This is a genomic window from Spirillospora sp. NPDC048911 (genome assembly GCF_043198015.1).
GTDB lineage: Bacteria > Actinomycetota > Actinomycetes > Streptosporangiales > Streptosporangiaceae > Spirillospora.
On record NZ_JBICUD010000013.1, the window covers coordinates 1 to 56,967 of the forward strand.

49 protein-coding genes and 2 pseudogenes are annotated in these 56,967 nt (G+C 71.0%); 25 read left to right on the top strand and 26 right to left on the bottom strand.

The features are described from left to right. Nucleotides 1–581: 581 nt before the first annotated feature. The gene (locus ACGFNU_RS43195) at nt 582–1,343 is read left to right on the top strand and encodes a hypothetical protein (protein WP_392602465.1); all 762 of its coding nucleotides are present in this window, start codon (nt 582–584) and stop codon (nt 1,341–1,343) included. Here the strand turns inward: ACGFNU_RS43195 and ACGFNU_RS43200 are convergent. After that, nucleotides 1,272–2,132: a putative RNA methyltransferase gene (locus ACGFNU_RS43200; protein ID WP_392602466.1), complete on the bottom strand. Its 861-nt coding sequence runs from the start codon at nt 2,130–2,132 to the stop codon at nt 1,272–1,274. The two genes, ACGFNU_RS43195 and ACGFNU_RS43200, sit on opposite strands and share 72 nt — an antisense overlap. 72 nt (nt 2,133–2,204) lie before the next feature. Continuing rightward, complete coding sequence (trxA, locus tag ACGFNU_RS43205) at nt 2,205–2,558, bottom strand: thioredoxin (RefSeq protein ID WP_392602467.1); 354 nt, start codon at nt 2,556–2,558, stop codon at nt 2,205–2,207. 130 nt (nt 2,559–2,688) lie between these two features. Between trxA and ACGFNU_RS43210 the strand changes: the two genes are divergently transcribed. Together ACGFNU_RS43210 and ACGFNU_RS43215 are read left to right on the top strand one after the other, a co-directional pair. Further along, complete coding sequence (locus ACGFNU_RS43210; protein WP_392602468.1) at nt 2,689–3,717, top strand: RNA polymerase sigma factor RpoD/SigA; 1,029 nt, start codon at nt 2,689–2,691, stop codon at nt 3,715–3,717. Nucleotides 3,718–3,959: 242 nt separating this feature from the next. Next, nucleotides 3,960–5,303: a class II 3-deoxy-7-phosphoheptulonate synthase gene (locus tag ACGFNU_RS43215; RefSeq protein WP_392602469.1), complete on the top strand. Its 1,344-nt coding sequence runs from the start codon at nt 3,960–3,962 to the stop codon at nt 5,301–5,303. 87 nt (nt 5,304–5,390) lie between these two features. On the opposite strand, the gene ACGFNU_RS43220 is transcribed toward ACGFNU_RS43215, so the two are convergent. Genes ACGFNU_RS43220 through ACGFNU_RS43230 form a run of 3 tightly spaced genes read right to left on the bottom strand, consistent with a single transcriptional unit; the run spans nt 5,391 to nt 8,467 of the window. Beyond that, nucleotides 5,391–5,759 carry an ATP-binding protein gene (locus tag ACGFNU_RS43220; protein WP_392602470.1) on the bottom strand — a complete coding sequence of 123 codons (369 nt, stop codon included), beginning with the start codon at nt 5,757–5,759 and terminating at the stop codon, nt 5,391–5,393. Between the two features lie 11 nt (nt 5,760–5,770). After that, complete coding sequence (locus ACGFNU_RS43225; protein WP_392602471.1) at nt 5,771–6,106, bottom strand: STAS domain-containing protein; 336 nt, start codon at nt 6,104–6,106, stop codon at nt 5,771–5,773. Nucleotides 6,107–6,136: 30 nt separating this feature from the next. Next, a complete protein-coding gene (locus ACGFNU_RS43230) occupies nt 6,137–8,467 on the bottom strand; it encodes a SpoIIE family protein phosphatase (RefSeq protein ID WP_392602472.1) in 2,331 nt (776 codons plus the stop codon). Between the two features lie 334 nt (nt 8,468–8,801). Between ACGFNU_RS43230 and ACGFNU_RS43235 the strand changes: the two genes are divergently transcribed. The 3 genes and pseudogenes from ACGFNU_RS43235 (at nt 8,802) to ACGFNU_RS43245 (ending at nt 15,135) form a co-directional block, all read left to right on the top strand. After that, on the top strand, nt 8,802–13,133 hold the full coding sequence (locus tag ACGFNU_RS43235) for a HAMP domain-containing protein (RefSeq protein ID WP_392602473.1): 4,332 nt from the start codon (nt 8,802–8,804) through the stop codon (nt 13,131–13,133). Nucleotides 13,134–13,197: 64 nt separating this feature from the next. After that, nucleotides 13,198–13,582 (top strand): annotated as a pseudogene (locus ACGFNU_RS43240) (two-component system response regulator); the annotation flags it as partial. 542 nt (nt 13,583–14,124) lie between these two features. After that, on the top strand, nt 14,125–15,135 hold the full coding sequence (locus tag ACGFNU_RS43245; RefSeq protein ID WP_392602474.1) for a sulfite exporter TauE/SafE family protein: 1,011 nt from the start codon (nt 14,125–14,127) through the stop codon (nt 15,133–15,135). Nucleotides 15,136–15,199: 64 nt separating this feature from the next. Here the strand turns inward: ACGFNU_RS43245 and gltX are convergent, their stop codons facing one another. Together gltX and ACGFNU_RS43255 are read right to left on the bottom strand one after the other, a co-directional pair. After that, entirely contained in the window at nt 15,200–16,597 is a 1,398-nt protein-coding gene (gene gltX, locus ACGFNU_RS43250; RefSeq protein WP_392602475.1) for a glutamate--tRNA ligase, read from the bottom strand. Between the two features lie 85 nt (nt 16,598–16,682). Then, the gene (locus ACGFNU_RS43255; RefSeq protein ID WP_392602476.1) at nt 16,683–17,264 is read right to left on the bottom strand and encodes a TIGR03086 family metal-binding protein; all 582 of its coding nucleotides are present in this window, start codon (nt 17,262–17,264) and stop codon (nt 16,683–16,685) included. A 106-nt stretch (nt 17,265–17,370) separates the two neighbouring features. Here ACGFNU_RS43255 and ACGFNU_RS43260 point away from each other — a divergent pair, with 106 nt between their 5' ends. After that, nucleotides 17,371–17,997: an NUDIX hydrolase gene (locus ACGFNU_RS43260; RefSeq protein WP_392602477.1), complete on the top strand. Its 627-nt coding sequence runs from the start codon at nt 17,371–17,373 to the stop codon at nt 17,995–17,997. Between the two features lie 38 nt (nt 17,998–18,035). Here ACGFNU_RS43260 and ACGFNU_RS43265 read toward each other — a convergent pair whose 3' ends face one another. Together ACGFNU_RS43265 and ACGFNU_RS43270 are read right to left on the bottom strand one after the other, a co-directional pair. Next, nucleotides 18,036–18,797, bottom strand: a complete 762-nt coding sequence (locus ACGFNU_RS43265; RefSeq protein WP_392602478.1) for an SDR family NAD(P)-dependent oxidoreductase — start codon at nt 18,795–18,797, stop codon at nt 18,036–18,038. A gap of 91 nt (nt 18,798–18,888) precedes the next feature. Further along, nucleotides 18,889–19,923 carry a methyltransferase gene (locus ACGFNU_RS43270; RefSeq protein ID WP_392602479.1) on the bottom strand — a complete coding sequence of 345 codons (1,035 nt, stop codon included), beginning with the start codon at nt 19,921–19,923 and terminating at the stop codon, nt 18,889–18,891. A 180-nt stretch (nt 19,924–20,103) separates the two neighbouring features. Here ACGFNU_RS43270 and ACGFNU_RS43275 point away from each other — a divergent pair, with 180 nt between their 5' ends. After that, nucleotides 20,104–20,736 (top strand): HNH endonuclease family protein, encoded by a 633-nt coding sequence (locus tag ACGFNU_RS43275; protein WP_392602480.1) that lies wholly within the window; start codon nt 20,104–20,106, stop codon nt 20,734–20,736. A gap of 84 nt (nt 20,737–20,820) precedes the next feature. Here ACGFNU_RS43275 and ACGFNU_RS43280 read toward each other — a convergent pair whose 3' ends face one another. Next, nucleotides 20,821–21,333 (bottom strand): HAD domain-containing protein, encoded by a 513-nt coding sequence (locus ACGFNU_RS43280; protein ID WP_392602482.1) that lies wholly within the window; start codon nt 21,331–21,333, stop codon nt 20,821–20,823. 148 nt (nt 21,334–21,481) lie between these two features. Here ACGFNU_RS43280 and ACGFNU_RS43285 point away from each other — a divergent pair, with 148 nt between their 5' ends. Beyond that, complete coding sequence (locus tag ACGFNU_RS43285) at nt 21,482–22,354, top strand: class II glutamine amidotransferase (RefSeq protein WP_392602483.1); 873 nt, start codon at nt 21,482–21,484, stop codon at nt 22,352–22,354. Between the two features lie 75 nt (nt 22,355–22,429). Continuing rightward, nucleotides 22,430–23,263, top strand: coding sequence for a PIG-L family deacetylase (locus ACGFNU_RS43290; RefSeq protein ID WP_392602484.1), 834 nt, complete (start codon nt 22,430–22,432; stop codon nt 23,261–23,263). Here the strand turns inward: ACGFNU_RS43290 and ACGFNU_RS43295 are convergent. From ACGFNU_RS43295 to ACGFNU_RS43315, 5 genes are all read right to left on the bottom strand, one after another. Then, a complete protein-coding gene (locus ACGFNU_RS43295; protein ID WP_392602485.1) occupies nt 23,244–24,458 on the bottom strand; it encodes a hypothetical protein in 1,215 nt (404 codons plus the stop codon). The two genes, ACGFNU_RS43290 and ACGFNU_RS43295, sit on opposite strands and share 20 nt — an antisense overlap. A gap of 5 nt (nt 24,459–24,463) precedes the next feature. Further along, nucleotides 24,464–25,930, bottom strand: a complete 1,467-nt coding sequence (locus tag ACGFNU_RS43300) for a hypothetical protein (protein ID WP_392602487.1) — start codon at nt 25,928–25,930, stop codon at nt 24,464–24,466. Between the two features lie 204 nt (nt 25,931–26,134). Further along, nucleotides 26,135–26,500: a VOC family protein gene (locus ACGFNU_RS43305; protein ID WP_392602488.1), complete on the bottom strand. Its 366-nt coding sequence runs from the start codon at nt 26,498–26,500 to the stop codon at nt 26,135–26,137. 23 nt (nt 26,501–26,523) lie between these two features. After that, a complete protein-coding gene (locus ACGFNU_RS43310; RefSeq protein WP_392602489.1) occupies nt 26,524–27,204 on the bottom strand; it encodes a TetR/AcrR family transcriptional regulator in 681 nt (226 codons plus the stop codon). A gap of 17 nt (nt 27,205–27,221) precedes the next feature. After that, a complete protein-coding gene (locus tag ACGFNU_RS43315) occupies nt 27,222–28,514 on the bottom strand; it encodes an acyl-CoA dehydrogenase family protein (protein WP_392602490.1) in 1,293 nt (430 codons plus the stop codon). 161 nt (nt 28,515–28,675) lie between these two features. Here ACGFNU_RS43315 and ACGFNU_RS43320 point away from each other — a divergent pair, with 161 nt between their 5' ends. After that, the gene (locus ACGFNU_RS43320) at nt 28,676–29,734 is read left to right on the top strand and encodes a phosphotransferase family protein (protein WP_392602491.1); all 1,059 of its coding nucleotides are present in this window, start codon (nt 28,676–28,678) and stop codon (nt 29,732–29,734) included. Between the two features lie 3 nt (nt 29,735–29,737). Here the strand turns inward: ACGFNU_RS43320 and ACGFNU_RS43325 are convergent, their stop codons facing one another. Then, nucleotides 29,738–30,481 carry a hypothetical protein gene (locus tag ACGFNU_RS43325; RefSeq protein ID WP_392602492.1) on the bottom strand — a complete coding sequence of 248 codons (744 nt, stop codon included), beginning with the start codon at nt 30,479–30,481 and terminating at the stop codon, nt 29,738–29,740. 160 nt (nt 30,482–30,641) lie between these two features. On the opposite strand from ACGFNU_RS43325, the gene ACGFNU_RS43330 reads away from it, so the two are divergent. Beyond that, on the top strand, nt 30,642–32,096 hold the full coding sequence (locus ACGFNU_RS43330) for a cytochrome bc complex cytochrome b subunit (RefSeq protein WP_392602493.1): 1,455 nt from the start codon (nt 30,642–30,644) through the stop codon (nt 32,094–32,096). Here the strand turns inward: ACGFNU_RS43330 and ACGFNU_RS43335 are convergent. Continuing rightward, a complete protein-coding gene (locus ACGFNU_RS43335) occupies nt 32,063–32,983 on the bottom strand; it encodes an oxygenase MpaB family protein (RefSeq protein ID WP_392602494.1) in 921 nt (306 codons plus the stop codon). The two genes, ACGFNU_RS43330 and ACGFNU_RS43335, sit on opposite strands and share 34 nt — an antisense overlap. Before the next feature lie 112 nt (nt 32,984–33,095). Between ACGFNU_RS43335 and ACGFNU_RS43340 the strand changes: the two genes are divergently transcribed. Next, the gene (locus ACGFNU_RS43340) at nt 33,096–34,049 is read left to right on the top strand and encodes a TIGR03621 family F420-dependent LLM class oxidoreductase (RefSeq protein ID WP_392602495.1); all 954 of its coding nucleotides are present in this window, start codon (nt 33,096–33,098) and stop codon (nt 34,047–34,049) included. Between the two features lie 99 nt (nt 34,050–34,148). On the opposite strand, the gene ACGFNU_RS43345 is transcribed toward ACGFNU_RS43340, so the two are convergent. After that, nucleotides 34,149–34,544: a hypothetical protein gene (locus ACGFNU_RS43345; RefSeq protein ID WP_392602496.1), complete on the bottom strand. Its 396-nt coding sequence runs from the start codon at nt 34,542–34,544 to the stop codon at nt 34,149–34,151. A gap of 468 nt (nt 34,545–35,012) precedes the next feature. Continuing rightward, nucleotides 35,013–35,645, bottom strand: a complete 633-nt coding sequence (locus tag ACGFNU_RS43350) for a hypothetical protein (RefSeq protein WP_392602497.1) — start codon at nt 35,643–35,645, stop codon at nt 35,013–35,015. A gap of 520 nt (nt 35,646–36,165) precedes the next feature. Between ACGFNU_RS43350 and ACGFNU_RS43355 the strand changes: the two genes are divergently transcribed. The 3 genes from ACGFNU_RS43355 to ACGFNU_RS43365 are packed head-to-tail and all read left to right on the top strand — an operon-like array spanning nt 36,166 to nt 38,944. After that, nucleotides 36,166–37,194 carry a permease gene (locus tag ACGFNU_RS43355; RefSeq protein WP_392602498.1) on the top strand — a complete coding sequence of 343 codons (1,029 nt, stop codon included), beginning with the start codon at nt 36,166–36,168 and terminating at the stop codon, nt 37,192–37,194. Then, nucleotides 37,191–38,099, top strand: coding sequence for a TIGR03943 family putative permease subunit (locus ACGFNU_RS43360; protein ID WP_392602499.1), 909 nt, complete (start codon nt 37,191–37,193; stop codon nt 38,097–38,099). The genes ACGFNU_RS43355 and ACGFNU_RS43360 overlap by 4 nt, the downstream gene beginning before the upstream one ends. A gap of 8 nt (nt 38,100–38,107) precedes the next feature. Continuing rightward, a complete protein-coding gene (locus tag ACGFNU_RS43365; RefSeq protein WP_392602500.1) occupies nt 38,108–38,944 on the top strand; it encodes a patatin-like phospholipase family protein in 837 nt (278 codons plus the stop codon). Between the two features lie 595 nt (nt 38,945–39,539). On the opposite strand, the gene ACGFNU_RS43370 is transcribed toward ACGFNU_RS43365, so the two are convergent. Further along, nucleotides 39,540–39,902: a hypothetical protein gene (locus tag ACGFNU_RS43370; protein ID WP_392602501.1), complete on the bottom strand. Its 363-nt coding sequence runs from the start codon at nt 39,900–39,902 to the stop codon at nt 39,540–39,542. Nucleotides 39,903–40,127: 225 nt separating this feature from the next. Next, nucleotides 40,128–41,621 carry an MFS transporter gene (locus ACGFNU_RS43375; protein WP_392602502.1) on the bottom strand — a complete coding sequence of 498 codons (1,494 nt, stop codon included), beginning with the start codon at nt 41,619–41,621 and terminating at the stop codon, nt 40,128–40,130. 147 nt (nt 41,622–41,768) lie between these two features. On the opposite strand from ACGFNU_RS43375, the gene ACGFNU_RS43380 reads away from it, so the two are divergent. From ACGFNU_RS43380 to ACGFNU_RS43415, 8 genes and pseudogenes are all read left to right on the top strand, one after another. Continuing rightward, the gene (locus ACGFNU_RS43380) at nt 41,769–42,701 is read left to right on the top strand and encodes a LysR family transcriptional regulator (protein WP_392602503.1); all 933 of its coding nucleotides are present in this window, start codon (nt 41,769–41,771) and stop codon (nt 42,699–42,701) included. A gap of 189 nt (nt 42,702–42,890) precedes the next feature. Next, nucleotides 42,891–43,076, top strand: a pseudogene (locus tag ACGFNU_RS43385) (serine hydrolase domain-containing protein); the annotation flags it as partial. Between the two features lie 58 nt (nt 43,077–43,134). Next, nucleotides 43,135–43,542 (top strand): serine hydrolase domain-containing protein, encoded by a 408-nt coding sequence (locus ACGFNU_RS43390; protein ID WP_392602744.1) that lies wholly within the window; start codon nt 43,135–43,137, stop codon nt 43,540–43,542. 37 nt (nt 43,543–43,579) lie between these two features. Then, complete coding sequence (locus ACGFNU_RS43395) at nt 43,580–44,686, top strand: winged helix DNA-binding domain-containing protein (protein WP_392602504.1); 1,107 nt, start codon at nt 43,580–43,582, stop codon at nt 44,684–44,686. A 237-nt stretch (nt 44,687–44,923) separates the two neighbouring features. Then, complete coding sequence (locus tag ACGFNU_RS43400; protein WP_392602505.1) at nt 44,924–45,193, top strand: hypothetical protein; 270 nt, start codon at nt 44,924–44,926, stop codon at nt 45,191–45,193. Nucleotides 45,194–45,507: 314 nt separating this feature from the next. Beyond that, nucleotides 45,508–46,482: a diiron oxygenase gene (locus tag ACGFNU_RS43405; RefSeq protein WP_392602506.1), complete on the top strand. Its 975-nt coding sequence runs from the start codon at nt 45,508–45,510 to the stop codon at nt 46,480–46,482. A gap of 36 nt (nt 46,483–46,518) precedes the next feature. Continuing rightward, nucleotides 46,519–47,181: an SAM-dependent methyltransferase gene (locus ACGFNU_RS43410; protein WP_392602507.1), complete on the top strand. Its 663-nt coding sequence runs from the start codon at nt 46,519–46,521 to the stop codon at nt 47,179–47,181. 338 nt (nt 47,182–47,519) lie between these two features. Further along, the gene (locus ACGFNU_RS43415) at nt 47,520–48,836 is read left to right on the top strand and encodes a DUF2786 domain-containing protein (RefSeq protein WP_392602508.1); all 1,317 of its coding nucleotides are present in this window, start codon (nt 47,520–47,522) and stop codon (nt 48,834–48,836) included. 93 nt (nt 48,837–48,929) lie between these two features. Here the strand turns inward: ACGFNU_RS43415 and ACGFNU_RS43420 are convergent, their stop codons facing one another. The 5 genes from ACGFNU_RS43420 to tsaA form a co-directional block, all read right to left on the bottom strand. Further along, the gene (locus ACGFNU_RS43420) at nt 48,930–49,142 is read right to left on the bottom strand and encodes a helix-turn-helix domain-containing protein (RefSeq protein ID WP_151562616.1); all 213 of its coding nucleotides are present in this window, start codon (nt 49,140–49,142) and stop codon (nt 48,930–48,932) included. A gap of 354 nt (nt 49,143–49,496) precedes the next feature. After that, nucleotides 49,497–52,016: an aminopeptidase N gene (gene pepN, locus ACGFNU_RS43425; protein WP_392602509.1), complete on the bottom strand. Its 2,520-nt coding sequence runs from the start codon at nt 52,014–52,016 to the stop codon at nt 49,497–49,499. A 15-nt stretch (nt 52,017–52,031) separates the two neighbouring features. Further along, entirely contained in the window at nt 52,032–52,526 is a 495-nt protein-coding gene (gene aac(6'), locus ACGFNU_RS43430; protein ID WP_392602510.1) for an aminoglycoside 6'-N-acetyltransferase, read from the bottom strand. A gap of 455 nt (nt 52,527–52,981) precedes the next feature. After that, a complete protein-coding gene (locus ACGFNU_RS43435) occupies nt 52,982–53,809 on the bottom strand; it encodes a DUF4184 family protein (protein WP_392602511.1) in 828 nt (275 codons plus the stop codon). Between the two features lie 43 nt (nt 53,810–53,852). After that, nucleotides 53,853–54,269, bottom strand: a complete 417-nt coding sequence (gene tsaA, locus ACGFNU_RS43440) for a tRNA (N6-threonylcarbamoyladenosine(37)-N6)-methyltransferase TrmO (protein ID WP_392602512.1) — start codon at nt 54,267–54,269, stop codon at nt 53,853–53,855. A gap of 454 nt (nt 54,270–54,723) precedes the next feature. Between tsaA and ACGFNU_RS43445 the strand changes: the two genes are divergently transcribed. Beyond that, a complete protein-coding gene (locus tag ACGFNU_RS43445) occupies nt 54,724–55,686 on the top strand; it encodes an alpha/beta hydrolase (protein ID WP_392602513.1) in 963 nt (320 codons plus the stop codon). Nucleotides 55,687–56,967 lie beyond the last annotated feature (1,281 nt).

A 56,967-nucleotide genomic window follows, 5' to 3' on the forward strand; every position in this document is an offset into this window, starting at 1 on the left:
GCCACGGGGCGGCCAGACATCAATCTGCCTGACCGATAAAGGCACTGGCTTTTAACACGCTGTTGAGTTCTCAAGAAACGGACACCCACCGCGCCAGACCACCGCATCCGCGGCGCCCGGCTCCGGGGCAACCCTGCTAACTTACCTTGTCATTCTCCCCTGTCAAGTCGATCTTGTGAAGATCTTTTTGACGAGTGGAGAGCGACGTAGTCCCGACGTGCCGAGGCACACAGATCAAAGATCTGTGACTTCGTCTCGTTGGGGCGCCCATCGGGCCGGCCACCTTGCGGCGTCCTGACATCCCGTTCCGGGCTGGCCAGACCATCGTACAGCAGTCCGAGTGAAGCTCGAACCGGTTTTCCGATCTGGACTCCCCCAGGGCCGTCCGCCTCTCGGCGTCCCGCATCCCTCGGGGCAGGCAAGACATTAAGCCGCCTTGTCCAAAGCGTCAAATCGGAGTGACGGGCGAGCGGCTGGAGTCCAAAACTTCGCAGGTCATCCACTACATTCCGCGCTTTCCGTTGCGCTACGGTTCGCTCAGCCGCGCCCCGGGTCGTCCTGGTGACGCTGTCCGGAAGGGGATGCCGTTGAACGTTTCGGCGGAGCGACGTGTGGTCGCCGCGACGATGGGCCCCACCATCCATGACGTTCACGCCTGGCGGTTCACGGTCGTTCCGGGGCTCATCGAGGTGCGGGCGGATCAGGCCCGGTTCCGGCCCGCGCATGACCCGGCCGGCCGTGGTCTGCACATCAGTTGCGGTGCGGCGCTGGTCAATCTGCGGCTCGCGGCGGCCCAGCTCGGCCATGACGCGGTCGTCCGGTTGCTTCCGGACTCCGAACGGCCCACGCTGCTGGCGGCGGTGCGGCTGGCGGGCCGCCGTCATCGGGTGACCCGGTCCGAGCGGCTTCTCTTCGCCGCGACGTTGCGGCCTTTCGCGGCGGGACGGCCGGCCGCCGGGAGTCCGCCCACGCTTCCCGTCCTCAACGAGCTGGCTGAAGCGGCCCGGCTTGAAGGCGCGGCGCTGCACACGCTTCCGGTGACGAGTGGGGACGGTTTCCAGAAGGCCGTCCTCACCACGCAAGGGGACTCCCCCGCCGAGTGGCTCCGGGCGGGCCAGGCACTTCAGCGTGTCCTGCTGTCAGGAGTGGGCCGTTCGGTCTCCGCGTCGTTCGTGTACGACGTGATCGACGTTCCCGGTGTTCGGGACCTCGTCCAGCATGGCGACGTCCCGCAGGTCGTGCTCGAACTCACAGCGAGCACGCCGCCCGCGTCAACCGTCCTGCCCGAGGGGCCGGAACGCCGTCAGCACGAACGACAGGGTGACTCGGGCCGGGTCGGGTAGCTTCTCCACCCGTTCAGCAAGTTCCTCCGCCGGAATGTGATGCGCGCTCGGTCCCATTCCCACGACCATCGCTACGTCGTCCCGGCTCAAGGACACCTCGGTCTCGAGGTGCTCCCGTGACACCGGCTGGAAGTAGCCGCCGAGAGCGAGTTCCATCCGCTCGGTCTTCTCCTCGCCGACGGACAGCAGCCCTAGTGACTCCACCAGGGAGCCCAGATGACGTTCCGTGGGCGCGACCACGTGCAGGACACCGCCTGGCCGCAACACCCGATGGAACTCCGGCGCGTTGCGCGGCGCGAAGACGTTGATGATGGCGTCAACGCTCTCGCTGCGGACGGGTAGCGGTCGCCACAGGTCGGCTACAGCAGCACCGACGTTCGGGTGGGCTCGGGCCGCCCGCCTTGCCGCGTACTTGGAGATGTCGAGCGCCAGCCCCACCGCTTCCGGGAGCCGGTCCAGCACGGTACGCAGGTAGTAGCCGGTGCCCGCGCCCGCGTCCAGGACGCACCGCCCGCCCTCGTCACTCACCCGCTGCGCGAGCAGGTCGGCTGTAGGGGCGAAGTGCCCTGCGCTGAGGAAGGCCTCACGTGCGGCCACCATCTCGGTCGTGTCGGCCGTTCCGGCGCGCGCGTCGCCAGGCAGGAGATTCGCGTAACCCTGCCTGGCGATGTCGAACGAATGTCTGGAGGGGCATCGCAACGCCCCCTCCGCCAAAGCGAGATCTGCTCCGCACAGCGGGCACACCAGGTATTCGACGATGTCGGCCAGCACCGGTCCATCATCGACCACGGACGAAAGGAGTCTGGTCGCGACCCCCGCCTCACCCTGAGGGAGTTCAGGAAACGCGACGCGAAGACCCGGTCAGGAGCCGAGACGGGCTCGGACGTCGTCCATGTCGAGACCGCGGACCTGCTCGATGACGTTCTCGAGTACCGGCTCGGGCAGCGCGCCCGGCTCGGCGAACACGATCACGCCGTCGCGGATCGCCATCAGCGTCGGGATGGAGGCGATGCCGAACCGCTCGGAGAGCTCCGGCTGGGCCTCGGTGTCGACCTTGGCGAAGGTGATGTCCTCGTGCTTGCCCGCGGACTTCTCGAAGACCGGGGCGAACCGCCGGCACGGTCCGCACCACGCCGCCCAGAAGTCGACCAGCACGATGCCCTCGCCCTGGGCCACCTCATCGAAGTTCTCAGCGGTCAGTGTGACCGTCGCCATGTCGTTTTCTCCTCGGTCGGGGTACAGGACGGTAGAGCGGCGAACAGCTCCGCAGTATTCCCCAACCGGGAATCACAGAGCTGTAATGAGCGTTCTCCTCCTAGGGAGATCGCATCGGAGAAGGGTCAGGATGGCTGCAACCCGTATCAAGGGCGACAGGATCGACGCCCCCGATAAGGACCTTGTCGGGGCGTACCTCGACCGGATCGGCCGCACGCCGCTGCTCGACGCGGTGGAAGAGGTCGACCTGGCCAAGGCGATCGAAGGGGGACTGTACGCCGAACAGCTGCTCGAGGACGGCACGCTGCCCAAGGGCGTGTCCCGCGAGGAGCTGAAGGAGCTCGCCGAGGCGGGGCTGCGCGCCAAGCAGCGCTTCGTCGAGGCGAACCTGCGGCTTGTCGTCTCCATCGCCCGCAAGTACCCCACAGATTCGCTACCGCTCATCGACCTCATCCAGGAGGGCAACCTCGGCCTCATGCGCGCGGTGGAGAAGTTCGACTACCGTCGCGGGTTCAAGTTCTCGACGTACGCGACATGGTGGATCCGGCAGGCCATCGGGCGTGGGCTCAGTCACACCGCCCGGACCATCCGGCTGCCCGTCCACGTCGAGGAGGAGCTGTCCCGGCTGCGGCGCGCCGAGCGCCAGCTGAGCCGTGACCTCGGCCGCGAACCCACCCGCGAGGAGCTTGCCGGGGCCGTGGGCGCCGAGCCCGAGCACGTCGACGAGCTGCTGCGCTGGCGGCGCGACCCGGCCAGCCTGGACGCGACCATCGACGACGCCGGCGAGACCCCCATGGGCGACCTGCTGGAGGATCCGGACGCGGTCACGCCGGAGGCGGAGGTCCTCGCCCTGGACGATCTCGAGGGCCTGGGCCGCCTGCTGGACCGCCTGCCGGAACGCGAGTCCGCGATCCTGCGCGCCCGGTTCGGCATGGACAACGGCCAGCCGCTCTCCTACGCCCAGATCGGCGCGCGCTACGGCCTGAGCCACAACCGGGTGCGGCAGATCACCGACCGGTCGCTGCGCAGGCTCCGCCAGCTGGCGGGCGAGGCCGACCCCGGCCGCCGCGCCCTCACCGGCGCCCCGGCGAGCCCCGTGCACGCCGAGCGGCCGATCCGGACCCCGGTCCGCGCCGCCGCCGACTCGAAGGCGGCCTGACCTCTCGCACGGCCCGGCTCACGCGCTCCCCCCGCCGAGAACCGAGAACAAGGAACGGCGGCCCCTTCCGGGGCCGCCGTTCGGCGTTACCACGCCCTGTGGCTCATATCTCGTCACGGCCCGTGGCATAGGCTGAGGCCTGCACGGGGGGACATTCCAACCATGGGACGATGCCCGGCGTCTAACAGTGCATCTCATACCGACAGCACCTCACCATCGACAGTTCGCGGGTACCACTCGACATGGCCACAGACATCACGGGGGAGCTCGACGCCTGGCGCGCCCTCCCCGCTCTCCAGCAGCCCGAATGGGACGACCCCGGCCAGCTGGCGGCCGCCGCCGCCGAGCTCGCCAAGCAGCCGCCGCTCGTCTTCGCGGGTGAGTGCGACCAGCTGAAGGAGCAGCTCGCCGCCGTCGCGCGCGGCGAGGCCTTCGTGCTGCAGGGCGGCGACTGCGCCGAGACGTTCGACGGGGCCACCGCCGACGCGGTGAAGAACAAGCTCAAGACGTTGCTGCAGATGGCGGTCGTCCTGACCTATGCCGCCAGCGTGCCGGTCGTCAAGATCGGCCGGATGGCGGGGCAGTTCGCCAAGCCGCGGTCCAAGCCGACGGAGACCCGCGGCGGCGTGGAGCTGCCCGCCTACCGCGGCGACGCGGTCAACGGCTTCGACTTCGACGCCGGATCCCGCCGCAACGACCCGTGGCGGCTGCTGCAGGCCTACCACTGCTCCGCGGTGACCCTCAACCTGTGCCGCGCGTTCACCAAGGGCGGCTACGCCGACCTGCGGCAGGTGCACGCCTGGAACCAGGACTTCGTCTCGCAGAGCCCGGCGGGCCGGCGCTACGACCGGCTGGCCGGGGAGATCGACCGCGCCCTCACGTTCATGAAGGCGTGCGGCGCCAACCCCGACGAGTTCCACGGCGTGGAGTTCTACTCCAGCCACGAGGCGCTGCTGCTGGAGTACGAGCGGGCGCTGACCCGTGTCGACAGCCTCAGCGGCCTGCCGTACGACGTGTCGGCCCACTTCCTGTGGATCGGCGAGCGGACCCGGCAGCTGGACGGCGCCCATGTCGACTTCCTGAGCCGCATCCGCAACCCGATCGGGGTGAAGCTGGGGCCGACGACCTCCGCGGACGACGCGCTCGCGCTGATGGACAAGCTCAACCCGCACGGCGAGCCGGGCCGCCTCACCTTCGTCACCCGGATGGGCGCGGGCAAGATCCGCGACGCGCTGCCGCCCCTCATCGAGAAGGTCACCCAGCACGGGTCCCCGGTGGCGTGGGTGTGCGACCCCATGCACGGCAACACCTGGGAGGCCGCGAGCGGCCACAAGACCCGCCGGCTCGACGACGTGCTCGACGAGGTGGCCGGGTTCTTCGACGTGCACCGGGCGCTCGGCACCCACCCGGGCGGCATCCACATCGAGTTCACCGGCGATGACGTCACCGAGTGCGTCGGCGGCGGTCACGAGATCGTCGAGGACGACCTGCACCAGCGGTACGAGACGGCCTGTGACCCGCGTCTCAACCGGGGCCAGTCCCTGGACCTGGCGTTCATGGTCGCCGAGCTCTACCGGAACACCTAGACCGGGCCTGCCTTCAGCCGGTCACGGCACGGCGGCGGGCGAGGCCGGGCTCAGGCCCGGCCTCGCCCGCACGTCATAGATCAGGGATCAGGTGCTGACCTCGGCCCAGACGACCTTGCCGCCGGAGACGGGTTCGGCGCCCCAGGAGCTGGCGAAGCGATCGACGATGAACAGGCCGCGGTGCGACTCGTCCAGGGGGCCGGGGACGGTGAGCCGGGGCATCTGGGTGGCGCGGTCGCGGACCTCCACCCGGACCCGGCCGGAGCCGCGCTGGAGCCGCAGTTCCAGTGCCGTGCCCGCGTGCAGGACCGCGTTGGCGACCAGCTCGGCCACGATGGCCGTGACGAGCTCCTCCCGGTCGATCAAGGACCAGGCCCGCATGGTGCGTGCCGCCAGCCGCCGCGCGTATTCCACGGCCTCGGTCTGCGGGGCTGCTCGGAGCGTGGTCTCTGTCATGTCGTCCGCCACTATCGGCCCGGGGATCCGTCGGTCGCGGGGCCGCCGATCAGGAATCGGTCGAGCCCCGTCGTGCGCAGCACGTTCTCGACCCTGCCGTAGGCACCGGTCACGGTGAGGGTCGCGTTCTGCGCGCGTGCGTGCTTGTAGGCGCGCACCAGAACGTTGAGGCCTGAGGAGTCACAGAAGTCGACGGCGGTGAGATCCACGACCACCTCCCGCTCACCCGCGTCCACGAGCTCGGTCAACCGCGCCCGCAGCTCGTCGGAGGAATGCAGGTCGATGGAGCCACGCGCGGCTATCGTCGCGCGACCCTCTTGTCGTGTCGTGTGCAAGGCAAGCCCCACGCCACCCCACCTTACCGATCGATGAGTTCATCATGACGCCCGGAGAACTATGAGGGCAACGTCGTCGTTCGACGGCTCCGCCCCGAAATCGCGTACCGCCCGCTGGATGCGGGCGGCGACCGCCCCCGCGCTGAGGCCGGTGCATCCGGCCAGCAGCCGTTCGAGACCGTGCCCGTCGCCGAGCAGCCGGGCACCGGCCCGCCGCTCGGTGACACCGTCCGTGACGCACAGAAGTACCTGTCCGGGCCGCAGGTCCACGGTATCGGTGTGGAAGTCCACCTGATCGAAAACGCCCAGCAGCGGCTGCGGCGAGGCGACCTCGCGCACGGTGCCGTCCGGGTCGAGGATCAGCGGCGGCGGATGGCCGGCGCTGGTCAGCCTGATCGTCACGCCGTCCCGCCGGGGACGTGGCCGGATCTCGCCATGCAGGAGCGTCAGCAGCCGGCCCCGCTCGCCCTCGCCGAGGATGAGGCGGTTGAGGCGGCCGAGCACGTCGGGGACGCTCATCTCCTCGGCGGCGAGGATGCGCAGCGCGTGCCGGGCGAGGCCGGTGACGGCGGCGGCCTCGGGGCCGGTGCCGCACACGTCGCCGATGGCGAACCGCCAGCGGGAGGCGGACGGCGGCGAGGTGCCCTGGCCCGGGAACGGGCCGCCCACCTGCCCGGCGCACTCGAAGACGTCGTAGAAGTCGCCGCCGACCTCGCTGCCCTCCCCCGCCGGCTCGTACACGACCGCGACCTCCAGGCCGGGGATGTCGGGAACGCCAGGCGGCAGGAGGCTGCGCTGCAGGGCGCTGCTCATCGCGGTCTGGGCGGAGTAGAGGCGGGCGTTGTCGACGGCCAGCGCGGCGCGGCGGCTCAGCTCCTCGGCGAGCTCGACGGCGCTGCGCGGGAACCGGTCGCCGTGCGGGCGGCCGATGACGATGGTGCCGATCCGGCGCCCGCGGGCCACGAGCGGGAACGCGTAGGCCTGGTCGCCGGCCGTGTCGCCCGCCGCGGCCCGCACGGCCGGCGGCGCGGTGGTCAGGCCGTGCCAGGGCCCGGGCGCGTCCAGCTCGGGCACGACGTCGGCCTGGTCGAGGAGCTCGCGGAGGCCGTCCGCCCTGTTCTCGTCGGCGTGCCAGACGTAGGCCAGCTGGGCGGTCTCGCTGTCGCCGACCGTGTAGACGGCGCACCACTGCGCCAGGCGCGGGACGACGAGCTGGGCGACGAGCGCCATGGTGCGCTCCTGGTCGAGCGTCCCGGCGAGCAGGTCGCTGGCCTCGGCGACGAAGCTCAGCCACCCCCGCCAGGACCGTTCCAGCTCGCCGATCCTGGCCTTTTCGAGGGCCAGCGACGTCTCGTCGGCGATCCGGCCGAGCCGGGCGCCGTGGCCGTCGTCGAACCGGTCCGGCTCCCTGCCGATGGCGACGACCAGGCCGATCAGGCGGCCCTGCGCCTCGATCGGCGCGGCGGCGATCGAGCGTGCCCGCAGCGCGGCGGCCACCGGGTCGGTGGCGTCGGACGACACCCAGCCCCCGCCGCCGAGGGCCGCCGGGCTGAGCGCGGCCACCGAGAGATCGCTGAACTTCAGCTCGTCGGACAGGCCCGCGGACGCTCCCAGGACCAGCCGGCCGTCGCGCTCGGTCAGCAGCACCGCCGCCGCGTCGGCCGCGAGCGCGTCACGGACGGACGTCACGGCGTCGTCGAGGGTCTCCAGCGCGGCCGGTGAGCGCAGGACCCGGTCACCGCTGGCAGGGACGTCCTGGGCGGTCTGGGAGGCATCCGGGCGGCCTTCACGGCCGCCGCGAGCGCCGCGTGCAGGACCCGGGCGGGAGGGGACACGGGTGCCGTCGCGCCTGAACTCGCCGCCGTCGTCGGCACTGTGATCGAGATCACCGCGCCGGGCGGCCGCTCCCGGATCGGGGCGCGACCCGGCGCGCCCGCCCTCGGCGCTCTCCGGAACGGTGCCGTTCGAGCCGCCGGGAGCGGGAGCGGCGCCGTTGACACCGGGCCGCGGCAGCCGGAACCAGACGCCCTTGGTGCGGCCCTCGTAGGTGACGCCCCACGAGTCGGCCAGCCGGGCGATGGACGGCAGGCCCCGGCCGCTGGAGGCGTTGAGGCCCGGCATCGCGATCGCGCGGGTGGGATGGAGATCACGGACCTCCACCTGGATCTGGTCGTCGGCGAGCCGGCAGGCGACCTCGAAGGCCGTGCCGGCGTAGGTGACCGCGTTGGTGGCGAGCTCGCTGGTGGCCAGCACGGCGTCGTCGGCGGCCTCGTCCATGCCCCAGTCCGCCAGGACGCGCCGCACGAACCGGCGCGCGTCCGCCACCGAGGCCGCAGCGGACGGGAAGGTGGCCGACACCGTCTGCCGTTCCAACGTCGTCCTCACCTCGAACCGGGAAATTGCCAGCCTGGCTATCGTGACAGACAGGTCGACCGCTCGGCCAGGCTCGGCCGGAGAGCCCTGGCATCTGGGGTGGGGGCGCCCGGCGCGCGGCCGGGCAAGAGCGGTCTCGCCTCCACAACTCGACAGACCGTAACACGAAGACTACAAGGCCCGGCCGAGGGGCCTTGTTGCTCGGCAGGGTCCCCGGGCCCTAGGGATACGGTGCCGAACAGCGGGGTGCCCAGGCCCTGGCAACGTAGAGTACGAATACCGGCCTCAAGGGGTGTCCGTGGTCCCCGGCCACCTAAATTCGCGGGCCAGGAGGATGAAGAGCATGCCCCGTAACGAGCTTCGCCCTCGCCGCGAGGGCTCGTCCGCCGACACGACGCCGCGCTACAGCGACGCCGATCTCGAACCGCTGCTGAGGGCGCTCGCCTCGGTGCGGGACGGCAAGTTCGACGTCGAGCTGGACCTGCCCGGCGACGGTGCCATCGCACGAGCCATGGCGGCGTTGAACGACATCAAGGAGAACAGCACGCATCTGGCCTCGGGGCTGAGCCGGGTGCGGCGCGAGATCGGCCAGGGGCACCTCCAGGGCCGGATCCCGCCCGGGGCGCTCAAGGGTTCCTGGACCTCGATGGCCGAGGACGCCAACGCGGCCCTCGACAAGCTCACCGACCTGGCCACCGAGATGTTCGAGGTGGTGGAGGCGGTCGCCGCCGGCGACCTCAACAAGCGGATGGAGCTGCGGGTGCACGGCCGGCCGATGCGCGGCGAGCTGCTGCGCATGGCCAAGGCGGTCAACGGCATGGTCGAGCTGCTCGACCGGTTCACCTGGGAGGTCACCCAGTTCGCCCGCGAGGTCGGCACGGAGGGCCGGCTGGGCGGGCAGGCGCCGGTACGCGGCACCTCCGGCCGCTGGCGGGACGTGACGGCGGCGGTGAACACCATGGCGAGCAGGCTGACCTCGCAGGTCCGCGACATCGCCGAGGTGACCACGGCGGTGGCCAAGGGCGACCTGACCCGCAAGGTCACGGTCGAGGCGACCGGCGAGCTCCAGGAGCTGAAGCTGACCGTCAACACGATGGTCGACCAGCTGTCGGCGTTCGCCGACGAGGTCACCCGCGTGGCGCGCGAGGTCGGCACCGAGGGGCAGCTGGGCGGGCAGGCCAACGTCCGGGGCGTGAGCGGGGTCTGGAAGGACCTCACCGACAACGTCAACGCGATGGCCAACAACCTGACCTACCAGGTCCGCAACATCGCCCAGGTCACGACCGCGGTCGCCGAGGGCGACCTGGGCAAGAAGATCACCGTCGACGCGCAGGGCGAGATCCTCCAGCTCAAGGACACCGTCAACACGATGGTCGACACGCTGTCGGCCTTCGCCGACGAGGTCACCCGCGTCGCCCGCGAGGTCGGCACCGAAGGCCGCCTGGGCGGCCAGGCGCGCGTGCCGGGCGTGTCCGGGGTCTGGAAGGATCTGACCAGCAACGTCAACGGCATGGCCTCCAACCTGACGTTCCAGGTCCGCAACATCGCGCAGGTCACCACGGCGGTCGCCGAGGGCGACCTGACCAAGAAGATCACCGTGGACGCGCAGGGCGAGATCCTCCAGGTCAAGGACACCGTCAACACGATGGTCGACACGCTGTCGGCCTTCGCCGACGAGGTCACCCGCGTCGCCCGCGAGGTCGGCACCGAAGGCCGCCTCGGCGGCCAGGCCCGGGTCCACGGCGTCAGCGGGGTCTGGAAGGACCTCACCGACAACGTGAACTCGATGGCCAACAACCTGACCACGCAGGTTCGCAACATCGCCCAGGTCACCACCGCGGTCGCCGAGGGCGACCTGGGCAAGAAGATCACCGTCGACGCGCAGGGCGAGATCCTCCAGCTCAAGGACACCATCAACACGATGGTCGACACGCTGTCGGCCTTCGCCGACGAGGTCACCCGCGTCGCCCGCGAGGTCGGCACCGAAGGCCGCCTGGGCGGCCAGGCGATCGTGCCGGGGGCCGGCGGCATGTGGAAGGTCCTCACCGAGAACGTCAACGGCATGGCGTCCAACCTGACCTACCAGGTCCGCAACATCGCCCAGGTGGCGACGGCGGTCGCGCACGGCGACCTGACCCGCCGCATCGACGTGGACGCGCAGGGCGAGATCCTCGAGCTCAAGACCACCCTCAACACGATGGTCGACACCCTCTCCTCGTTCGCCTCCGAGGTCACCCGCGTCGCCCGCGAGGTCGGCAGCGAGGGCCGTCTCGGCGGCCAGGCCGAGGTGGAGGGCGTGTCGGGCACCTGGAAGCGGCTGACCGAGAGCGTCAACGAGCTGGCCGGCAACCTGACCACCCAGGTGCGGGCGATCGGCGAGGTGGCCAGCGCGGTGGCCCGCGGCGACCTGACCCGCAACATCGCGGTCGAGGCCCGCGGCGAGGTGGCCGAGCTCACCGACAACGTCAACCTCATGGTCGCGACGCTGCGCGAGAGCACCCGCGCCAACGAGGAGCAGGACTGGCTCAAGACCAACCTGGCCCGGATCGGCGGCCTCATGCAGGGCCACCGCGACCTGATGCAGGTCGCCGAGCTGATCATGACCGAGCTGACGCCGACCGCGAGCGCCCAGTACGGCGCGTTCTACCTGGCCGAGCCGACCGCCGACGACATCGACCTGGCGCTCATCGCCGGCTACGGGGTGCGCAAGGGCCACGCCGGCCGGCTGCGGTTCGCGATCGGCGAGGGGCTGGTCGGCCAGGCCGCGCTGGAGCGCCGGACCATCCTGATCACCGACGCCCCGGCCGGCTATGTCAAGATCGGCTCGGGACTGGGCGAGGCCGCGCCGGTCAACATCATCGTCCTGCCGATCATCTTCGAGGACACCGTGCTGGGCGCGATCGAGCTCGCCTCGTTCGGCCGGTTCAGCGACGTGCACCTGGCGTTCTTCAACCAGCTGATCGAGACGATCGGGGTCACGCTCAACGCGATCAGCGCCAACACCCGCACCGAGGCGCTGCTGACCGAGTCGCAGCGGCTGGCCCAGGAGCTGCAGGAGCGCTCGGACGAGCTGCAGCGCCAGCAGGGTGAGCTTCGCCACTCCAACACCGAGCTGGAGGAGAAGGCCGCGCTGCTCGCCCAGCAGAACCGCGCCATCGAGATCCAGAACTTCCAGATCGAGCAGGCCCGGCGGACGCTGGAGGAGCGCGCCGAGCAGCTGGCCATCTCCTCCCGCTACAAGTCCGAGTTCCTGGCCAACATGTCGCACGAGCTGCGCACTCCGCTCAACAGCCTGCTGGTGCTGGCCAAGTTGCTGTCGGAGAACCCCGGCGGCAACCTCACCGACAAGCAGGTCGAGTTCGCCAAGACCATCCACGACTCCGGCACCGACCTGCTGGAGCTGATCAACGACATCCTGGACCTGGCCAAGGTCGAGGCGGGCAAGATGGATCTGCACCCGCAGCGCCTGCCGGTCTCCAGCCTGGTCGACTACGTCGAGGCCACGTTCCGGCCGCTGGCCCTCGACAAGGGCCTGCACTTCGACGTCGAGGTGGCGCCCGAGGTCCCGGCCACGCTCAACACCGACGAGCAGCGGCTCCAGCAGGTGCTCCGCAACCTGCTGTCGAACGCGGTGAAGTTCACCGCCGACGGCGAGGTGCGGCTCCGCATCGAGCGGGCCGGCGACATCGACTTCACGCTGCCCGCCCTCTGGGACACCCCCGACGTGATCGCGTTCCGGGTGATGGACACCGGCATCGGGATCAGCGAGGACAAGCTCCAGATCATCTTCGAGGCGTTCCAGCAGGCCGACGGGACCACCAGCCGCCGCTACGGCGGCACCGGGCTGGGCCTGTCGATCAGCCGCAACATCGCGCGCCTGCTCGGCGGCGAGATCCACGCGGCCAGCGAGCTCGGGCGGGGCAGCGCGTTCACGCTCTACCTGCCCGCCCAGTACACCGAGCCGGACGGCCGGCGCCGCTCCGGCCTGCCGCTGGACGAGCCGGTGCCCACCGGCACCGGACCCGGCGGGCTGGCCGGAGGCCGCGCGCTGCCGGCCGGCGGCGCGCTGACCGAGGGCGGTCTCGGCGGCACCGTGGCCGGGGCCATCGCGGGCGGCGGCTTCACCGGCGGCAACCTGCCGCCCTCGGTCGTCTCGGCGGCCCAGGTCGAGCCGGTGCGCTCGGCCGACGACCCGGCGGCGCCGGGCCGGACCGGCGAGCCCGAGCCCGCCCTGACCGGGCTGCTGGACGAGCCGCCCGCCGACTTCCTCGACACCGTGCTCTCGGGCCGCAAGGTGCTGATCGTCGACGACGACGTCCGCAACGTCTTCGCGCTGACCAGCGTCCTGGAGGGATACGGGATGGATGTCCTGTACGCCGAGGACGGCCAGGCCGGAATCGACGTCCTGCACCGTAATCCCGACGTCGCGGTGGTATTGATGGACGTGATGATGCCGGGGCTCGACGGCTACGCGACCACGGCCGCGATCAGGGAGATGCCGCAGTTCGCCGAGTTGCCGATCGTCGTGATCACCGCCAAGGTGATGAAGGGTGATCGGGAGAAGAGCCTGGCCTCGGGCGCGTCGGACTACGTGCCCAAGCCGGTCGACGTCGATCACCTTCTCGATGTGATGAGGAACTGGCTCCAGCCCTCGACCGTCCGCTAGGAAATAGGGGGACCGCGGGCGGGCGGTACAGGGCGGGCGGGGCAACGGATCGGAGAGAGCGCGCGTGGACGACAAGGCGAAGATCCTGCTCGTGGACGACCGCGAGGAGAACCTCATCGCGCTCGAGGCCATCCTCAGCTCGCTCGACCAGGATCTGGTCCGGGCACGGTCCGGTGAGGAGGCGCTCAAGGCGCTGCTCACCGACGAGTACGCCGTCATCCTGCTCGACGTGGTCATGCCGGGCATGGACGGCTTCGAGACCGCGCGCGACATCAAGCGCCGCAAGAAGACCCGCGACCTGCCGATCATCTTCCTCACCGCGGTCAACAGCGACCCCGACTACGCCTTCCGCGGTTACGCCGCCGGCGCCGTCGACTTCATCTCCAAGCCCTTCGACCCCTGGGTCCTGCGGGCCAAGGTCTCGGTCTTCGTCGAGCTCCACAACAAGAACAAGCAGCTCCAGGAGCAGACGACCCTGCTCAGGGAGCAGGCGGCGCTGCTGCGCGAGCAGGCCGCGCTCCTGCAGACCCGCGCCGCCGAGAGCGACGACGGGCTGCCCGGGCTGGGGTCGGCCAACGCGGCGGCGCGGCTCACCGAGCTGGCGGCCCACGTCAAGTCGCTGGGCACGCGGGTGCCGCCCGCGCTGCGGCCGGAGTTCGAGGAGCTCGACCGGCAGGTCGGCGATCTGCGGTCGGCCCTGCTGACCCCGCCGGACGGCGCGCCGCCGGGCGCGGCGAGGGGCACGGCGCCGGACGTCCCGGCGGGCGACGGCCCGCCGCGCGAGACCGCGCTCAACGGCTCGGACGGCCAGAGCGGCACGGGCGAGGCGGCCCAGGGCGATATCGGGAAGAACAACACCGAGAGGGACAGCACCGAGGGGAACGACGACGCTTAGCGCTTCTCTAACCCCACGGATATGAACGACTACCCTCCGCGCCCAGCTTGACCGCTGCCGCGATGGGGGACGATCCCCTTGCGGAGGTGGGGCAATATGGACACCGCCGCGCTCTTCTTGGCCGGTGCAGGGACGGGACTTCTGGCGGGCGCCACCACCTGTGCCGCCCTCCAACTCGGGTTGCTGGCAGGCGCGGTACGGGACGCGCCGAGCCCCGCCCGGCCGGTGGGGGCCTTCCTCGCCGCCAAGCTGGTCTCGCACGCCGTCCTCGGAGCCGCGCTCGGGCTCCTCGGCGGCGCTGTGCAGCCCGGGCCTCGCGTACGGGGCGCCTTGCTGGCCTGCGCCGCCCTGCTCCTCACCCTGTTCGCCCTTGACCTGCTCGGCTTCGCGCCCGCCGGCCGGCTCCTGCGCCGGAGACGTGGGGGTGCGCCGGTCGCGGAAGACGGGGAGGCCGGCGACGGCCACTGCGCCGTGCCCGTTCGCGCTGCCCGCTTCCGGCGGCCCGTCCTGCTGGGCGCCGCGACGGTGCTGGTGCCGTGCGGGCTGACCCTCACGGCGGAGCTCCTCGCCGTCTCCTCCCGGTCCGCGGTGGGCGGCGCCGCGGTCATGACCGGCTTCGTCCTGGGCACGGCGCCGGTCTTCGGCCTGGTCGGCCTGACCGTCGGCCGCGCCCTGGACCTGCTCCGCGGGCGCCTGACGGCGCTGCTGGGCGTCGCCCTGCTCGCCGTCGCGGGCTGGACGATGATCTCCGGCCTGCGGCTCGGCGGCTGGCTGCCCCAGACCGGCGCGGACGCGGCGTCGGCCGCGGATTCGGCCCGGTCCGTGCACACGGACGCCACCGGCACGCAGATCGTCACGGTATGGGCTCTCGACCAGGGGTACCGGCCCGCCCGGCTGACCGCCCGGGCCGGCGTCCGCACGACGCTGGTCGTGCGGACGCAGAACACCCACGGCCACACCCGCGCGTTCACGCTGCCGGCCCGCGACCTCGACGTGGTGCTCCCGGTGAACGGCGAGACGCGCATCGACCTGGGCACGCCCCGGCCGGGCCGGATGCGCTTCGTGTGCGCGTCCGGCCACTATCCCGGCGCGATCACCTTCGAATAGACGGCCACCTTCGGAGAGACCGCCGCCTTCCGGTCGACGGCCACCTGAAGGCAGGCGGTCGGCGTCAGCCGGCGGCCAGCTTGGTGCGGGCGGCGGCGATCCGGGCCAGGGTCCGCTCCCGGCCGAGGATCTCCAGCGACTCGAACAGCGGCAGGCCCACGGTGCGGCCGGTGACCGCGACGCGCACCGGCGCCTGGGTCTTGCCGAGCTTGAGGCCGTGCGCGGTGCCGACCTGCTCCAGGCGGGTCTTGAGCTCCTCGGTCTCCCACGGCGCGTCGCGGTAGGCCTCTTCGGCGGCGGCGAGGATCTCGGCCGCGGGCCCCTTCATCCCCTTGTTCCACGACTGCTCGTCGAACGGCGGCTCGTCCAGGAAGGCGAAGTCGACCATCTGCACGATCTCCGCCAGGACCGCCACGCGGGTCTGTGCCAGGGGCGCGAGCTGGTCGAAGACCGCCGGGTCGATGTCGAACGGCGCCTCCTCCAGGAAGGGCAGGCACTCGGCGGTGAACCGCTCGACCGGCAGGGCCCGGATGTACTCGCCGTTGAACGCGCGCAGCTTCTTCACGTCGAAGAACGCGGGCGAGGTGTTGACGTCCTCGATCCGGAACTCGTCGACGATCTCGCTCCACGGCACGATCTCGCGGTCGTTGGACGGCGCCCAGCCCAGCAGCATGAGGTAGTTGCGCATGGCCTCGGCGAGGTAGCCCTCGGCCTGGTAGTCCTCCAGCGCCACCTTGTCGCGCCGCTTGGACAGCTTCTTGCGCTGCTCGTTGACGATGACCGGGACGTGCGCCCAGACCGGCGGCTCACCGCCCAGAGCCTCCCACAGCAGCTGCTGCTTGGGCGCGTTGGACAGGTGCTCCTCGCCGCGCACGACGTGCGTGATGCCCTGGCTCATGTCGTCCACGGCGTTGGCCAGCAGGAACGTGACCGAACCATCGGCGCGGGCGATGACGAAGTCCTCCAGGACGGCGTTCTCGAAGACCGGCTTGCCGCGCAGCAGGTCGACGACCACGGTCTGGCCCTCGTCCGGCGTGCGGAAGCGCAGCGCCCGGCCCGGCCCCGGCTCCAGGCCGCGGTCGCGGCAGAAGCCGTCGTAGCCCTTGTTCTGGTCGCCGGTGCGGGCGATCACCGCGTCGCGGGTGCAGTCGCAGTAGTAGGCGCGGCCCTGGTCGAGGATGGTGCGCACGGCCTGGGCGTGCTTGCCGGCGTTGGCGGACTGGAAGTAGGGGCCCTCGTACTCCCCGCCGTCCATGCCCAGCCAGGCCAGCGCGCGGATGATCCCCTCGGTCCACTCGGGGCTGTTGCGCGAGGTGTCGGTGTCCTCGATCCGCAGGACCAGCGTTCCGCCCGACTGCTTGGCCATCGCCCAGTTGAACAGGGCCGACCGGGCCCCGCCCACGTGGAACATGCCGGTGGGCGAAGGGGCGAAACGAACGCGGATCGAAGACGTGGAAGACATGGCCCAAGCCTAGAGCGCCCAGGCCGTAGCTCGCGCCGCTATTACCGGCGCGCCGCGCCCGCCCGGTCAGGCCGGCACGGGCCTGTCAGGGCTTCCACTGGGGGTCGCGCCCGGACAGCCCGAGCAGCCGGTCGAGGAGCGGCGCCGATTCGGGCACCTTCACCTCGGGGCCGAACGCCTCGTACTGGCGGCCCATCTCGGCGGTCGGCACCATATGGTCGTACGCCGCCTGGACGAGCTCGTCCGGGAAGTCGACGGGCTGGCCGGTGGCGACGGCCAGATCCCAGCCGTGCAGGATGTACTCGCTGAACAGCATGCCGCCGATCATCGCCGCGGGCATCCCGGGCTTGCTGCCGGTCAGGCTGGTGTCGCCCTCCCACGCGGCGGGGCCGGACCAGGCCTCGGCGCTCTCGCGGGCCTTCGCCGCGTACAGCTCGGCCCAGTCGCCGTCCGCGGTGAAGTCGTGCTCCTCCCCCGGCCCCCGCGGCGGCTGCTCCTTGCGGGCGGCGGTCGCGCCGCGTCCCGTCCAGAAGATCAGGTGGTTGATCACCCCGCGGACGTCCCACTCCGGGCACGGCGAGGGCGCGGTGAGCCGGTCGGCGGGGATCTCCCGGACGATCCGCGCGGCTCGCTCGGCCGCCGGCCTCATCAGCTCTCGTATCTCCATGACCTCTCCTCGTACACCAGTTCGATCAACTCCTTCCACGATAGGCCCGAGCCTCGCGGGGCGTCTTGAAGAAACGCGACAGTGCGCCACCTGAGAAGATCGGCCCATGACCGATCTCCTCACCGACCTCCCGGCCTTCCAGGACCGCGCCGCCCGGCGCCTGGCGGGCTTCGCGCACACCGAGGTCCCGGACGCGCCGGGCCTGCGCCGCGCGGGCGTCGTCCTCTGCGTCGTGCCCGGCGACGACGGCCCCTCGGTGATCCTGATCAAGCGGGCCTACCGGGGCCGCAACGCGGGCCAGTGGGGGCTGCCCGGCGGCCGGGCCGACGCCGGTGAGACGCCGGAGCAGGCGGCACTGCGGGAACTGGACGAGGAGCTCGGGCTGACCGCCGGACCCGAGGACGTGCTCGGCAGGCTCGACGACTTCCCGGCCTCGTCCGGCTTCGCCATCAGCCCGATCGTCGTCGCCCTGCCCGACCCCGGGCCGCTCCGGCCGAGCCCGGACGAGGTCCACTCCGTCCACCACGTGACCCTGGGCCGGCTCGCGGCGGACGACACGCCCCGGTGGGTGCCGCAGCTCGAAGGCGGGCGCATGCTGCAGATGAAGCTCGGGCCGGGATGGCTCGTGCACGCGCCGACCGGCGCGATGTTGTGGCAGTTCCGCGAGGTGGTGCTGCTGGGCCGCGAGGTCCGCGTCGCCGACTTCGTCCAGCCGGACTGGACCAGCAGGTGAGCGACCGCTCCCCTGCGCCGCCCGCCTAGACCGGCCGCCTAGAAGGTCCCGCCGTCGACCACGATGCGCTGGTCGGTGACATAGGAGGCGGCGTCGGAGACGAGGAAGCGCACCACGTCGGCGACCTCCTCGGGCGAGCAGACATGACCGAACGGCGACACCGCGTCCTGCTGGCGGATGTCGTCCACGCCCATGGTCGCCTTGACCAGGCGCCTGCCCATGTCGGTGTCGACCACGCCCGGCGCCACGATGTTGACGTGGACGCCGTTGCCGCGTTCCTCCTTGGCCAGGGTGTGCGCGAGCGCCTCCATCGCCGCCTTGCCCATCGCGTAGGGCGCCCCGAACGGCGGATAGATCCCCGTGATCACGCTGGAGATGAACACCATGTCGCCGCGTTCGGCCTGCCGGAGCAGCGGCAGCACCGCCCGGCTCAGGTGGTGCGGCCCGAACGCGTGCACCCCGAGGACGCGGGCGAGCTCGGCGGGGTCGGTGTCGGCGACGCTCTGCCCGCGGCTGGCGATGCCCGCGCTGTGCACGAGGATGTCGAGGCGCCCGAACTCCTCCTCCACGCCGGCGGCGAGTCCTTGGCAACCTTCGACGGTGTCGACCGACGCCTGGAAGGCGCGGGCCTCGGCACCGAGCGCACGCAGGTCGGCGACCGTCTTGGCGGCGGCCTCCTCGTCCCGCCGGTAGGCGATGGCGACTCCGGCGCCGTCGGCGGCGAGGGCCAGCGCGATCGCGCGGCCGATCCCGCGGCCGCCTCCGGTGACCAGGGCGACACGACCGGCGAGTGAACTCATGCCAGGGCTCCTTCGACGATGACAGGCGGACGACGTCCCCCATCCTGCACGAGGACGCCGTCCGCGTGTAAGCGGCCCCTGACAAAGGCTCCTAGACCGGCGTGCCCTCGATGATCCGGTAGTTGGACGGCCGCAGCTGCCCCGTGATGCCGGTGAGCGCGAACCCGGCGGCCTCCAGCAACCGCCGGAACTCCTCCTCGGTGCGCTCCCGGCCTCCGGTGCAGACCAGCATGTTCATGTCGCCCATGACGATGCCGGTGTGCTCCGGAGTGATCACCTCTGGCACGACGGTCTCCAGCAGCAGCACCTTGGCGCCGGTACCAGCGCCGGCACCGGCGTCAGTGCCCGCGGCCGCGCGGCAGTTGCGCAGGATGGCCACGGACTGCTCGTCGTCCCAGTCGTGGATGACGCTCTTGAGCACGTAGGCGTCGGCGCCCGCCGGCACGCTCTCGAAGAAGTCGCCCGCGACGAGCTCGCACCGGTCCGCGACCCCGGCGGCCTCGAGCGTCACGTCCGCCTCCTTCAGCCCGACGGGCAGGTCGAAGAGCACGCCGCGCGCCGCGGGAACCGCCCGCAGGATCGCGGCGAGGAGGGTCCCGTCGCCGCCGCCCAGATCGGCGATCGTGCCGAAGCGGGTGAAGTCGCAGCCCTCGATGAACGCCGGCGCCACGTCGCGGGTGTGCTCGGACATGGCCTTGTTGAACGTCACCGACCGGTCGGGGTTCGCCTCGAAGAACTCGAACGAGGTCATCCCGGTGACGCGGTTCCAGGCGGGTTCGCCGGTCCGCAGGGTCTCCAGCAGGTCGCCCCAGGACTTCCAGACGTCGGGGCCGCCGAACAGCCCGAGCAGGCCGTGCACGGAGTCGGGCGCGTCGCTGCGCAGCCGGCGGCCCTCCTCGGTCAGGACGAACCGGTCGGGCCCCTCCTGGGTGAGCACCCCGAGACAGGCCAGCGCACGTAGAAGGCGGTGCATGGCCTGCGGGTGGGTGCCGGTCCGGGCAGCCAGCTCGTCGCTCGTGTGCGCGCCGCCCGCCAGTGCGTCGGCCAGCCGCAGTTCGGCCGCCGCGTACAGCATCTGGGCCGGCATGTAGCCGAACGCGTAGTCGAGCAGTGGTGATCTCGCCATGGTCGTCCCCTCTTCTCACAGGTCGTACGAGGGCGACGGTAGGCACCGCCGTGGCGGGCCGTATTGGACGAATGTGACCACGATCGTGATCTTGTCGGTTACCGAACCGACATATCGCCTTTATCCAACTAATTGAGACTGGGCGGCTGCTCCCTTACCCCAAGCCGAAAAGGAGATCCCGTGAAACGCACGGGGATCGTCATCGCCGCCCTCGGAACCGCCGTCCTGTCGTCCACGGCGGTGTTCGCGCCGGCGGCGTACGCGGCGCCGCCCGCGCCGCCCGGCAAGGCCGTCGCGGCCAAGCACCTCGCGTCGCTGCGCGTCGCCCGCGAGGGCTCGCTCACGGGCTACAGCCGCAGCAAGTTCCCGCACTGGAGCACGGTGAAGGGCGCCTGCAACACGCGGGAGACCGTCCTGCGGCGTGATGGCCGTAATGTGCGGGTCAACTCCAAGTGCTCCCCGGTCTCGGGAAGCTGGTACAGCCCGTACGACGGCGCCACCTGGCGCAAGGCGTCGGACGTCGACATCGACCACATGGTGCCGCTCGCCGAGGCGTGGCGTTCGGGCGCGCGGTCGTGGACCACCCGGCAGCGCACCGCGCTCGCCAACGACCGCGCCAGCTCGCAGCTGTGGGCGGTCACCGACAACGTGAACCAGGCCAAGGGCGACAAGGACCCGGCCAAGTGGCTGCCGCCGCGCGCCTCGTTCCGCTGCATGTACGCGCGTTCGTGGATCGACGTGAAGTGGCGCTACAAGCTCACGGTCGACACCGCCGAGAAGAAGGCCCTCGCGCGGCTGCTCCGCTCCTGCTGACTTCGCGGTCGCTGATTCCGCATTGAACCCACAGCCCCTCGGCTCGCCCGCCGGGGGGCTGTGCCGGGCCCTGCCCGGGGGACGTCAGCGGTCGAGCGCCAGCAGCCATTCGCGCGCCAGGCCGAGATGGCTCTCGGTGAGCCCGACCTCGGGATCGATCGCCACGAGCAGGTGCTCGCCGATGCCCGTCTCCGCCGCGATGCAGTCGGTGGCGTCCGGCTCGTCCTCGAACCACACGAACGGCCGTCCGTCCGTCCAGCGGGCGACGTGCCGGGCCTTCCAGGCCCCCAACGTGCCGCCCTCGTCCCGCCCGGGAAAACGCGGGATCGGGACGAAGGGCAACTCGGGCAAGCCCACGCGAGGCGCGATCCATTCGTTGGCGTGGGCGCACCAGTAGCTCGCCCACGCCAGTTCGGCGCCGGCCTCGTCCACCAGGTCGAGGAGCAGACGCCCGTGGCCCGCGTTCAGCCACAGCCGGTAAGTGATCCCTTCCGGTGAGCAACGATGGCGGCGATAGCCTCCACCGCCGGTCGCCCCGGGGCGCTTGAACGGGTTGAGCACACCGTCGACGTCGAGCAGAACCAGCGGCGACCCCATACCCCGGACCGTACGGCATCGGCGCGTTAGACGTCGACGATTCCGGGCACAAGTGGATCTTTGCCCGCGGCGGGGCCGCGCAGGACCGGCCGCCGCTTTCGGACCCCGGGGCTGACGCGGCCCCTCGACGTGAGGCAAGGTGAGGACCATGTGCCGACTGTTCGGGATGACCACCGGCGGACCGCGCGTCCGGGCGACGTTCTGGCTGCTGGACTCGCCGCAGAGCCTCCAGGCGCAGAGCCGCCGGATGCCTGACGGCACCGGTCTCGGCTGGTTCTCGCTGGGCGAGGAGCCGGTGCGGGACCGGGCGCCGATCGCCGCGTACGAGAACGCCGACTTCGCGTCCGAGGCGCGCAACGTCGTCTCGCACACGTTCGTCTCGCACATCCGGTACGCCTCGACCGGCGCCGTCAGCGTGCACAACTCCCACCCGTTCGACATGAACGACCGGCTGTTCGCGCACAACGGGGTGGTGCAGGGCCTGGACGTGCTCGGCTCCTGGCTGACCGACGTCGACCGGGCGCTGATGGAGGGCCAGACCGACTCGGAGCTGGTCTTCGCCTACATCACCGCCGAGATCCGGCGGCACGGCGACACCACGGCGGGCCTCATCGCCGCGGTCAGCCGCATCGCCGCCGAACTGCCGGTCTACGCGCTCAACATCCTGCTGGCCGAGCCGCGCCGCCTCTGGGCACTGCGCTATCCGCACCACAACGAGCTGTGGGTGCTGCATCCCGGGCTCGGTGGTTTCGGCGAGTTGCACCTCGCGTCCGGGCACGAGCCGGGCAGCCTGGACCTGGCGCGGGCGAACGGCGACCCGGGCGCGGCCGGTCCGACGACACCGGCGTACGTGATCGCCAGCGAGCCGATGAGCGACGATCCGGACTGGCGGCTGCTCGAACCGGGCGAGCTGCTGATCGTCGACGGGCTCAACGCCACCTCGCAGTTCCCCTTCGACGACCCGGCGCATCCGCTCCGCACCGAGGACCTGTCGGTGGCGGAGGCGACCTCACAGGTCTGACTGTCGGCGCCGGCTCGTAGAGTGGGCCGGGTCCGGACGATCGCCGTACGAGCCGCACGAGGAGCCGCCGAGCCCATGGCCCACGCATTCGAGGATTCCCCACTGACGCTGATGGCGGTCCACGCCCACCCGGACGACGAGGTCCTCGGCACCGGCGGCCTGCTCGCCCGCTGCGCGGAGGAGGGCATCCGCACCGTGCTGGTCACCTGCACCAACGGCGAGCAGGGCGACGACTCCGGCGGCCTCAAGCCCGAGGATCCCGGCCATGACGCCGCCGAGGTGGCCGAGCGGCGGCTCGCCGAGCTGCGCGAGTCGGTGCGCCTGCTGGGCATCAGCGACCTGGAGCTTCTCGGTTATCGCGACTCGGGCATGGACGGCTGGTCCACCAACCAGCACCCCGACGCCTTCACCAACGTTCCGGTGGAGCGGGCGGCCGCGCGGCTGGGCGAGCTCATGGAGCGCTACCGCCCCCAGGTGGTCGTCACCTACGACGACAACGGCGGCTATGGCCACCCCGACCACATTCAGGCCCACAACATCGCCGTCGCGGCGTCCGAGTCGACCGGCATCCCCCGCAAGCTCTACTTCACCGCCGTGCCGCGCTCCGGCGTCAAGCTGCTGCTCGACCAGCTCAAGGAGTCCGGCATCGACCCCGGCTTCGAGCCGGACGACGACTTCGGCACGCCCGACGAGCTCATCACGACCGTGATCGACGTGGCCCCGTACGTCGACCGCAAGCGCAAGGCGCTGGAGGCGCACGCCAGCCAGGGCGACAACATCTTCCTGCTGCGGCTCCCCGAAGACGTCCAGCAGCTGGTGTACGGGAGCGAGTCGTTCGTCCGCCACTTCAGCCACGTTCCCGTTCCGGACGGGCAGGAGGACGACCTCTTCAGCGGCCTGCGTCCCTGACGGCCCGGCGGGCCTGCGCGCGGTAGTGGTCGAGCACGTCCTGGCGCAGGAGGTAGCCGAATCCGGCCCGTTCGAGCCGCAGGGCCAGGGCGCCCTCGTCGGTCGCGAGCGCGGTCGCGGTTGCTTTGAGGTTCCAGTCGTGCGCGGCCAGCCGGGTGAGGAGATAGCCGCGCCGCACCTGGGCCTCCGAGAGGCGGAAGCTCTTCAGGTAAGCGACGCGCCCGTCCTCGTCGGTGATCGACTCGCGGATGTGGTTCTCGCCGCGCAGGCTGAACGGAGGCAGGGAGCGGGTCAGCTCGAAGCCGTGGAGGTGCTGCGCGACCTCGTGCGACTCGTTCTCCTGGACGAGACCGCCCGCCATCGTCCGGTCGTGGAAGGCCGCCCACTCGTCCCGGAGCCGCGTCGCCTGCGTCCGCAGATCCCGCAGGGACCGGACGGCCGAGTCGTCGACGCGCCCGGCCATGTCGGGGACGTGCAGCGTCAGCAGCCCGTACTGGTAGATCAGCTCGCCGAAGAGGTCCTCGACCAGCGTCGGGTGCAGCACCCGGTAGTCGTCGGGGTGCGGCACGACGAAGGCGCTCGCCAGCGAGTCGGCGACGTACACCAGCACGCCGCACTGGCCGGGATGGATCTCGAAGATCCGCAGCGCGTCCGCCAGGCCGCGCACCTGGGCCCCGGTGTAGGCCTCCTCGCAGCGCGGCGACAGGCCGCTCGCGATCGCCCGCCGCGACCATTCCGACCAGGCGATCTCGGGCCCGCCGAAGTGCAGCGCGAGGTACCCCTCGACCGCCAGGTGCAGCGGCAGGAACCGCAGCCGGTCCTTGGTCACGCGGCGGGCCACCCGGCGCCGGACCCGGATGGGCATGGACGGGGCGATCCCCCGGTCGTCCTTCGCCAGCTCGCCCTCTGCCGGCCCGTCCTTGCCCGGCTCACCCTTGCCCGGCTTGTCCTTCGCCAGCATGCGGGTGCCGTACGCGGCGGCCGGTTCCTCGCCGTCGTGCCACCGGGCGACGAAGGCGTGCGGGACGTACGAGATGTAGTAGGTGCCGTCGCCGACGTCGACCACGGAAGGTTCGTCGGCGTACACCCGGCGGTCGAGACGCAGGTGCGGGACCGGCTCGTCCCTGATCAGCGGCACGAGCCGGACCGAGCCCCAGGTCTGCGCGGGCGCGGTGCGGAGCCCGCTGCGTTCCATCCAGCTCATGGCGTCCGGCCCAGATCGTGTGGCGTGTCCAGATCGTGTGGCGTGCCGAGAAAGCGCGCCACCTGCTCGTCCAGGTGGGCGCGCAGTTCGGCGAGGCCGACCCTGCCCTCGGCGAAACGGGCCAGCTCGACCAGCGCGGGCAGGTCCTCGGCGTCGCGGATGCCCGCCGTGGGCACGGTCGGCGCGAGCCTGCGCACGTCGAAGTCGTCGGCGTCGTACACGGGATTGAGGTGCGTGACGGCGACGCGGCGGCCGGGATCGAGCCGCGTGCGCCAGACACGGAGCACCTCGGCCGCCAGGCCGGGCGGGGCGTTGTCCCAGCCGTCCGACACGATGACCAGGCGATCGGGGGCGGTGTCGAGGCCGTCCACGATGCGCTCGCCGAGCGGCGTCGGCCCGTACGGGTAGAGCAGGAGCGCGTCGGAGCGGCCCGACGTCCACAGCGGGACGTACTCCCCGGCTCCGGCCAGCGCCTCCAGCAGGAAATGGCCGGCGAGGGCGACGGCGAGCGGCCGCCGCTTCTTCTGGGCGGAGCCGGTGGTCGAGAAGCTGTCGTCCAGCACCGCCGCGACCTTGCCCCACGTCCCCGCGCGCCCGCCCGCCGCGCGCCGCGCCGACGCCCGCAGCGCGGTGGTCAGCTCGGCCCGGCGCGCCGCGCGCTCGTCCAGCGGCAGCGCCAGCACGTACGTGGCGAGCCGGGTCAGCGGCATCGCCGTCAGGTCGGCGGCGACGGCCTCGACCTTGCGCCGCCTCGCGTTCTCCTGGAGGCCGAGGCGTTCCCGCCGGGTCAGCCGCGGCTCGATGCGTTCGAGGAAGACCGCGCGCGGGATCCCGTGCTTGACGGCGAACCCCTCGGCGACCGTGTAGGGCAGGCCGTACAGGGCGCCGTGCTCGTAGTGCGCGCGCCGCCAGCTCTCGAAGATCGGCTTCTGGAACGCCCGGACCGTGTGCGGCTTGAAGAGGAAGGCGCCGGTCTCACCGTCGAGGTCGAGGTGCGCGTGGCGCGCGACGGCCTTGACCGCGCCGCGGTACTTGACGGCGTCGAACGCCGGGTCGGGGCGTGCGGCGAGCCAGTCGCGCATGATGGCGCGGGTGCGGCGGTTGTTGACGCGCGCGCGGCGCAGGGCGCCGAAGAGCCGGTAGACGCGCTGCGGCGGCAGCGACTCCAGGCGGCGCGCGATGATCCGGCCCTCCGCGCGGCGGCGGCCGGCGTCGGCCTCGGCCGCGTGCTCCAGCAGGTTGCGCACGATGAGGGCGGCGTTGTGGTCGTTGATGTCCAGCGCCAGGCTCGCGGCGTACAGGTCGCGGTAGTTGTGGAGCATGTAGGCGTGCAGGAAGCCGAGCGAAAGCCGCTGCTCGCCCTCGTGGTGGCGGAACTCCCGCTGCCCGGTGGACGTGATCGCCGCGTTGACGAACATCAGCACGTCCTCGCAGGCGATGAGGTCCGCGAGCGTCTCGGTCATGGCCTTCCGCGGTCGGCGTCCGCGGCCCGGTGGTCCGGGCCCGGTGGTGGTCGGGGGCCGGCCGGGGAATGGGGGCACGAGCTGCGAATGATCGCTGTACAGGCGGTTTCCGGAAGTCGCACCGGAGTCCCGCGGCCGGCACCTCGCACCGTAACACCGGAGATCACCGGCGTTCAGCGCATTTCCCGTCGCGGGGACGGCCCGTCACGGACGGTAGGTCCCGAAGTACCACTGGTTGCCCTCCAGGTCGCGGGCGGCGTACTCGCGCGAGCCGTACGGCTGGTCGGTGAGCCCCATCGTGATCTCGGCCCCCGCCGCCTTGGCCCGGTCGTGGTGCGCGTCCGGGTCGTCCACGGCGGCGTAGATCCCGGTGCCGCCGCCCGCGGGCGCCTGGGAGATCATGAAGATCCCCGTGTCGAACCTCATCTCGGCGTGGACGATCTTGCCCGCGTCGTCCTTGGAGATCTCATGCGGGACGAAGCCGAAGGCGCTCTCCAGCCATTCGATCGCCTTGGCGGGGTCGCTGTAGTTGACCAGCGGGTAGAACGTCTGCCTGCGTGTTTCGCTCATGGGGCCATCGTGGCCTGCCGGGCTCACGAAGTCTTGGACGAATGTGACCTGGCGGCGTCGCGCTCGTCCGCCAGCCGCCGGGTCTCCTCTGACACCGGCGCCCCCAGGATCGCCGCCACGACGTCGATCAGGTAGCTGGTGAAGAGCCGGTCGTCGGTGTGCGGCCCGGACCGGGCTCGCCGGGCCAGCTCGATGGACGCGTACAGGATCGCGGTGAACCGCCGGTGCAGCCGCGCGGCATCGGCCTCCAGCAGCGGCTCCACGAGGGCGCGCCAGCGGCACAGGCTGTCGGCGGGATCGTCGAGCACGGCCGCCGGGACGACGGTGCCGGGCCGGTTGATCACGTCGGCCCACAGTTGCAGGAAGTCGCGTCCCGCCTGGTCGGCGAGCCGCGCGGCGAGGGGCCGGACGAGCGCCGCCGCCAGGTCGCGCACCCCTTCGCCGGTGGCCTCGTAGGCGTCGAGCAGGGCGTGGCGGCGGGCGTCCACGTCGGGCACGTGCCGGGCGAAGATCGCCTTGATGATCCCGGCGCGGTCGGCGAAGTGGTACTGCACGGCGGTGGCGTTGCGGGCCCCCGCCGCCTGGTTGATCTCGCGCAGGCTCACCGCGTCGAGGCCGCGCTCGGCGTAGAGGCGGAGCGCGGCGTCGAGCAGGCGCCCTTTGGTTTCCTTCTTGCCGGGGGGCGTGGGGGGTCGTCCCCCCACAGGCGGCTCTGTGGTGGTCACTCGTTTCCCAGGGCTTGTTCGAGTGCCTCGGCGTAGCGTTCGCGGGCCTCCTCGCGCCGGGTCGGCAGGTGGGCGCTCGGCCAGAGCCCCTTGACCGGCTCGTAGTCGCGCAGCACCTGGCGCGCCACGGTGATCTTGTGGACCTCGGTCGGGCCGTCGGCGATGGCCAGCGCCTCCGCGCCGAGCAGCATCTTGGCGAACGGCATCTCGTTGGAGACGCCGAGGGCGCCGTGCAGGTGCATCGCGCGCTGGACGACGTCGTGGAGGACCTTGGGCATCGCGGCCTTGACGGCGGCGATGTCCTTGCGGACCTTCTTGTAGTCCTGGTGCTTGTCGATGAGCCAGGCGGTGCGCAGCACCAGCAACCGGAACTGCTCCATCTCGACCCAGCTGTCGGCGATCTTCTCCCGCGTCATCTGGAGCTTGGCCAGCGGGCCCCACCGCGTCTCGCGCGACACCGCGCGTTCGCACATCATGTCGAAGGCCTTGCGCACCTGCGCGATCGTACGCATCGCGTGGTGGATCCGGCCGCCGCCGAGCCGGGTCTGGGCGATGACGAACGCGCCGCCCGCCGTGCCGAGCAGGTTGCCGGCGGGTACGCGGACGTCCGAATAGCGCAGGTAGCCGTGCGAGCCCTCGCGTTCTCCGGCCACGCCTACGTTGCGGACGATCTCCAGGCCGGGCGTCCCGGCGGGCACGATGAACATTGACATGCCCTCGTACGCGCTCACCTCGGTGTCGGTCACCGCCATCACGATGATGAAGCTCGCGTGGCGCGCGTTGGAGGAGAACCACTTCTCGCCGTTGACGACCCAGTCGTCGCCGTCGCGCACGGCTCGCGTGGTGAACAGCGTCGGATCGGCGCCGCCGTGCGGCTCGGTCATCGAGTACGACGAGGAGATGTCGCCGTCGAGCAGCGGGCGCAGGTAGCGCTCCTTCTGCTCGGGAGTGCCGAACTGGGCGAGGATCTCGGCGTTGCCAGAGTCGGGCGCCTGGCAGCCGAACACCGACGGCGCCCAGCGGGACCGGCCGAGGATCTCGTTCAGCAGAGCCAGCTTGACCTGGCCGAACCCCTCGCCGCCGAGCTCGGGGCCGAGGTGGCAGGCCCAGAGCCCGCGCTCCTTCACCTGCCGCTGGAGCGGTTTGACGAGCTCGGTGTAACGCGGGTCGGTCTTGTCGTACGGGTCGCCGAGCACGAGATCCAGGGGCTCGACCTCGTCGCGGACGAACGCGTCGGCCCAGTCGAGCAGCTCCTGGTAGTCGGGGTCGGTCTCGAAGTCCCATGCCATCGCTGCCTCCCGGCGGCCGGTCTGGTCGATGGGTCGATAATCCGTCCTCCTGACTTCCTAATGCAAGTGCATGAACTGTCGGCCGCCGCCGCCCGCGCCCGAGCACGTCCCGGGCCTGCTGTTACTCTCCGGTAGAACCACGTTCGTCGAGGGAGAGCACCGTGGAGCAGATCGACCCCGCGCTCGTGGACGTCGACGTCCTCGGCCGCTGGATGGACGGGGAGGGCCTGCCCGCGGGCCCCTTCGAGGACCTCACCCTGCTCAGCGGTGGCACCCAGAACGTCCTGCTCCGCTTCCGGCGCGGCGGCGAGGACTACGTCCTGCGGCGCGGCCCCCGGCACCTGCGGGCCCGCACGAACGACGTCCTCCGCCGCGAGGCCCGTGTCCTCGCCGCCCTGGACGGCACCGGCGTCCCGGCCCCGCGGGTCCTCGCCGCCTGCCCGGACGACTCGGTGATGCACGGCGCGGTCTTCTACCTCATGACGCCCGTCGAGGGCTTCAACGCCTCGGTGTCACTCCCCGAGCCGCACGCGTCCGATCCGGGGATCCAGCGCGAGATGGGCCTGAACGCCGCCCGCGCCCTCTCCTCCCTCGGCGCCGTCGACCACACCGCCGTCGGGCTCACCCACTTCGGCAAGCCCGAGGGTTTCTTGGAACGCCAGGTCGGCCGGTGGATGTCGGAGCTGGAGTCCTACAACGGCCTGGACGGTTACCCCGGCGCCGACATCCCCGGACTGGACAAGGTCGCGAGCTGGCTGGACGCCAACCGCCCCGCGACGTGGCGTCCCGGCATCATGCACGGCGACTACCACCTGGCCAACCTCATGTACTCCTTCGACGGCCCGCGGGTCGCGGCGATCGTGGACTGGGAGATGTGCACGATCGGCGACCCGCTCCTCGACCTCGGCTGGCTGCTGGCCACCTGGCCGGAGGCCGGCGACGACAGCGCCTCGCTCGCCGGTCCGCTGGGCGCCGGCGGCGCACTGCCCGCGACCGGCGACCTGGTCGCCGCCTACGCCGAACGCTCCGCCGCCACCGCGGGCCGCGACCTGTCGGCCATCACCTGGTACGCCGTGCTGGCCTGCTTCAAGCTGGGCATCGTCCTTGAGGGCACGCACGCCCGCGCCTTCGCCGGCAAGGCGTCCAAGGAGACCGGCGACCTGCTCCACACGATCACCCTGAACCTCTTCCGCAGGGCCCGGGCGTTCATCGCGAGCTGATCGCTACCGCTGCCGGTCCCTGGTGAGGCGCCAGTATCCGTACGGGTTGAAGAAGATGTCGTCGTCCTCGTAACGGTCGCAAGGATGCCGCCTGAGGATCCACCGGGGAGCGTCCTCGTCCAGGCGGAATCCCTCGCCGTCCGAGAGGTGCTGCCCGCGTTCCTCGGTGAGCATGTACAACGCGAGGGCGTCGATCAGCTCCGCGGCCTCGTCGGGCTCGGCGTCCGCGACCTCGATGTCGGGCCGGCTGAGGAGATGCATGCCGCAGCTGAAGTGGAGCGAGCCGTCGAAGATCGGCCTCTTCACCCAGGCGTAGTAGAGGGTGACTGAATTGTCGTCTGCCGAGGCCAGGTCGTCCGCCATCTCGAGCCATCGGTCCCGCCCGTGGGTGAGGCCGTTGCTCTCGTTCTTGACGGCGGTGGCGCCGGCCCGCAGCAGCTTCGCGGTCAGCGCGAGCAGGAGCTCCGAGACGAGCGGGCCCATGCCGGGCAGGATCGGGCGGGACAGGATGTAGGCGACCGTGTCGTGCGACTCGACGGCCTCCCAGTCGGCGTCGGTGAAGGACGCCTCGGCGGCGGAGGCGCGGAACGCCTCGGGCATGCGCGGGTCGGGCTCGTCATCGGAGTATTCGTGGTCGAACTCGAAACCGGCCCCCTCGGCGATGCTCTCGACGGCGTCGAGGTCGAGGCCGGTGCCGAGGACGCAGATGACGTGGCGGGGGGTCACCAGTTGTTGATCTTCGATCATCCGCCGCACCCTACACGGTGATGTCTCGGCCGGTCAGGCCGATGCCGGATCCATCCTCGCCGATCGGACCGGACGAAAGTAATCCTCGACCCCTTGTAGTACTACGCATCGTCGTACTACGTTCCGTCGTATACATCGGCTCACCCCGGGGGTGACGGAGATGTCAGCGACCGGCAGCGCCGCGACGGCGCTCGACCAACGGCTCGGCGGTGCCGCGTTCGCCCGGCGCGCGATCCGCAAGGCATTCCCCGACCACTGGTCCTTCATGCTCGGCGAGATCGCACTCTACTCGTTCGTCGTGCTCCTGCTCTCGGGCGTGTTCCTCACGTTCTTCTTCAAGCCGAGCATGGCCGAGGTGGTCTACGACGGCTCGTACGCGCCGCTGCGCGGGACGGAGATGAGCGAGGCGTACGCGTCGACGCTGCGCCTCAGCCTCGACGTGCGCGGCGGGCTGCTGATGCGGCAGGTCCACCACTGGTCGGCGGTCATCTTCGTGGCGGCGATCCTCGCCCATCTGATGCGGGTCTTCTTCACGGGGGCGTTCCGCAAGCCGCGCGAGCTCAACTGGCTGCTGGGGTTCACGCTGTTCACGCTGGCGATGGCCAATGGGTTCACCGGCTACTCGTTGCCCGACGACCTGCTGTCGGGCACCGGGATCCGCCTGATCATCGGGGCGGTCCAGGCCATCCCGCTCGCCGGCACGTACATCAGCTTCTTCCTGCTGGGCGGCGAGTTCCCGGGGACGGATCTCATCCCGCGGTTCTACGTCCTGCACGTGCTGCTCGTGCCGGGGCTGATGCTGGCACTGGTGCCGGTGCACGCGATCATCCTGCCCTGGGTGCAGAAGCACACCGACTTCCGGCGCGGGCGCAGCACCGAGAAGGCTGTGGAGGGCAAGCCCTTCTTCCCGGTCTTCATGGCCAAGACCGGCGCGTTCTTCCTGTTCATCGCCGGTGTGACCGTGCTGCTGGCCGCGTTCTTCCAGATCAACCCGATCTGGCAGTACGGGGCGTACTCCCCCACCGCCATCAGCGCCGGAACGCAACCCGACTGGTACCTGGCCTTCGGCGACGGGGCGCTGCGGCTCATGCCGGGCTGGGACGTCACGTTCGCCGGGCACACCCTCGCCCTCGGCGTGCTGGTGCCGCTGCTGGTGATCACCGTCTTCTTCACGGGGCTCGCGCTGTACCCGTTCCTGGAGGCGCGCCTCACCGGCGACCGCGGCGTGCACCACGTGCTCGACCGGCCGCGCGACGCCGCGAATCGGACAGGCGCCGGTGTCGCGGGCATCGTGTTCTACGGGATCTTGTGGGCCGCCGCGGGCAATGACGTCCTCGCGGAGACCTTCCATCTGTCGTTGTTCGCGACGACGTGGTTCTTCCGCGTCGCGCTGCCGGCCGGGCCGGTGATCGCGTTCGAGGTGACCAGGCGGATCTGTCTCGGCCTGCAACGGCGCGACATGCTGCTCCTGAAGCACGGCATCGAGACGGGCATCATCGTCCGCGAGCTGTCCGGGCGCTATGCCGAACGCACCCGCCCGTTGCCGGAGGAGAGCCGGGCCGCCCTCGAACGGGATTCCGGTCAGGCCGCGATACGGGCCCCGGGCTCGACGTGATCGGTCCGCACCTTCTGGAGGTTGCGGCGCGGCTCGATGCCGAGAGTGGCCAGGCGGTAGCGGAGATCCTCCATCAGCTCGCGGGTCTCGGGCTTGAACGCGCGGGCGCGCAGCCTCGCCGGAATGGCGAGGACACCGAGCCGGTTGAGCTTCAGCCCCAGCGTCACGAGGGGCTGGACGCCGGGGATCTCGGGCAGCGTGCCGTACAGCTCCCGCGCCCATTTGGGCAGCGAGTAGTAGGCGAGGGCACCGATCGGGAACCACAGGAACTTCAGCGGCGCGAGGAAGCGGAGCTCGCGCGGCATCTTCGGCCACAGCAGGAAACGCATCGTGGCCCGGGACTCGGGGATGACGCGCAGCTCCGCGCGGAACTCCTCGAAGAACGCGGCCATGGCGGCGGCGTCGCCGGGCACGTCCTCGGCGTGCAGGCCGACGTAGGTGGCGGTGTGCCGCTGCTCCTCGTAGTAGGCGTCGATCTCGGCCGGGGTGAGCTTAAGCCCGCGGCGGGTGATGACCTCCAGGTACGAGGCGACCTCGGCGCAGTGCACCCAGCGGAGGAGCTCGGGTTCGTCGACCCGGTGCGTCCGGCCGGTGTCCGGGTCCTTGACGCGGAGCCACTTGTGGACGGCGCGCACCCGGGCGCCGAGCTCGTCGGCCTGCGCGGGCGTGCCGACGGTCGTGACGGCGACGAAGTTGGCGGTGTTGAAGAGCCGGTCGAGCGGTCTTTCAAGGAAGTCGGAGTTCTGCCAGACACCGCGCATCGTCGTGGGGTGCAGCGCCTGCAGCATGAGCGCCCGCACCCCCGCGACCACCATGAGGGGATCCAGGACGACCCGCCAGGACACGGTCTCGGGCCCGTGCACGATCAGCTCTCGCGTGCTCACCATAGTAAGCACATGGTTACCCCATCTGATCGGAAAGGAAAAGTGCCCTGCTCAGGGCAACGTGATGTCGCATTTCTGCTAGCCCCGGCCTGGTCCCGGCACGCAGACTGAAGGCATGAGTTCTCCTGACCAGCGTCCCTTCCGCTTCGGTGTGGTGGGCGAGTCGATCCGGACGGTGGACGAGCTGACCACGACGGCCCGCCGAGCCGAGGAATTCGGATACGCCACCCTGACCCTGCGGGACCACTTCGTCGCCGAGCCCTTCGGTGACCAGCTGGCGCCCCTCGTCGCGCTGGCCGCGGCCGCCGGGGCCACCCGCACGCTCGGCCTCGGCACCCTGGTCCTCTCCAACGACTTCCGCCATCCGGTCATGCTGGCCAAGGAGGCCGCGACGCTGGACCACGTGTCCGGCGGGCGGTTCGAACTCGGGGTCGGCGCGGGCTGGCTCCGGGACGAGTACGAGCGGGCGGGGATGCCGTTCGACGGCGCCGCGGTACGGGTGGACCGGCTGGAGGAGTCCCTCACGATCCTCCGAAGCCTCCTCGGCGGGGAGAAGACCTCGTTCACGGGTGAGCACTATCACGTGCGCGACCTCACGGTCTTCCCGGCGCCCGCACGTCCCACGCCCCTCCTCGTCGGCGCGGGCAGCAGGCGGATGCTCGGCATCGCGGGGCGGTACGCCGACACCGTCGGCATCCTGCCGCGCGCCCTCCCGAACGGGACGATCTCCGACGAGATGACCGAGCGCATGCCGGACACGATCGCCCGGAAGGTCGAGTGGGTGCGGGAGGCCGCGGCCGGCCGGGACGTCGAGCTCAGCATGCTCGTGTCGCCCGTCTTCGGCTCCGATCCGCGCGCGACCGCGGCGCGCCAGGCTTTGCTGCGCGGCTGGGGAACCTCGGCGACCGACCTGGTGCTCGGCATGCCGTCCCAGTTCGTCGGCCCCGCCGAGCACATGGCCGAGCAGATGGTGGCGCGGCGGGAGCGTTTCGGCTTCTCCTACTACCTGGTGAACGACGCGGCGATGGAGGAGTTCGCCCCCGTCGTCGACCTGCTCGCCGGCCGCTGACCGTCGCCGCGCATCGGACGCCGCGCGTCACGCGTCGGGCGTCACGCGTCGGGCGCGGGGAGGCGGGCGGCGTGAGGCAACGTCGTACTGCGGGCGGCGTCAGGCATCGTCGGGTGTGCCGGCCAGTGATCGTTCCGCCGCGACTTCGGTCTCGTCCATGCCCATGTGGCCGTCGCCGAGGTCCGTCCGGGCCTGCTCATCGATCCAGCGGTTGTGCGTCTCCCAGGCGGTCTGCTTGCTGGTGCCGACGGCCACGCCGATCTGCGACCACGAGGCACCGGCCCTGCGGGCGGAACGCACCGCGAGCTGGCGGCCGTAGCGGGCCTTGCGGGCGATGACCTCGCCGAGCGCGAGCAGTTCGAGCGCCTCGGCCCGGGTGAGCGCGGTCACCTCCGCGTCGCCGTCGGCGAAGGAGTCGCGGGCTCGAAGCTCGTCGTAGCGGGACACGGCGGCCCGGAGGGTCAGGGTCTTGTCGAGCTCGTCTGGAGTAGCCATGACCCCAGCCTCTCGTCAGGTCAGCCTGACGTCAAGATGGCCTGACGAAAATGGGCCTGCCGAACTCCGCGCACGGATGTCAGCATGGGAGGAGTCCCGGCGGGGACAGGGCAGACAGTAACGCCCTTACCTGGAAAGACGAGCCAGGAACCGCGCCGTCGCCCTGCCCCACCGGGCCGCCTCCAGCGCGACCTCCGCGCTCGCGCCCTTGACCTCGACGCACACAATGACTGCCCGGACGCACAGGGACCGCTTTGACGCCCAGGGACTGCCCGGACGCACAGGGACCGCCTTGACTCGCACGCAGGCGCTTGACGTGCGCACCGGGACGCCACGTGCACACAGGGATTGCCTCGCGCACAGGGTCTGTCTGGACGCGGAGACAGGGACGCCCCGGCGGTCATGTTGATCGCCGGGGCGTCCCTGTGTACTGGTCCCGAGCCCTGGGGCCGTCAGATGCGAGGCCGCTTAGAACGGCTGCGGAGCGCCCTTGGTACCGGCGCCGTCGCCCCACTCGAGAACCTCGTACTTGAGGCCTTCCAGGTGGCCCTCACCGGTGCCCGCGTTGTACTTGTCCTCGGGCTTCTTGCCGTCCAGGAGGTAGCGGAAAGTGTAGGTGTCGAGGTCCAGCATCACACCATTGTGAGAAGGCTCACCCGGCCCGCGGTCACCGATGAAACCGACGACGCTGCGGCCGTTGTAGGAGACCTTCACCTTGGTGTGCATCGGCCAGGACGGGCTGGCGAACAGACCCTTCTGCATCGGCTTTCCACCGGCGGGGGCGCCGGTGTCGCCGTTCAGGCCGGAGCCGTCGTCCCAGAAGTAGGACGCCTTGGTCTTGCCGGTGTAAAGGGCCTTCGTCTCGGCCTTCTCGGCGGCCTGGGCCTTCTTCTTGGCCTCCTGCGCCTTGGCCTTCTCCGCCTTCAGGGCGGCGGCCTTCTGGTCGGCCTTCTTCTCGGCGACCATGGAAAGCTGGGTGGGGGTGTTCTGCTGCGCGGGAACGTTGTCGTCGCTGGCCAGCGCCACACCGGCCACCAGGATCCCGGCAAGGGTGCTGCCGGTGATCGCGCTCAGGACGACATTCGTTGCTCGCTTCTGCATGGGAATCCTTTGTTCGGCGTACAGGGCAGCCGTTTCACGCCGGAACAAGGCCCGGACGGACAGGGGAAACGGCCCCGAGGACACGTGCGCTCGGGAGAGGCCGTCGCGTGAAGAAACCCGCGTCGAAGGAATCCCGGGCAGGGGACCCCGATCCACGTACGTCGAGGACGGGCCGCTTTGCGGCACGCTGATGTGACGCGGATGACAAAAGGGCGAAGAATGCCGACCGGGGGCTCTAGGGCCCGGCACGGGCGGCCGCTGCATGGACGGCCGCTGATCGGCGAAGAGGGACCCCGCCTGGCGGGCGGGACACGACGGCTATGCGATTAGCAAGATCAATGGCACTATGACCCTGACCTGGCATGGAGCATATATGGCTAAACCAGGTCTGTGCCAAATCTGTTCCGGTTTTCCTCTTTGCCAGGTAGATCTTTTAACGGCGCCTTTTACCGAAGGGTCGGAAAGCGCCGATCACGCGCGGGTCACGGCGGGCTCGGATCCTCTGGCACGATATGGGGTCATGACCGACCACGCCGGCCTCCGCACGGCCGACGACGACCTGCTGCCGCCGCCCGAGTGGGGCCGGCCCCGGACGGCCGCGGCCGGCACCCGGGCGGCCTGGGCCTTCGCCGCCGTCGCGGTGCTGCTGGCGCTGGGCCGCGTGTGGGTCGCCCCCGGCCTCGACGCCCGCTCCCTGGACGCCTGGACCACGGTCTTCGTGGCGATCTGCGTGCAGGCCCTGCCGTTCCTGGTCTTCGGGGTGGCGCTGTCCGCCGCGATCACCGCGTTCGTGCCGCCGTCCTTCTGGAACAAGGTCCTGCCCCGCCGTCCCGGCGCCGCGGTGCCCGTGGCGGGCGCGATGGGCGCGGTGCTGCCGGGCTGCGAGTGCGCGTCCGTGCCGGTGGCGGGCGGCCTGATGGCGCGCGGGGTGGCCCCGGCCGCCGCCCTGACCTTCCTGCTGGCGGCCCCGGCGATCAACCCGATCGTGATCGTGGCCACCGCCGTCGCGTTCCCGGACTCCCCCGAGATGGTGGTGGGCCGCTTCGCCGCGTCCCTGGTGGTGGCGGTCCTGGCCGGCTGGGCCTGGCTGCTGTTCGGCAAGGGCGAGTGGATCAAGATCCCGGCCCGGCCGCAGGCGGACGGGACCGGCCGGTGGGAGGCGTTCCGGCAGGCGATGCGGCACGACATCATGCACGCGGGCGGCTTCCTCGTCGTGGGCGGCGTCGCCGCGGCCACGATCAACGTGGTCGTGCCCGCCGAATGGGTGGACGGCGTCGCCGGCGTCCCCTGGCTGTCGGTGCTGCTGCTGGCGGTCCTGGCCGTGCTGATGTCCATCTGCTCGGAGGCCGACGCGTTCGTGGCCGCGAGCCTGTCCCAGTTCTCCCCCACGGCGCGGCTGGCGTTCCTCGTCGTCGGCCCGATGGTGGACCTCAAGCTGATCGCGCTCCAGACGGGCTTCTTCGGGCGCCGCTTCGCGATCCGTTTCATCCCGCTGACCTTCGTCCTCGCGGTCGGGGTCAGCGCCGTCGCCGGAGAGGTGCTGCTGTGACGCGGGCCGCCCAGAACCTGCTGCTGATCATGATCGGCGCCGCGGTGATGTGGATCACCCTGGCGACCGACGAGTACCTCAACTACGTGAAACCCGGCTTCCGCTACCTGCTGGTGCCCGCGGCCGCGGCGTTGATCGTCCTCGGCCTGGCGGGCCTGCGCCGCGAGTGGCGAGACGACCCCGACGCCGCCGACGGCGACTCCGGTCACCGCCACGGCGAGCCTAGGCACGGCGACGGTCACCACCACGGCGGGCCCGGCCACGGCGGCAGTCACGGCCACGGCTACGGCGGGCCCAGCCACGGCGAGCCTAAGCACAACGGCTCCGGTCACGGGGATCTGCTCGGCGGCGGTTCCGGTCATGATCACAGTGACGGTCACGGCCATGATCACGGTGGTCGGGGGCCGCGGGTCGCCTGGCTGCTCTGCCTGCCCGTGCTCGCGATCTTCGTGGTGGCGCCGCCGGCGCTCGGCTCGTTCACCGCCTCGCGCGCCGCCGCCCGCCAGGCGACGCCGCCCCCGCCGCCCGACGAGGGATACGACGCGCTGCCGAGGACGGGTGCCCCGGTCGCGATGACCATGGGCGAGTTCATGGGCCGCTCGTACGAGGCGCAGACGGGCCAGAACGCCTCGCTGGCGGGGGCCACGGTGCAGCTGACCGGGTTCGTGACGCCCGGCGGCAAGGGTTCCACCTGGCGGGTCACGCGGCTGAAGATGGCCTGCTGCGCGGGCGACGCGATCCCGTTCGCGGTGGTCGTCCACGGCCTCCGGCAGCCTCCCGCCGACGACTGGGTGCAGGTGATCGGCACCTGGCGTCCCCCGGCGGGCGCGGCGCGGAGCGGGGTGCACGAGCTGGACGGCCGTTCCGTACAGCCGATCAAGAAGCCGAAGAACCCGTACGAGTAGGGGGCCGCATGGGGGCACTGGTGCTCGGCGGTGGCGGCCTCACCGGCATCAGCTGGGAGTGGGGCGTCCTTTCGGGTCTCGCCGCGGCCGGGATCGACCTGACGCGCGCGGACCTGGTGGTGGGCACCTCGGCGGGCTCGGTGGTGGGCGCGCAGGTCGCGGCCGGCCTGGATCTCGAGGAACGCTTCGCCGCCCAGCTGGCGCCGCTCGACGCCGGTCCTCCCGCGCGGATGGGACGCGTGGACCTGGCAAGGTCGGCGTGGGCGGTCCTGAGCTCGCGGGCGCCCGCGAGGGCCGGCGCCCGGCTCGGCCGGATGGCCCTCAACGCCCGCACCATCCCCGAAGCCGAACGCGCCGCCGTCATGAGGTCGCGGCTGCCCGTGCGCGAGTGGCCCGAGCGGCCGCTGCTGGTGACCGCGGTGGACGCGGCCACGGGCGCCTTCACGGTCTTCGACCGGTCGGGTGAGGCGACCCTGCTGGAGGCGGTGGGCGCCAGTTGCGCCGTCCCCGGCGTCTACCCTCCGGTGACGATCGGAGGCCGCCGCTACATCGACGGCGGCGCCCGCTCGGCCACCAACGCGGATCTGGCCGCCGGTCACGACGCGGTCGTCGTCATCGCCCCCATCACTCAGGGCTTCGGCGCGATCAAGGGCGTGGCCGATCAGGCCGCCGAGCTCCGCCGGGCCGGCGCCGAGGTGGTGGTGATCTCGCCCGATCCGGCCTCGCGGCGCGCGTTCGGCCGCAACTCGCTCGACCCGGCCCGGCGTCCGCCCGCCGCCCGCGCGGGACGCCGCCAAGCCGCCGCGATCGCCGAGGCGGTGGCGGCCGTCTGGACGGCGGGGTGATCCCTGGACCGGGTAGATCTGCGCGGAGCGGGACCCAAGCCCCGCCCAACCAGCGTCAGCTCTGCCCAACCAGCGTCAGCTCTGCGCAACCAGCGGTTTCGCCCCAGGGACGCCCTGCCCGCCATCCTGCGCTGCTTCGCCGAATACCAGGACCCTCGCCAGCGCCTGCACCGGCTCTGAAAACCACCGAACCCCTCGCACCACACGTCCCTTGCCGCGCAGACCCGCGCCTCGCCTCTCGGACCCAAGCCTCGCCGCCGCGGACCTGCGCCTTGCCGCGTGGACCCGCGTCTTGCTGCGCGGACTCGCGCCTCACCACGGACCCGCGTCTTGCCGCCACCGACCCGCGTCCCGCTGCGCAGACTCGCGCCTTACTGGCGCCCTGGGCATGGCATCAGGGTCGAGGCCCCCTGGCGATGACTGACGGAACCCTTGGCCCGATCCGGTCACGCCTCCACGCGGTGGCCGGATACGGCCGCTGTACCACCGGGCCGCCGAATCCGGTCACGGACCGGTCGAACGCGGTCGCCGATCGTCGGCCGCGGTCGGTGGCCGCCACCACCGGACTGCCTCCGGACGGCCGGGCGGCGGACGGTCAGCGAGCCGGGAAGGTGGTCGGCAGGAGCGGCGACTGCGCCGCTCGCGCCATCGGGGCCATCGCCGGGGCTGCCACCGCGACCGCCGGGCCGGGCGGCGGTGGCACATGAGAGCCGTCGGCGCGGCGAGGTTCGGGTGGCACGGCCTGCTCGGCCCGGCGTTCGCCGAGCAGGGCCATCAGGGCGCGCGCCGTGTCCGCGTCCATCCGCATCAACACGCTCGGCCGTCCGGCCGGGTCGACGAAGGGAGAGACCGCGGGGAGGGCCGCGCCGTGGGGCGGTAGCGCCAGCCGCATCTCTTCGCGGAGGTCGTGGGCAAGCCGCAGCGCCTGTCGGTCGCTGTCGCTCAAGTGTGCGGTCATCGCGATCTCCGGGGAGTTCACGTGCGGGGGTCCGGGGCAATCTTGCTAGGAAATAGCGTGCAGGTGCAAGAGCCGATGCACGTGCAGATCGAGAAAGATCGTGCGTAACCGATGGGCGCGCCACTCGTTGTTCCTAGACCCGCGCAGGTCGGAGGCCTGCGCCCCCACGGCCGGGGCCGGCGGGGGCGTGCGGTGTTCTTAAGAACAGTTAACAGGTCCCGCGGCTCAGCCCCGGCCGCGGAAGCCCGCGATCACGACCGCCGCGCCCGCCAGCACGATCGCGGCGACGGCCAGGAGCCCGACGGACATCGCGTCGGTGAAGGCCGTGAGGACGGCGGGCCTCTCGGACCGCCCGGCGGCGAGGGCCTGCCCGACCGAGTCCGTGTGACCGGCCACCCCGGACGGCAGACCGTCCGCGAACCGGCTCGCCAGGATCGTGCCGAAGACCGCGACGCCCAGCGCGCTGCCTATTTCCCTGGCGGCGCTGTTGAGTCCTGAGCCGAGGCCCGCCTGCCCTGGCGGCAAGGCGGACATCACCGCCACTGACAACGAAGGCATGCACATCCCCATGCCGACCGACAGGAGGGCCAAGCACGCCCCGTACAACAGGTAAGGGGTGGAGGCGTCAGCCAGCGACAGCAGCCCGAGACCAGCGGCGAGCATGAGCAGTCCCAGAGCGACCACGCTGCGTTCGCCGATGCGCCGCGCGAGGCCGATGCTCCGCTTGGACGTCACGATCACGCCGATGACCAGCGGAGCGATGGCCACCCCTGCCAGCAGCGGCGAGTAGCCCTTGGCGTACTGGAGGTATTGCGCGTTCACAAAGAAGAGGGCGAAGAGGCCGAAGAAGGTCAGCGCGACACCGAGCACACCGCTGCGCAGCCGCGCCACGGCGAAGATCCTCAGATCCAGCAGCGGGTGCTCCGCACGCAGCGCGTGGACGGAGAACGCGGTGAGCAGGACGGCGGCGGCGCCGAAGGCCCCCAACACCCGGGAAGAGCTCCAGCCTTGCGACGACCCCTCGATGATCCCGAACAGCAGCGCGAACAGCGCCAGCGTGAGGAGGGCGGCGCCCGGAAGGTCGAGGTCGGCGCGGTGGCGTTCGCCGCGCGGCGCCAGCCGTGCGACCAGGCCCGCGAGCGCGGCGGCGGCGAGCGCGCCCACCAGGAAGAGGCTCTGCCACGGCAGCCACTGGAGGACCGCTCCCCCGACGAGGTTGCCGACGGCTCCGGCGATCCCCGTGGCCGCGGTCCAGGTGGCGATCGCGTGCGGCTTGCGCTCGGGCTCGGTCACCTGGAGAAGGAGGGACAGGGTGGCGGGCATGATCAGGGCGGCCCCGGCTCCCGTGACGAGGCGTCCGGCGATCAGGACCGCGACCGCCGGGGCGGCCGCGGAGAGCAGGCAGCCCGCCGCGAAGACGGCGAGCCCTGCCAGCAGCGCCCCCTTGCGGCCGTACCGGTCGCCGAACGCCCCGGCCGGGATGAGCAGGCAGCCGAACATCAGTACGTAGGTGTCGACGATCCAGAGCAGTTGCGCCGAGGACGGGTGCAGGTCCGCGGCGGAGAGCTTGGGCAGGGCGAGGTTGATCGAGGCGACCATCGCCACGACCAGGACCACGCAGGCGGACATCAGGAACGGCATCAGGGACGGCATCGCGCGCGGCCGCCGGCGGCCCGGATCGGCCGGCGACGGCGCGCCGCGGACGGCGTCGAGCGTCATGAGTCTCCTCAAGAGAGGTGGTGAACAGGGTGGTGAACGGGACGGAGGCGGGATATCCGGGCCGCGCGCGTCGCCTCCGTGATCTCCAACGTAGGGTGGGGGTGACTTGCTTTCAAATGCATCTTTTGCACCCGAGGAGTGCACCGCGTGCAATCCAGACTGGATCTGAACCTCCTGATCGCCCTCGACGCCCTCCTCGAAGAGGGCAGCGTGACCGGCGCGGCGGACCGGCTGCACCTGTCCGGGCCCGCGATGAGCCGCACACTCGGCCGGATCCGCAAGGCCATGGGCGACCCGATCCTCGTCCGCTCGGGCCGTGCCATGGTCCCGACGCCTCGCGCGCTGGCCGTGCGGGCGGAGGTCCATGAGCTCGTGCAGCGCGCCCACATCGTGTTCACGGCCGAGGACGAGCTCGATCCGCGTTCGCTCAGCGGCTGCTTCACCCTCCAGGCCGACGAGGGCACGGTCGCCGTGATCGGCGGGCCCCTGTTCGAACGCGTCGCGAGGGAGGCCCCGGGCGTGACGCTGCGCTTTCTGGGCGAAGGCCCGATCGACACCCACAGCCTGCGGCGCGACACCGTCGACCTGGAGATCGGAGTGATCGGAGCGCCGGGGCCCGAGATCCAGATCGAGCCGCTGCTGGCGGACCGCTTCACGACCGTCGTCCGCCCGGATCACCCGCTGGCGCGCGACGGCATGACGCTGGACGCGTGGACCGCCGCCGCGCAGCTGACCTCCACCCGCCGCGGCCGGCTCACCGGCCCGATCGACGGCCTCCTGGCGGAGATGGGCCGCGGCCGGCGCCTGGCCGGCACGGTGCCGACCGTCACCACGTCCCTGTTCATCGTGATGGAGACCGACCTGGTCGGGTTCGCCGCCGAACGGCTGCACCGCCGGCTGGTGGAGCGGCTCGGCCTGGTGGCGTTGCCCATTCCGCTGGACCTGCCCCCGCTGGAGCTGTCGCAGGCCTGGCACGCCCGGTACGGAGCCGACCCGGCGCACGCCTGGCTGCGCCGGTGCGTCCGCGAGACCGTCCTCGCCGTGACCGGGGAGCGAGGTGCCGGGCGCGATACGGTCTGATTCTAGAACGACGTTCGGATCGGGTCGGACTTGGAGCGGGCCGGAGCGGGTCAGAGAGGCCGGACAGGGCCGGACAGGGGTGGATCAGTGATCGACGGCACGTGCGACGCTCGGTTCGCCGCGGTGCGGGAGGCCTTCGCGGCGAACTTCACGCGACGCGGGGAGCGCGGCGGCGCGGTGTGCGTCGTCGTGGACGGGCGGCCCGTCGTCGATCTGTGGGGCGGGCAGGCCGCCGACGATCGCCCGTGGCGGCTGGACACGCTCGTCAATATCTTCTCGGTGGGCAAGGGTCTGACCGCGGTGCTGGCCTCTCGCCTGGCGGGCGAAGGGCGGCTCGACGTCGACGCGCCGGTCACGCGTTACTGGCCGGAGTTCGGCCAGGGCGGCAAGGAGAGCGTGACCGTGCGCCAGCTGCTCTCGCATCGGGCGGGGCATCAACTCGGCGGCGTGGCGGGAGGCCCAGCTCCCCTCGACGAACGGTCACGGCACCGCGCGGGGGGTCGCGCGGGTCTACACCGCGCTCGCGGCGGGCGGCGCGATCGACGGCGTGCGGATCGTGGACGCGGACGCGCTGAGCGCTGCCACCGTCGAGCAGTCCTCCGGCGAGGATCTGATCCTGCATCGGCCCGCGCGGTTCGGGACCGGCTTCCAGCTGACCCAGCCGGAACGGCCGCTCGGCCCGAATCCCCGTTCGTTCGGGCACTTCGGCGCGGGCGGCTCGCTCGGTTTCTGCGATCCCGACACGGGCGTGGCGTTCGGGTACGTGATGAACGAGATGGGCCCGCGCTGGCAGAACCCCCGGAACAAGGCCCTCGTCGACGCCGTCTACGCGAGCCTCTGACCAGCTGAGCCCGAGGCCGGGGATACGATCGCAGCTGATGGCAGACGTTCTTTCTCTCCGTTCCCTCAACCGCGCCACCCTCGCCCGGCAGATGCTGCTCGTCCGCGAGAAGGCCGAGGAGGTGTCCGTCGCCGGGGCGGTGGAGCGGCTGTGCGGCATGCAGGCGCAGGAGCCCAAACCTCCGTTCCTCGGGCTCTGGACGCGGCTGGCCGGGTTCGAGGGCGCTCAACTGCACGCCGCGCTTCAGGAGCGTTCGGTCGTGCGCGCGACGATGATGCGCGGGACTCTGCATCTGATGTCGGCGCCGGACTACACCGCCCTGCGCGCCTCGATGCAACCGATGCTGGACGCCGGGCTTCGGATGCTGGGGGCGCGGGCGGAGGGCCTGGAACTGGACAAGGTGCTTCCCGCCGCCCGCGTCCTGCTGGAGGAGCGGCCGCGAACGTTCAACGAGCTGCGCGCGTTGCTGCAGGAGGAGTTCCCCGAGGTCAACGACCGGGCGCTGGGATTCTCCGTGCGGATGTGCCTGCCGCTGGTGATGGTGCCGACGGACGACCGCTGGGGGTTCGCGCGCACGTCCGAATTCACGCTGGCGGACGTCTGGCTCGGTGAGCCGCCCTCGGAAGACCCGTCGCCCGATGCGCTCGTGCTGCGCTACCTCGCCGCGTTCGGCCCGGCCTCGGTCGCTGACGCGCAGGAATGGTCGGGCCTGCCGAAGCTGGGCGAGGTGCTGGAACGGCTACGGCCTCGGCTGCGCACGTTCAAGGACGACAAGGGCCGGGATCTGTTCGACCTGCCCGACGCGCCCAGACCGGACGAGGACACCCCTGCCCCGGCGAGATTCCTGCCCGAGTTCGACAATCTGGTGCTGGCGCACGCCGACCGTTCCCGTGTGATCGCCGCCGCGCACCGGCCGTCGCTGACCACCAAGAACCTCCGCGTGCGGGCCACGTTCCTCTGGGAGGGGTTCGCCGCGGGACTGTGGGAGCTGGAACGCAAGCGCAAGGTCGCCACGCTGCGCCTTCGCCCGTTCGAGAAACTGCCCAAGCGCGCGCTGAAGGAGCTCACGGCCGAGGGCGAGCGCCTGCTGGGCTTCGCCGAGCCGGACGCGGCCGAGCGGCAGGTCGTCCTCGCCGAGGAGTAGTCGGCCGGGCTGGAGAAGAGGCAGCCGGGACCGAGGAATAGTCAGTGGGGCAGGTGATCGGCAGCCGATTATTTCGTGGAAGGCATGACGCACCGCGCGTGATCCGCTCCGAATGGTGATCAATCCGATATCGGTTCTGGTTGAAACTTCCAGCGAACAGGCGCAAGCTATCCCCCGTACCCCGGAAGCCCCTGATCCCCCTCCCGCCCCCCACCCCGCCGACAGGACGCGAACCGCATGTTCGAGATCTGGGAGACGAGCGAGCCCGCCCGGCTCATCAGCGATGCCGGCAGTCTCAAGGTCGCGCTCGAGAAGGTCGACACGATGTGCCGCCTCCGCCACGACCAGGCCGCGGCCCACGTCGGCGTCAACGGGGACGGCTACCACTTCGAGATCCGCAATCAGGAGGGCAAGGCGCTCGCCCGCCTGACCTACGTGCCGGACACCACCCGGGCCTACCAGAGCGTCGTCGTCGACGAACTCCGCGGCGGCAACGGCCGCGCCTGACCCACCCCGCGCAGCCCTTCCGCATTCGCCGGCCCTTCCGCATTCGCCGGCCCTTCCGCGTTCACCGGTCATTCCGCGTTCCTCACAGGCGTTGACCTGCTGGTTGACCGACCCTGGCCAGATGCGCGACGCGTCCCCGCGCTCCTCCGCCCCTGCCCGTCCGCGCAGCTAGGTGGACATCCAACGGTCAGACCGCACCGATCGTAACTTGTTGACCGACCTCGACTTCACACCTAGTTTGACAACTGAGCACGCGAAGCAGTCAAGGAGATCGCGGAGGCCCCGCGGGCGAGCGAACGGCGAAGGGAACTTCCATGCCCCGAGCACAGGTCATCGACATCGACGAGGCACGCAGGCGCGACGCCGAAGACGCTCTGTACGAGAAGACGCTGCGACGGCTCTCCAAGGCGTCGGTCGAGAAGCACTGGGAGCCGTACACCGACATCCCCTGGGACGATCCCGACTTCGAGATCGCCCCAGAGGACCCGCGCTGGGTCCTGCCCGAGATGGACCCGTTGGGCGCGCACCCCTGGTATCGAGCCCAGCCAGAGCGCGTGCAGGCGAGGATCGGCCTATGGCGGCAGGCACAGGTGTGCAAGGTCGGCATGCAGTTCGAGAACGTGCTGAAGCGCGGGCTCCTCACGTACGCGTTCCGGCTGCCCAACGACTCGGCCGAGTTCCGCTACGTCTACCACGAGACGATCGAGGAGGGACATCACGGGATGATGTTCCAGGAGTTCGTGAACCGCAGTGGGTCACCGGTGGAGGGCATGCCGCTCGCCGTCCGGGTGCTGGCTGAGATCGTGCCCCCGATGAGCCTGATCGCGCCGTCGCTGTTCTTCTTCTGGGTCCTCGCCGGCGAGGAGCCCATCGACTACGTGCAACGCCGCATGCTCCGCGACGGGTCGGCGCGACACCCGCTCCTCAACAAGATCATCTCTATCCATGTGGCGGAGGAGGCCCGGCACATCTCGTTCGCGCGGCAGTTCCTCAAGCACCGCGTGCCGCACATGGCCGCGCCGCAGCGGTTCATGCTGAGCCTGGTCGTGCCGCCCTCGATGAAGCTCGGCGTGCTCCTCATCCTCACGCCGCCGGTGGCGATGGGACGGCAGTTCCAGATTCCTGAGCAGGTCATGAAGGAGACCTACTGGGCCACCGACCATTCGAAGGACCTCATCTCGCGTGCCGTGTCCAACGTTCGCGGGCTGTGTTCCGAGATCGGGCTCATCAACCCGGCGAGCAAGCGGATATGGCGGCTTCTCAATATCTGGGAGGACGAGAAGTCCTGAACGCGGTACATGTGCTGGGCGGCTACCGTGACGGGCATGACGCGGGACTGGGCCGAGTGGCACCGCCAGTACGACGAGCCCGGGTCGACCGTGGCGCGGCGGCTGTCCACGGTGCGGCTGCGCGTCCGCGAGGCCCTGGACCGCGCCCCGGCGGGCCGGATCCGGCTCGTCAGCGTCTGCGCGGGCGAGGGGCGGGAGGTCATCCCGGTGTTGCGCGAGCACGCGCGCGGCCCGGACGTCACCGCGCGCCTCCTCGAACTCGATCCGCGGATCGCGGCCATCGCGGGCGAAGCGGCCGCCGGGCTGCCCGGCGTCCAGGTCGTCGAGGCGGACGCGGCCCTCACCGACAACTACGAGGGTGCGGCGCCGGCCGATGTGATCGTGCTGTCCGGCGTCTTCGGCAACCTCACCGACGATTCGATCGAGCGCACGATCTCGTGCCTGCCGCAGCTGTGCGGACGGGACGCGACCGTACTCTGGACCCGCCATCGCCGCTCCCCCGATGCCGTCCCCGCCGTTCAGCGCTGGTTCTCGGAGAACGGATTCGAGGAGCTCGTCCTGTCGTTCCCGGATGGCACCGGCCTGTGCGTCGGCGTCCATGTCTTCCGCGGCGACCCGCAACCGCTCCGTCCAGGCGTCCTGATGTTCACCTTCGCCAACGAACGCACCAAGGACCACTGGCCGGACCTGTCGGCCTGACCGTCTGGCCTTGAGCCAGCAGGGCGGCAGGGCGGCGGCCCAGAGCACGGGGCCCAAGCGTCAGGGCGTCAGGGCGTCAGGGCGTCAGGGCAGCGTGACCTGAAGCACGACGGCCTGGCCTGACCCGTCAGGGTGACAGGGCGCGTGACCCGGAGCATGACGGCCTGAGCGTCAGGTCAGCAGGACAGCGCGACACGGAGCAAGGACGGCCTGACCGTCAGGCTGGAAGCACGGCTGCATGAGGGTGACCATGGCGGTCTGTTGCGGGTGGCCACGAAGAGTCGTGGCGCGTGGCAGGATTCCTGTGGTGGATGCGGAAGACGAGCGAGGAGGGCTTGGTGAGGAACGCGTGGCGGCAGCCCGGTCGGGCACGTTCGTCCTCGTCCACCTTCGACCCGCCACCGCGTACGCGCGAGTTCGCGGAAGACCTGGTCGCCCACGCGGTCCAGGCGCTCCAGCGCGGTGACGAGGTCGTCCTCGCGCAGGCCGCGACCGAGCTCACCGCCCGAGCCGAGCCGGGCGACTGGCACGGGCTGGTCGACCGGGTGCTGCTGGGACGTCTGGAAGAAGGCGTCACCACGGCGTGGCAGCGGGGATGGCAGCCCGCGGATCTCGTCCGGTTCACCGGGCGGCGGCTGGGCCGGCGGCATCAGCGGCTGGCGATCGACGTCATCGCCGCCGAGATGCGGGTCTACTCCGCCGCCACCGTGGACGAGCCGTGGCGTGAGCAGCTGGCGACGCTGGGCGCGGAGGTCTGGTGGGACGGCGACGGCTCGTTCTTCCAGGGCTGGTGCGGCCGCGAGAACACCGACCGCGCCACTCTCATCATGTGCGGGCTGGAGCTTTCGCAGCTCCTCAGCTCGCTCCCCCGGCTGGCGCGGATCGGCCCTCCGCCGGGGACTCCGCCGACGGCCCAGGCGGACGCGGCGCGGACGGCCGGCCGTCTCACCGACATCGACCAGCGGAGGCTGGGCAAGGTACGCGCGCTGCTGGCCAAGGCGGAGTCGACCGAGTTCCCTGAGGAGGCCGAGGCGCTGAGCGCCCGCGCCCAGGAGCTGATGGCCCGCTACAGCATCGACCACGCTCTGCTGGCCGCCGAATCGGGCACGGGCGGCGAGCCCGCCGGACGGCGGATTCCCGTCGACAATCCGTACGACGCCCCGAAGGCGGTGCTGCTGACCGTCGTGGCCGAGGCCAACCGATGCCGCGCCGTCTGGCATCGCGAGCTCGGATTCTCCACGGTGCTGGGCTTTCCGTCGGACCTGGCCGCGGTGGAGATGCTGTTCACGTCGCTGCTGGTGCAGGCGACCACCGCGATGGTGCACACCGGTACGCGGACGGACGGGGACGGCAAGTCACGGACGCGTTCGTTCCGTCACGCGTTCCTCAACGCCTACGCCGCGCGCATCGGGGAACGGCTGCGGGGGGCGGCCGGCGAGGCGGCGACCAGAGCGGCCGCGGAGGCAGACGGAAAGGATCTTCTTCCCGTGCTGGCCGCACGCGACCGGGCCGTCGAAGAGGCGGTCGACACGATGTTCCCGAATCTCACCAGGGGCCGCGCCCGTGCGGTCTCCAACTACGAGGGCTGGGTCGCGGGGCGGGCGGCCGCCGATCTGGCCAGCCTCAACGGACGCTCCGAGGTCACCGGAGACTAGCGCCGTGGGCTGGACGCCTTGGTCTTTCCATGGGTTTCCTTGGCTTCGGCAGGGCACCGGGTCCCCCTCGGGGAGCTAGGGGGACGGCCGGGGTCAGTCCTTCTTGCGCCGCGTGTTGCCGCCACGGCCGCGCAGCGGCACGCCGGCCTCCTTGAGCACGTTGTAGATGAAGCCGTACGAACGGCCGGTCTCGGCGGCCAGATCACGGATGCTCTCGCCCGCCGCGTAGCGCGGCGCGAGCTCCGCCGCGAGCTTGGTGCGCTCGGCACCGGTCACGCGGGTGCCCCTCGACAGTGTCCGGGTCACGTGTACCTCCCAGGATCGACGGCTGTACCGAGAGCCATTCCCCCAGCTCACAGCCTTAATGATCTATCCAACGTACACATTCCCCGCAAATCTCCCCACAATGCCACGCGATCGTCGCGATATCGGCCACTGGTGGTCTTTTCGATGGCCTCCGGCGTGTCGGTGCTGGACTAACGGGCTCGACATAGTGTCAATAGCAGTCACGGACCTTGACCGTGAGCTTGATCAAAGTCAGAAGATCAAGTCGTGCCGCAGCCTCGGGACCTTCGCCGGTCGCGGCCCGGCAGCCTGGGAACGACTTCGCCAGGAACCCCAGGGGAACCTTTGCTCGCGGAGGGCCTTGCGCCGGCGGGCTTACGGCAACCGGCGGAGGCGAAGGGCCCGCTGCAGATCGTCTGTCTGGTCGGCGAGCGTGCGGCGCAGAGCGACCGCCAGCGCGTCCCGTTCGAGACAGCGGACCGCGGCCTGGACGGTGCCGGGCGTGGCGGCGTGCGCCGGGAAGAGCTCCCGGCCGAGCGTCATCGCGATCATCTGCCCGCGTTCGCCCACCGCCGGGATCTCCTCGAAGTAGCGTTCGAGGTACCCGGCGGTCGTCTCGGGCCGGGCGGGCTCCCAGAAGCCTTGCGCGACGGCGGCGAGAAGGCGCGGAGACAGCATGCCCTCGGTGAAGAGAAGCCGCCACGCGTGTTGCTTGGCACGCGGATCCGGCGACGCGGAACGGCACCGGGCGGCGCCTTCCTGACCGGTCGAGCTCGGATCACGTTCGAGTTGGGCGGTGATCTCCGGCTCGCCCGCGTGGTCCAGCGCGACGAGCTGATGCAGGATCCGCCAGCGGAGCTCGACGTCGAGATCAGGACCGTCAGGCATCCGTCCTTCGCTGAGCCAGTGCCGGAGGTCGTTGAGCTCCTCCGGCGTCTGGGCGCTCGGGACGAGGGTTCGCACGGCCGCCAGCCTCAGGTCGTCAGCGGACTTGGGCTGTTGCAGGATCGTCCGGCAGACGCCGGAAAGGACGGCCAGCGCCTCAGGACGGCGTTCGGGCGGCAGGAACCGGTCGGCGACATGGTTGCGCGCGAACGTAAGGACGGCTTCGACAATCGCGACCACGTTCTCGCCAGGAAGTTGAGCGGCGACCAGCGCCAAGAACTCTCCGGCGGGCATCTCGCCGTCGCGCACCATGTCGCGAGCGGTGTTCCAGAGAAGGGCACGGGTCAGCGAGTCGTCGATCGTCGAAAGGCCTGTCTTGACGGCCTGCCAGGAATCCTCGTTCAGCCGCACCTTGGCGTAGCTCAGGTCACCGTCGTTGAGCAGCAGCAACGCCGCCGGCCGTACGCCAGGCCCCGCTGGTCGGAGTACGCCGGGGAGCACGGTCCGGCCAGAGCCGGGGACGAGATCGGCGGCGAGACGCCTCCGCAGCACGAGGCCGCGGCCGGGGACGTCGTCGTACACGCCCAGCAGAACCCGGTGCGGCCGCTGCGACCCGTCGTGCGCCACGACGACCGATTCCCCGTCGAGGTCGGCCCGGAGGGTGTCGACGCCGGTGGTTCGCAGCCACCGGCTCGCCCAATCCCGCACGTCCCGGCCAGGAGCCGCGGCGCCGATGGCGTCCAGCAGGTCGGTGAGCTCGGCGTTTCCGAAGCGATGCGCGGCGAAGTAGTCGTTGACGCCCCGGAAGAAGGCCTCCTCCCCCACCCAGGCGACGAGCTGCCGTAGCGCCGAGGCTCCCTTGGCGTAGGAGATCCCGTCGAAGTTCATGAGCGCCGAGGCCACGTCATCGAGACTCTCGGCCGCGACAGGATGGGTCGTCGGGCGCTGGTCGGCGTCGTAGCCCCAGGACTTGCGGGCGACGGCGAAGGCCGTCCACGGGCTCGTGAACCGGCTGGCGACCGCCGCGATCTCGTACCCCATGTACTCGGCGAACGACTCGCTCAGCCAGATGTCGTCCCACCAGCGCATCGTCACGAGGTTGCCGAACCACATGTGCGCCATCTCGTGGGCGATGACCGTGGCCCGGAGCTCGCGCTGCGTGTCGGTGACGGCGGACTGGAAGACGAAACGTTCGTTGAACAGCACACAGCCGGGCTTCTCGATCGCGCCCCAGTTCATCTCGGGGACGAACACCTGGTCGTACTTGCCGAACGCGTAGCGTTCCTCGAAGACCTCGTGGAAGCGGTCGAACGACCGACGCGTGATGTCGAAGAACTCCTCGGCGTCCGCGTCCAGATGCCTGGCCAGCGAACGCCGGCAAAGAAGGCCGAGCGCGATGCCGTCATGCTCCGTCTCGACGGCGTGGAACGGTCCGCCGACGACGGTGACCAAGGACGTGCTGATGGGCTCCGTGGCGGTGAACTCCCAGGTCTGCCCGGTGTCGTCGGCGGCGGCGTGCCGTGCGCGTTCCGCCCCGTTGCTCCGCACGGACCAGGTCGCCGGAGCCGTGACGGTCAGGCTGAAGGCGGCCTTAAGATCCGGCTGGTCGAAGCAGGGGAACACCGACGGCGCGTGATCGGGCCCGCAGTTGGCGTAGACGTAGACCTCGCCGTCCTCGGGGTCGACGAAGCGGTGCAGCCCCTCGCCTGTGCGGGTGTAGAGCATGTCCGCCTCGACGAGCAGCTCGTTCTCGGCCTCAAGGCCCGGCAGGACGAGCCGTCCGCCCTGGACCGGATCGAGCACGCGCCCGTTGAGCTCGACCCGCCGTACGGAACCGGCCCGGATGTCGGCGAACGACGCGGCACCCCGCTCCCGGGCCGCGAACCGGACGATCGTCCTGCAGCCGAAGACCTCGTCCCCGCGGGTGAGGTCGAGTTCCACCGAGTACGAGTGCACGTCCAGCAGCCGGGCCCGTTCACGAGCCTCGGCGCGAGTGAGAGCGGAGGTCACACCCGAACCCAACGATCAGGCCCGGGGCGAGGGTTCCATGATCAGCTCGTCGGCGAGAAGGTCCATCAGGAGGCCGTCGCGCCACTGGCCGCTGACGGGATCGCGCTCGTACCGCCGCATGCGCCCGACAGGCTTGAAACCGACCTTCGTGTAGGACCGGATCGCCGCCTCGTTGGTCGCCGAGGGGTCGATGGTCAGCCGGTGGTGCCGCCGCTCCTCGATGAGCCATCGGGCCAGCGTCCTGACGGCGTCCGTGCCCAGGCCCCGCCCGTGGAACCGCGCGCCCATGAAGATGTCGATCGAGGCGTGCCGGTAGTCCGGGTCGTCCTCCTCGTCGTACTGGATCGCCCCGGCGACCTCGCCGTCCACCACGATCGCGAGCATCTCGTCGAAGCCCTCGGGCGGCGCCCACCACCGAGCGACCTCAGGCTCACGGACGATCGCCGCCAGCACTTTCGCGTCGCCGTCCGCCACCGACCGCAGGACGACCGATGCCCCTCGCAGCTCCATACCGAGATCCTCCTCGGTTCGAGGGGTGGTTATCCACAGAATTACGTTCGCCTTCCGGTCGAGCCGAGACCCGCTCATGCTGGCTGGATCGGCGACAGGAAGGACAGCGACCATGCTCACCTCCCGGCCTTTCGTGGCCACCAGCGACCCGCGGAAGGACGTCCGCTCCCCGGCCTGCAACAGCCGCGCCAGCACGTACGGAACAAGGGTGAACAAATGAAGACCGAAGGCCCTGATCCCGAACGGCCGCGCCGCCCGCCTTGCGCCCACCACTCCGCCGTTTGTCCAAGACCAACCGCGCGATTCAGCTCAGATCACCAACGCGACCACCGTAAGCAGCCTGTGGGGCCGACGCCTCACGACGCCCCGGATGCCCAATCCCGCCGAAGCTTCCCCACAACCCGCCACCCGCCACCCGCCCAAAATGCAACGACACTCCCAGCAGCCGAGTGAGATCAATCGTCGAGCTGGCCAGCCGTCGCTCGGGGCAGGTCCGCTCGTTCGCCAGGATCAGCCACCGGAGCCTCCCGGGCCCTACGTCGCATCGCCGCAGTCCATGCCAAGCCGTACACGGTCAGGGCCAGGGCAAAGCCGGCGATCCCACCTTCGACACCACTGACGAGCGTCATATGAAACGTACGCGGGAGGTCCGGCTGATTGATCAGGAGGATCGCTCCCAGCAACGCCCCACCACAGGTCGCGAGCGCCACCGCGCCCACCACCGACAACACCGTCCGCCGCGGCAGCCGTGCGGGTGCGTCCGCCATCACCGATGCCGTACGGCTCCAGCGAACCAACCACCAAGCGACGGCCACCGCGCCGAGCAGGCCACTCGCATACTGGAGCCAGCGGTTGAGGGCGAGCCCGCCCCACGAGGTCGTGATCAGCCATGGAAACGCGCCGGCGAAGCTGTGGTGTTCATGCGTGAACGCGTCCCAGAAGAGATGGGTCGCGGCTCCCACCACCACCGACAGCGGAACCCACTTGATCATCGCCCTGCGAAAACCGTACGCGGGCTCGGCGAGTCGCGCGTGCGCCCGGCCAGGGGTCAGCGCGAGCAGCGGCCGCTTCCAGACCAGATGGAACACAGCAAAGAAGAACACGCCGAACATCAGGTCAATGGTCACCAGCCCCCACGGGGAATGCGTAGCGCCGCGGAGCGTCGCCAATCCGAAGAAATAGGGCACATCCGGGACCATCGAGCCCACCACCAGCGCCGATGGCACCAGAGGGCCCCGTGCGAGCGGAAGGACGGCGGCAGCGTGGCTCATTGTGAACGGCATCGGCCATGCCTAGAGCATCCGACCAGGAACGATCAAGGCCCGTTCACCGCTCGCCGACCGCGTCCAGCACGGGCTTGAGGTCGACGATCGGCGTCCCGTCGACCGCTTCAAGTGCCCGGACACGGATCCGCAAGCCGTCGATCGCCAGGATCGTCACCCGGTGCAACCCGACCGGATTCGGCCTGTCCGCCGACCGCGTGCTGAACACCCCGGTGACCGGCCGCCCCACGTCATCGCGAGGATGGACCGCCAAGACATCCCGCCGCGCCCGATCAAGCCAGGTGAGGACCAGTACCTCCACGCCGACCCGAAGGTCGCGCAGCCCCTCACGCACTTCATCGTCGAAGACGAGCCAAGCCTCGGGAGCCCCTTCGTCACCCTGCTTGGGCGCCGCGTCCAAATCCGCAAGCGCCGACTCGACCCACCCGATGGGCCGAATCACGAACCCGCTCTCACCCACGCGGCCTCCTCACAATCACCGCCCCTGCCCCAAGACAACCCTCCACCAATCAGCCCTATACGTCACAACCTTCAGCGGAGATCCCGAGCCAAACGTCCCACCAACACCCAAACCCGCCGCGAACCATCCTCAACACCCGGCCCCCGAGCCGACACCCGTGAAGCACGCCCCCGCCCCGTACCAGCCGCAAGCTCAACAGTGTTCCGTCGAGGCAGCCCCCTGACCAACCAGCGACGCCAAGACACCAGCGCGGCGGAGGGCAAACCAAGACCCGCCACCCCCACGGCGCAACCGCCAACACGAGCCCCGGAGGCCTTGGCTCCCGGCCGAGACCGTCTTTCCAGGGCGCCAAGCGGCTGGTATTGCCCGAGCAAGGATCTTGCTCGTACGGTCAGGGTGGGCGCGCAGATGCTCGGCTCCGGCGGGAGCCGCAGGACGGGGAAGGGCGATCACGGTGATCGAGACACTGGACGCGGCGCGAGTCACGAGCAGGCGGGCCCGGCGAACCGCGGAATTCATGCACCGGAGACTGCGGCCGCGCATGATGGGCGACGGCGAGATCGACGAGCGGGCCATGCGCCGGTTGGCGAACCTGGAACGGCTGGCGGCACTCGCTCCGGTACCTCGCGGCGTGCGACTGCGCCGAGTGCAGTTCGACGGTTTCCGCGGCGAATGGGTGACAGCCCCAGGGGTCTCTGCCGGTGGACGCGCGATCCTCTACTTCCACGGCGGCGGCTTCGTCTGCTGCGGGGTGGCCACCCACCGCCGCATGATCGCGCAGATCTCCGCGGCGGCCCGCATGCCCGTGCTCTCGATCGCCTACCGCCAGCTGCCGGAGGTCCCGGTGGCCGGCTCGGTCGCCGACTGTGTCACCGCCTACCGCCAACTCCTCGCACACGGCCACGCCCCCGAGGACGTGGTGGTCGCGGGTGACTCCGCCGGCGGCTTCCTCGCCTTCGCCGCAACACTCCGCGCCGTCGAACAGGGCCTGCCCAAGCCGGCAGCGGTGGTCGGCCTCTCCCCATGGCTCGATCTGGACTGCACCGCCAAGATCGCCCATGCCAACGCGGGCCTGGACCCGTACATCGTGGCGGATCAGATGGCCAAGCTCGCCACCCTGCTGGTCGAAGGCGTGATTCCACCGGACCCGGCGCTGTCGCCGCTGACCAGCGACCTCTCAATGCTCCCTCCCGCCCTGATCCAGTGCGGCTCGATCGAGGTTCTACGCTGCGACGCAGAGCTGATGGCCGAGGCGATGGAACGGGCGGGAGTGCCCTGCCGGCTCCAGATCTGGGAGGGCCAGATCCACGTCTTCCAAGCCTTCTCCCCCTTGATCCCGGAAGCCCGCCCGGCGATCGCGCAGATCGGCGCCTTCGTACAAGAAATGACCTCGAACAAAGCCGGCCGCGCCGCCTGACCCCAACCCGCTCACCCTGGCGCCCAATCCCATCCCGAAATACGGACGCCCTGGACCACCACAAGCACGGCCGCGCATCGACCGCTACAAATCGGACAACCAACACGCGCCCAGCCACGCTAGGACGCCGAGCACGCCAGACACTTCACACCAAGATCCCCACCAGAACCAAAGGCTCCAGCCAACCGACCGCCCGACTCCTCGTTGCGAGGCTCGCGGCCGACCTGACCTAGGGCGCACCATCAGCCACCAAATCGGCCCTCGACACAGCGTTCTACCGCGCCATTGGACGCGGCTAGTCGACCCGTGCCTGGCCGCCAGCAAGGCACATCAGGAAGTAGCCCAAAGTCGGCGCACGCGGCAAACCTCGGTCAAGTACGCACTCCGTCAAGACGGAAGAAGGAGTCAGGCTCGTCGATCAACGGCCCCCCGCAATGCGCGCGCGTACAGAAGGATCCTGCCGACCCCGCCCATAGCCGGAGGGGCAAACGCCAGGAGTGAGCGACGACACCTGCCCGGTGACGAGGTTGTAGCACGCCCCGACGATTCCGAGCGTCCCGGCGCGTCGCCGCGGCCTCCTAACGAATCAGAACACAGGAGACTGATGTCCTCCAACTGCGGTGCGGCCGCAGTGATGGTCGTACATGCCCAACGGGGTGCAAGCGCTGCGCAGTGTCCAGCCTCGGAGATGTTCTGGAGCCGGTGCATCCCCAAAGCGCAGGCACGGGCGCAGGCACGGCAGGAGCGCGGGCGCGGCACGGGCGCAGGCACGAGCACAGGCCCACGCGCAGGCGCGGCATGGGCACGGCACGGACGCAGGCACAGGCACGGACGCGGGCACAGGCGCAGGCACGGGCTCGAGCACGTGCACCGTCACCGTCACCGTCACCGGCGCGGGCACGGACGCGGACACGGACGCGGCGGAGGCACGGACGCAGGCGCAGGCACGGGCACGGCACGAGCACCGGCACCGGCACCGGCACGGACGCTGGCGCGGCGCAGGCGCAGGCACGAGCACGGGCGCAGGCACGAGCACGGGCACCGGCACAGGCGCGGGCAAGGACGCGGCGCTGGCGCTGGCGCGGACGCGGCGCTGGCGCTGGCGCAGGCACGGGCGCAGGCACGGGCGCAGGCACGGGCGCAGGCACGGGCGCAGGCGCAGGCGCAGGCACGGGCGCAGGCACGGGGCGCAGGCACGGGCGCAGGCACGGGCGCAGGCACGGGCGCAGGCGCAGGCGCAGGCACGGGCTCGAGCACCGTCACCGTCACCGGCGCGGGCAC

Bases quoted from the DNA above. Each gene is read 5' to 3' on its own strand.
- ACGFNU_RS43335 (WP_392602494.1), bottom strand. From the start codon at position 32,983: ATGGTGAGCACGCGAGAGCTGATCGTGCACGGGCCCGAGACCGTGTCC.
- ACGFNU_RS43290 (WP_392602484.1), top strand. From the start codon at position 22,430: ATGGCCCACGCATTCGAGGATTCCCCACTGACGCTGATGGCGGTCCAC.
- ACGFNU_RS43280 (WP_392602482.1), bottom strand. From the start codon at position 21,333: ATGGGGTCGCCGCTGGTTCTGCTCGACGTCGACGGTGTGCTCAACCCG.
- ACGFNU_RS43285 (WP_392602483.1), top strand. From the start codon at position 21,482: ATGTGCCGACTGTTCGGGATGACCACCGGCGGACCGCGCGTCCGGGCG.
- ACGFNU_RS43350 (WP_392602497.1), bottom strand. From the start codon at position 35,645: ATGCAGAAGCGAGCAACGAATGTCGTCCTGAGCGCGATCACCGGCAGC.
- ACGFNU_RS43210 (WP_392602468.1), top strand. From the start codon at position 2,689: ATGGCTGCAACCCGTATCAAGGGCGACAGGATCGACGCCCCCGATAAG.
- ACGFNU_RS43220 (WP_392602470.1), bottom strand. From the start codon at position 5,759: ATGACAGAGACCACGCTCCGAGCAGCCCCGCAGACCGAGGCCGTGGAA.
- trxA (WP_392602467.1), bottom strand. From the start codon at position 2,558: ATGGCGACGGTCACACTGACCGCTGAGAACTTCGATGAGGTGGCCCAG.
- ACGFNU_RS43355 (WP_392602498.1), top strand. From the start codon at position 36,166: ATGACCGACCACGCCGGCCTCCGCACGGCCGACGACGACCTGCTGCCG.
- ACGFNU_RS43375 (WP_392602502.1), bottom strand. From the start codon at position 41,621: ATGACGCTCGACGCCGTCCGCGGCGCGCCGTCGCCGGCCGATCCGGGC.
- ACGFNU_RS43365 (WP_392602500.1), top strand. From the start codon at position 38,108: ATGGGGGCACTGGTGCTCGGCGGTGGCGGCCTCACCGGCATCAGCTGG.
- ACGFNU_RS43395 (WP_392602504.1), top strand. From the start codon at position 43,580: ATGGCAGACGTTCTTTCTCTCCGTTCCCTCAACCGCGCCACCCTCGCC.
- ACGFNU_RS43325 (WP_392602492.1), bottom strand. From the start codon at position 30,481: ATGATCGAAGATCAACAACTGGTGACCCCCCGCCACGTCATCTGCGTC.
- ACGFNU_RS43340 (WP_392602495.1), top strand. From the start codon at position 33,096: ATGAGTTCTCCTGACCAGCGTCCCTTCCGCTTCGGTGTGGTGGGCGAG.
- ACGFNU_RS43345 (WP_392602496.1), bottom strand. From the start codon at position 34,544: ATGGCTACTCCAGACGAGCTCGACAAGACCCTGACCCTCCGGGCCGCC.
- ACGFNU_RS43235 (WP_392602473.1), top strand. From the start codon at position 8,802: ATGAAGAGCATGCCCCGTAACGAGCTTCGCCCTCGCCGCGAGGGCTCG.
- ACGFNU_RS43195 (WP_392602465.1), top strand. From the start codon at position 582: ATGCCGTTGAACGTTTCGGCGGAGCGACGTGTGGTCGCCGCGACGATG.
- ACGFNU_RS43330 (WP_392602493.1), top strand. From the start codon at position 30,642: ATGTCAGCGACCGGCAGCGCCGCGACGGCGCTCGACCAACGGCTCGGC.
- ACGFNU_RS43305 (WP_392602488.1), bottom strand. From the start codon at position 26,500: ATGAGCGAAACACGCAGGCAGACGTTCTACCCGCTGGTCAACTACAGC.
- ACGFNU_RS43270 (WP_392602479.1), bottom strand. From the start codon at position 19,923: ATGGCGAGATCACCACTGCTCGACTACGCGTTCGGCTACATGCCGGCC.
- ACGFNU_RS43400 (WP_392602505.1), top strand. From the start codon at position 44,924: ATGTTCGAGATCTGGGAGACGAGCGAGCCCGCCCGGCTCATCAGCGAT.
- ACGFNU_RS43265 (WP_392602478.1), bottom strand. From the start codon at position 18,797: ATGAGTTCACTCGCCGGTCGTGTCGCCCTGGTCACCGGAGGCGGCCGC.
- ACGFNU_RS43215 (WP_392602469.1), top strand. From the start codon at position 3,960: ATGGCCACAGACATCACGGGGGAGCTCGACGCCTGGCGCGCCCTCCCC.
- ACGFNU_RS43410 (WP_392602507.1), top strand. From the start codon at position 46,519: ATGACGCGGGACTGGGCCGAGTGGCACCGCCAGTACGACGAGCCCGGG.
- ACGFNU_RS43300 (WP_392602487.1), bottom strand. From the start codon at position 25,930: ATGACCGAGACGCTCGCGGACCTCATCGCCTGCGAGGACGTGCTGATG.
- ACGFNU_RS43435 (WP_392602511.1), bottom strand. From the start codon at position 53,809: ATGCCGTTCACAATGAGCCACGCTGCCGCCGTCCTTCCGCTCGCACGG.
- ACGFNU_RS43315 (WP_392602490.1), bottom strand. From the start codon at position 28,514: ATGGCATGGGACTTCGAGACCGACCCCGACTACCAGGAGCTGCTCGAC.
- ACGFNU_RS43370 (WP_392602501.1), bottom strand. From the start codon at position 39,902: ATGACCGCACACTTGAGCGACAGCGACCGACAGGCGCTGCGGCTTGCC.
- ACGFNU_RS43255 (WP_392602476.1), bottom strand. From the start codon at position 17,264: ATGGAGATACGAGAGCTGATGAGGCCGGCGGCCGAGCGAGCCGCGCGG.
- ACGFNU_RS43405 (WP_392602506.1), top strand. From the start codon at position 45,508: ATGCCCCGAGCACAGGTCATCGACATCGACGAGGCACGCAGGCGCGAC.
- ACGFNU_RS43245 (WP_392602474.1), top strand. From the start codon at position 14,125: ATGGACACCGCCGCGCTCTTCTTGGCCGGTGCAGGGACGGGACTTCTG.
- gltX (WP_392602475.1), bottom strand. From the start codon at position 16,597: ATGTCTTCCACGTCTTCGATCCGCGTTCGTTTCGCCCCTTCGCCCACC.
- ACGFNU_RS43260 (WP_392602477.1), top strand. From the start codon at position 17,371: ATGACCGATCTCCTCACCGACCTCCCGGCCTTCCAGGACCGCGCCGCC.
- ACGFNU_RS43295 (WP_392602485.1), bottom strand. From the start codon at position 24,458: ATGGAACGCAGCGGGCTCCGCACCGCGCCCGCGCAGACCTGGGGCTCG.